Consider the following 57,671-nt stretch of genomic DNA (forward strand, 5'->3'; position numbering starts at 1 on the left):
GTGGGGCGGTAAAAATTGCCGCCCGGCGATCTCCGGATCCCGTGTCGGCGGCATGCCGAAGCGCCCTATGGTAATCGAAGCGGGGGCAATAAAAAACCGCCCGGGTGGGCGGTTGCCGGGAGCGGGCGCCGGTCAGCGGCCCAGCTTCCGCATGCGTTCGGAGGGGGTGATGATGTCGGTGAGGCGGATACCGAACTTGTCGTTGACCACCACCACCTCGCCTTGGGCGATCAGGGTGCCGTTGACCAGCACATCCATGGGCTCGCCGGCCAGGGCATCGAGTTCGACAACGGAGCCGTGGGCGAGCTGGAGCAGGTTCTTGATGGTGATCTTGGTGCGGCCGAGTTCGACGGTGAGCTGGACGGGAATGTCCAGGATCATGTCGAGTTCCTTCATCATCCCGTTCTTGGCCGGCTCTTCGCCGAAGGACGGGAAGATGGCCGCCGGCTGGGCGGGGGGGGCGCTCGGTGCCGCCGCCTCGTCGACGACGGCTTGTTCGGCCATGGCGGCCGCCCAGTCGTCCTCGCTGATCTGGTCGCCGCCGGCGTCCGGATTTTCCTGATTGCTATCCACGTTGTCTTCCAAATCAGCCATGTTGGTCTCCCGTGTCGTTGGAGGAGGAGGCCTGTAAAGGGGCGAGCAGGTCGGCGTTGACGAAGCCGTCGACCTTCAGGGCGTACTGGCCACCCTGCTGTCCGTAGCGGCAGGTCATGACCGGCACGCCGTCCACGGAGGCGGTGATCTTTTCCGGGATGTTCACGCCGATCACGTCACCGGCCTTCATCTGCAGCACTTCGCGCAGGGTCACCCGGGCGTTGGCCAGGGTGGCCACCAGCTCCAGTTCCGCCCCCTGCAACTGGCGGCGCAGGGTGGCGACCCAGCGCTTGTCGGTGGACAGGTGGTCGCTCTGCATGGTGCTGTAGAGCAGATCTCGGATCGGCTCCAGCATCGAGTAGGGGAAGCAGATGTGCATGTCCGCCGCCGCGCCGCCGAATTCCAGGGTGAAGGTGGTGGACACCACGATCTCCGAGGGGGTGGCGATGTTGGCGAACTGGGAGTTCATCTCCGAGCGCACGTACTCGAACTTGAGTTCCTGCACCGGCTTCCACGAGCGCTCGTATTCGCCGAACACCACGCCGAGCATGCCCTGGATGATGCGCTGCTCGGTGGGGGTGAAGTCGCGGCCCTCGACCCGGGTGTGGAAGCGGCCGTCGCCGCCGAACATGTTGTCCACCACCAGGAACACCAGGTTGGGGTCGAACACCACCAGTGCCGTGCCGCGCAGAGGCTTGGCCAGCACCAGGTTGAGGTTGGTGGGCACCACCAGGTTGCGGATGAATTCGCTGTACTTCTGCACCCGGATCGGCCCCACCGACACCTCGGCGTTGCGGTGCATGTAGTTGAACAGGCCGATGCGCAGGTAGCGGGCGAAACGCTCGTTGACCAGTTCCAGGGTCGGCATCCGCCCGCGGACGATGCGCTCCTGGGTGCCCAGGTTGTAGGCGCTGATGCCGCCCGTCGGAGCCTCGACGACCTCCGGCTCGTCGGATTCCCCGGTGACGCCCTTGAGCAGGGCGTCGACCTCTTCCTGGGAAAGGAAATCCTGGGCCATGGTGAGCGTGTCCGGTGAGTGGGCGGCGTGGGGGCGTTGAAAGCCGGGTTACTGGATGATGAACGAGGTGAACAGCACTTCCTTCACCGGGGTCTCGGCTTTCTTGCCCTTGACCGGCGGATCCAGAATCTCATTGATCGTGTAGCGCAATTCTTCAGCGAGCTGTTCCTTGCCTTCCTTGCTGGTCAGCTCGGAGGCCTTCTTCGACGACAGCAGCAGGGTGATCTGGTTGCGCAGCTTGGGCATGAAGACCTTCATCTTCTCGCCATCGGCCACGTCTTCCAGTTCCACCGAGATGCCGACCTGCAAGTACTGGTCCCCCTGCTCGGGCACCAGGTTGACGGTAAAAGTTTCCAGGGCCTGGAAGACAGGAGCATGGGCCTCCTTTTTCTTCTTCTTCGGCTTTTCCTGCTGCACCACGTCCTCGTCGTCGTCGCTGTGGTCCGACTGCTTGAGCAGGAGGAAGGCGCCGCCGGCAAGGACGACCACCAGGATGGCGGACAACAGGATGATCAGCAGTTTCGCGTTGCTCTTCTTCGGCGCGGCTTCGGCGGCCTTGGCTTCGGTCTTGGCCATGCACTCTCCCTAGATGGCGGTCGTTATGCGGTGGGGGGGCGGGAATCGCGGCGCCGGCGCCAGGTCGCATCGCCTTTCAGGTCATAACGGCCCGATCGGGGCGGACCTGAATGGCATGGCGGAAAAAAGCGCGCGTGTTGTCCGGATCGGTTAGCCTCCTCAGGCAAACGTATCCACCAGGCCGACGCCTTGCTGGATTGCGCCGGAGCGCCCGGAAATTCCCTCGGCGCCTAGTATAGCAGCGCCCTCGCCGCCCTCGCCGCCGCCCCCGAAGCGCCCCGAGCCGGCGCCGCCGAAGTTGCGGGCATTTTGTTGTTGCTGCTGCTGTTGCTGCGCCATCTGCTGCTGGGCCATCGACGATTCGCTGCCCACGTTGGTCTGGCCCAGGGAGACGCCGGCGGCGGTCATCATGTCGCGCAGGCGGGGCAGAGCGGCCTCGATGGCCTCGCGCACCTCGGCATGGGGCGAAATGAAGGTGGCCGTGGCCTTGGAATCGGGGCCCATGTGGATGCTGACTTCCACGGGGCCGAGCTGGGGCGGATTGAGGGTCAGCTGGGCGCTCTGCTGGTCCTGCTTGACCATCCACACCACCTTCTGGCTGAAGTCTTCGCCCCAGCGGGCATCGCGCACCGGGGTCTGCACGGCGGCGGTGTTGGCGGGGGCCTGCTGATGGGTCTGCTGCGTCGTGTGGGGCGCCACCAGCGGAGCCGTTGCGCCGTCCTGGCTGGCGAGTTTGGTATCCGCATCCTGCAAGGCGGCAGAGAAGGCGGCATTTTTTGCCGCCTTGCCGTCCGCACCCAGGTTGAGCACGGAGTTGCCTTCGGCCGGAGCCGCCTGGCCATCGCCCGGGGTGCCGGTCACGACGGTGAGGCCGGCGTCGGATTTGCCCTTGCCTTCCACCGGGGGCGGCGTGTTCGGCGTCTGCGGCACCAGGCTGGCGGCCGCCTGCAGGCCGGCCATGAAGGCGGCCGGGTCGGTGGCGCTATCGTCTTCGCTGCTGTCGGCCTTGGCCGGCTTGAGCGTGCCGGCAGGGACTTCGATGGCCTGGGCCGAGTTGCCGCGCAACTGGGCGATCAGGGCGGACATGAAGTCGCCCTTGGGCCCGCTGGTGGTGGCGGCCGCATCCTCGTTGGCGCTGGCAGCCGGCGTGGCATTGGCCGCGGCCTGGGCAGGCGGCGGAACGACCTTGGCGATGGCGGTTGCGGTGGCGACGGAAATTCCCATGAAAGCCTCGTGCCCGGACAGGCGCAGTTTTTGTCATGGGTTTTTAGCAAGGGCCATGCCAATGGTTGGCCTTGCGGTAGGCGCGTTTGCGGATGGGCTATTCGGGCTTGCTGCGGCGGGCGGCGAATTCGTCCTGGAATTTCTGTTCCCGCTTGTTTTCGCGCAGCTGCTCGCCGGCCTGACGCTGCTGGTAGAGGGTGTCGATGGCCTTGAGCTTGTTGCGCTGTTGCAGCCAGGCATCCTGGCCTTCGGCGGTGCGCTGCTCCGAGGTGGTCACCGTGGCGCGCTGCTGGGCGATGGCCTGGTCGATGCGGTCGATGAAGCTCTGGTAGTTGCGCAGGCTGGTCAGGGACAGCCCGTTGCTGCTGGCATTGCGGAAGCGGGTGACATATTCCTCTCGATACTGCATCAGCAGCTGCAATTTGGACTTGGCGTCCTGCTCGGCCGATACCAGGGTGCCCAGGATGCGGGTGGCGTCGTCGACCCGCTCTTGCATCAGGTCGATCAGAGGTTGGAGGGAGGCGGCGTTGGCCATGGCGTCAGAAGGCGGTTGCGAACGTAATAAGGTGCCAGGACATTAGCTTAGTCCTCCGACGGCCGAGGTCAAATTCAGTTGTCGGGGAAGAGCTGGGCCAGCCGGGCGATGCTGTCCGCGTAGCTGGCCTGTTCGGAAAGGCTTTGTACCAGGAAGGCTTCCAGCTGGGGGAAGGCGCTCACCGCTTGGTCGAGCAGCGGGTCCGAGCCCGGGGCGTAGGCACCCACAGCGATCAGATCCCGGGAGCGCTGGTAGCGCGAGAACAACTGCTTGAAGCGCCGCACGTAGTCGAACTGGCTTTGCGGGATCAGGTTCACCATGGCCCGGGAGATGGATTGTTCGATGTCGATGGCAGGGTAGTGGCCCGCATCCGCCAGGTTGCGGTTGAGCACGATGTGGCCGTCCAGGATGGCCCGTGCCGAGTCGGCGATGGGGTCCTGCTGGTCGTCGCCCTCGGCCAGCACGGTGTAGAAGGCGGTGATCGAACCGCCGCCCTCGGGGCCGTTACCGGCCCGTTCCACCAGCTGGGGCAGCCGGGCGAACACCGAGGGCGGATAGCCCCGGGTCACCGGCGGCTCGCCGATGGCCAGGGCGATTTCGCGCTGGGCCATGGCGTAGCGGGTCAGGGAATCCATGATGAGCAGGACCTGGTGGCCTTGATCGCGGAAATATTCGGCCAGGGTGGTGGCGTAGGCGGCACCCTGGAGGCGCATCAGGGGGCTGGTGTCGGCGGGAGCGGCCACCACCACCGAGCGGGCCCGGCCTTCGTCGCCGAGGATGTGCTCGATGAATTCTTTCACTTCCCGGCCCCGTTCGCCGATCAGCCCGACGACGATGATCTCGGCCTCGGTATAGCGGGCCATCATGCCGAGCAGCACCGATTTGCCCACGCCGGAGCCGGCGAACAGGCCCATCCGTTGGCCTCGGCCGACGGTGAGCATGCCGTTGATGGCTCGCACCCCCACGTCCAGGGTCTGGGTGATGGGGGCCCGGGACATGGGGTTCACCGGGCGGGAGTGCAGCGGGCGCATGGTTTCGGCCTGGAGCGCCCCCTGGTTGTCGAGGGGGCGGCCGGCGCCGTCCACCACCCGGCCGAGCATGGATTCGCCCACAGGCACCAGCTTGGTCTTGTCGGCGGCGCGGCGGCGCATCAGGCGCGGCTGGTCGAGCCGGGGGGGCGGGATGGTGCTTTCATACGGCGCCACCCGGGCGCCGGGGGATAGGCCGTAGATGTCGTCGGAGGGCATCAGGAACAGCTTTTCGCCGTGAAAGCCCACCACTTCGGCCTCCACCGGGGTGCTGCCGACGGGCATGATCTTGGCCGAACTGCCCAGGGGGAGCTTCAAGCCCGCGGCTTCCATCACCAGGCCGTTGATACGGGTCAGCTTGCCGGACACCAGCAGGGGCATGGCCGTATCCAGATTCTCCCGGCATTGGGAGAGGAACTGCCTTAGATCGGCGTGGCGCTCTTCCGGCGGCCGGGGCTGGGCTTGGATCGGCTCCGTGGCCGGGGTCACCTCGGCCTGGGGAAGGTCGTCGGGATGCTCCACCGCCGGCCTCAGTCGAGCCAGTCCCGCTGTAGGCCGATGGCCTCCAGGGTGCGCTTCCAGCGCGATTCCAGACTGCCTTCCACCTCGCTGTTGCCGGCCTCGACCTTGCAGCTGCCGGCCTGGACGGTCATGTCTTCGATGATGCGCCAGCCGGCGTGTTGCAGTTGCTCGCCCAACTGGTCGCGCACCAGAGCGGCGTCGTCCGGATGCAGGTGGAGCACCGGGCGCTCGGCGTGAGGCAGGGCTACCAGGGCTTCCCGCACCACGGGCAGGAGCAGTTCGGGCTTGACGCGCAGGGATTGGCGAATCACCTGGCGGGCCACTTCCAGGGCTAGGGCTAGCACGTCGTCGGCCACGGCCTGGTCCAGTCCCCGGGCGGCGCTGTCGAGGTGCTCGGCCAGGGCGGCGAAGCGTTCCGCCTGGGTGCGCACTTCCGCCAGTCCTTCAGCCTGGCCGGCGGCGTGGCCTTCGCCGTAGCCCTGGGCGTAGCCTTCGCTGTGGCCTTGTTCCCGGCCCTCGGCATAGCCGGCGGCATGGCCCGCCTGGCGGGCTTCTTCATGGATGCGTTCGAGTTCTTCGGCGGTAGGCAGCGGCGTGACCGGCAGATGGGAGTCGGGCAGCTCGTGGGATTCCACCGTCGCCGGCGCGGTCGGCGGGGCGTCGAAGGCGGCCAGCTCGTACTTTTCGTAGGCGGTGAGCTTTTCTTTGGGGATGTAGTGGTCGGCCATGGATCAGGAGCGGGACTACGGCTACGGCTGCGGCGGGTGGCGGGTCAGACGAACTGGTCGTCGCCCTTGCCGCCCATGACGATCTGGCCTTCGTCGGCGAGGCGCCGGACGATCTTGAGGATTTCCTTCTGTTCCGCCTCCACTTCGGAGAGGCGCACCGGCCCCTTGGCTTCCAGGTCCTCGCGCAGCATTTCGGCGGCGCGCTGGGACATGTTCTTGAAAATCTTCTCGCGCAGGGTTTCCGAGGCGCCCTTGAGGGCGAGGATGAGGGAGTCGGACTGGATTTCGCGCAGCAGCAGTTGGACCGAGCGGTCGTCCAGGTCGTTGAGGTTCTCGAAGACGAACATCTCGTCGAGGATCTTCTGGGCCAAGTCCGGATCGTACTCGCGGATCGAGTCGATGACCGAGGTCTCGTTGGCGGTTCCCATGAAGTTGAGGATTTCGGCCACGGTGCGCACCCCGCCCATGGCTGCCTTCTTGACGTTGGCCGAGCCGGAGATGAGGCTGAGCATGACGTCGTTGAGCTCCTTCAGGGCGATCGGCTGCACCCCTTCCAGGGTGGCGATGCGCAGCACCACGTCGTTGCGCAGGCGGTCGGTGAAGTAGGAGAGGATCTCGCTGGAGTGGTCGTGCTCCAGGTGGACCAGGATGGTGGCGATGATCTGGGGATGCTCGTTCTTGATCAGGTCCGCCACCGTCGGGGCGTCCATCCACTTCAGCCCTTCGATACCGTTGGTCTCGCCGCCCTGGAGGATGCGCGAGATCAGGTTGGTGGCCTTGTCGTCGCCCAGGGCCTTGGTCAGCACGCTGCGGATGTAGGCGTCGGTATCGACGTGCAGCGATGCTTGCTCCGAGACGATGGCGTGGAATTCCTCAAGCACCTGCTCGATGCGTGCCCGGGGTACCGACTTGAGGCCGGCCATGGCGTGGCCGAGTTTCTGCACCTCCCGGGGGCCCAGGTGCTTGAGCACCTCGGCGGCACTTTCCTCGCCAAGGGCGATGAGCAGGATGGCGCTCTTTTCAACGGCTTCGTCAGTGGCTGCCATGGGGCGTTATCGGGAAGGGGAGGGCGTCGCTCAGACGCCGCCACCCATCCAGTCCTTGATGATGTTGGCCACGGCCTTGGGATTCGCCTTGGCCAGTTCGCGGGCTTCGGCCAGTTTCTGCTCGAAGGGGTTGATCTGGACGATGGTGCCGTCCTCGTCCTCGATGGTTTCCATGCCGGGTTCCTCGTCTTCCTCCTCCTCGGCGGGGGGCGGGAACATGGTCTTCAGCGCTGGGCGGATGACCATCAGGATGATGATCAGGACGATGCCGGCCACCGCCAGCCACTTCAGCAGTTCCTTGCCGAACTCGATGGCCTCGGGCTGTTTCCACAGCGGGATTTCCAGGGTGGTCTTGTCGCCCAGGTTGAACGGCGCGTTGGCCACCGACAGGGTGTCGCCCCGGTCCTTGCTGTAGCCCATGGCCTCGCGGACCAGGTCGTTGATCTGCTTGAGTTCCTGCTCGTTGAGGGCGCGTTCGATGGCCTTGCCGCCCTTGTCCTTGTCTGGCCGGTTGTTCACCACCACCGCCACTGACAGGCGGCGGATGTTGCCGATGGAGCCCTTGGTGTGGCGGATGGTGCGGTCCACCTCGTAGTTGATGGTGGAATCCTTGCGGGTATTAACCGGCTGGCCGGCCGAATAGATCGGCGCGGTGACGCCGGCGGCATCCAGCTTGCCCGGCGGGGGCGGCTGCTGGCCCGGTGCCAGGCCCTGGCCGGCACCGGTGCCGCCCACGTTGGGCTGGGTGAGGGGCGCGGTGGCGGGCACCGGGGGCTGGTTGCTGAGGGCGCCGGGCACGCCCTGGGCGGGCGGATTGACGCTGGCGGTCTCGGAGGTCTGCTGGCTGCGGATCGAGATGTCCGGTGGGGAGCCGTTGGGGCGGTAGCTCTCGGCGGTCTGCTCGTTCTGGGAGAAGTCCACGTCGGCCGCTACCTGGACCCGGGCGTTGCCCGGGCCGACCACCGGCGAGAGGATGTCGTCGATGCGCTTGATCACCGCCGCCTCCACCTCGCTCACGTACTTGAGTTGGGTGGGGTCGAGGCCGGCTTCGATCAGCTTGCTCTTGAGCTGGGACAGGAGATTGCCCTGCTGGTCGATCACCGTCACGTTGGCGGTGGGCAGCTGGGGCACGCTGGAGGCCACCAGGTGCTGGATGCCGGCCACCTGGGCGGGTTCCAGGGTGCGTCCCGGGTAGAGAGACACCATCACGCTGGCGGTGGGCTTTTGCTCCTCGCGCACGAACACCGAGGGCTTGGGGATGGCCAGGTGCACGCGGGCGCCTTCGACCGTGGCCACCGACTGGATGGTGCGGGACAGTTCCCCTTCCAGGGCGCGCTGGTAATTGACCTGCTCAGCGAACTGGCTGATGCCGAACTTCTGGTTCTCCATCAGCTCGAAGCCCACCAGCCCACCCTTGGGCAGCCCCTGGGAGGCCAAGCGCAGCCGTACCTCATGGACCCGGTTGCTCGGCACCAGGATCGCGCCGCTGCTGTCGGCGAAACGGTAGGGAACGTTCAGCTGTTCCAGGCTGGCGATGATCGCGCCGCCGTCCTTCTCCGACAGGTTGGAGAAGAGCACCTTGTAATCGGGCTGGCGGCTGGCCAGCACCGCACCGACGATCAGCGCCACCACGGCGGCAATCGCCACCATGAGGATGATTTTCTGCTGATTGGTGAGCCGGTTCAGCCCCTCCCGGAGACGGTCCAGGGGCTTGGTGGCAGGCGGCGGAGCCTGCACGGCATCGGCTGGAGTGTCGGTGGCGGCCGCCATGTCAGATGATTAGGTCTCGGTGAGGGGTCGCGCTAGCGGGTGGAGGTGGTGAAAGGTCCGGATCGGGCGCAAAGGCGCGGATGCCAGGAAAATACGCTTTCGCCGCCGGGCTTGGGGATTTCCCGTCCGGCATCCGAAATGCGAAAAAATTTCGTGAAATATTCTACTATGGCGGCCGTAAACAAGGGCCAGTTCTTGCTGGCCGCGTTTTTGTCCGTCGAGGTTCTGTTGTGACCGATGCCGATCGCATGATGGAGGTGAAGGCCGAAGAATTGCAACGGGCCTTCTCCGTCTTCAACCAGGTTTCCCAGGAGCTGACCCAGGCCTACGAGGCTCTCCAGGGCCAGGTGGTGCGCCTGACCGCCGAGCTGGAGGTGGCCAACGGCAAGTTGCGTCGCCAGTTTCAGGAGAAGGAAGCCTTGTCCGAGCGCCTCTCACTGCTGCTCAACGCCCTGCCGGCCGGGGTGGTGGCGGTGGACGGGAGCGGGGGGGTGACCAGCACCAACCCGGCCGCCCGGGAAATGCTCGGCCGCGATGCGGCGGGCCTGGCCTGGCGCGAGGTGGCGGCGCAAGAGCTGCGCCCCTCGGTCACTCCCGGCGAGTGGTGCTGTGGCGAGCGCCGCCTGTCCATGGCCGAAAGCCCCCTGGATTCGGCCGGCGGGCGCATCGTCCTGCTTCACGACATCACCGCCGCCCATGCCATGAAGGCCAGCCTGGAGCGCAGCCAGCGGCTGGCCGCCATGGGCGAGATGGCCGCGTCCCTTGCCCATCAGTTGCGCACCCCCCTGGCCACGGCGCTGCTCTACAGCAGCAACCTGGGCAAGCCCGATCTGGCCGCCGACGCACGAGTGCGCTTTGCCGACAAGGCCACCACCCAGCTCAAACGCCTGGAACGCCTGATCCAGGATGTGCTGCTGTTCGCCCGGGGCGAGAGCATCGGACGGGACGTGGTGCCCCTCGATGCCCTGGTGCAGGAGGCTTCGCTGGCCGTGGAAGCGCTGATGCGCCGCCAGGGGGTGGCGTTCGCGGTGGAGGGCGAGGCGCCCGGCATGGTAGCGATGGGCGACCACAAGGCCCTTTCCGGCGCCCTCATCAATCTGCTGGAAAATGCCCTGCAAGCCTGCGAGCGGGGAGGGGAGGCAGCCCGGGTAAGCCTGACCCTGGCCGTGGCGGGCGGGCGGGCGCGCATTGCCGTGCGCGATACAGGCCCGGGTCTTGCTCCGGAAATGATCTCCCGAATCTTCGAACCGTTCTTCACCACCCGGGGGCAGGGGACTGGCCTGGGCCTGGCCATCGCCTTGGGCGTGGCCCGAGCCCACGGTGGCACCATCGACGTCAGCTCCACCCCGGGGCAAGGCGCCGAGTTCGTCCTCGAACTGCCCGCCGGCCCGGCGCCGGCCGGCGTTGCCGGTGAAGAAAACTGACCGCAGAAAACATCAATTAGTCATGACCACCCTGCCAATCCTGGTCGTCGAAGACGATCCCAACCTGCGCGAAGCCATCTGCGACACCCTGGAGCTGGCTGGCGAGCCCCTGGTGGCGGTGGATTCCGGCCCGGCGGCGATGGCCGTGCTCGATTCCCGGCCGGTGGGCATCGTCGTTTCCGACGTGCGCATGGAGCCCATGGACGGCATCACCTTGCTCAAGTCGATCCGCAGTCGCTGGCCTCACCTGCCGGTGGTGCTGATGACCGCCTTCGCCGACGTGGACCGGGCCGTGGAGGCCATGCGTGCCGGGGCCTGCGACTTTCTCATGAAGCCCTTCGAGCCCCAGGCCCTGCTTGCCCATATCGCCCGCTATCGGCTGCCCGACATGGCCGGCGATGCTGGCGTGGTAGCCGCCGATGCCGCCTCGCGCAATCTCTTCTCCTTGGCTGCCCGGGTGGCTCAGACCGACGCCACGGTGCTGCTCACCGGCGAATCCGGTGTGGGCAAGGAAGTGGTGGCCCGCTACATCCATCGCAACTCGGCACGGCGCGACGGGCCCTTCGTTGCCATCAACTGTGCAGCGATTCCCGACAGCCTGCTCGAAGCTACCCTGTTCGGCTATGAGAAGGGGGCCTTCACCGGCGCCACCCAGGCCCAGGCTGGCAAGTTCGAGCAGGCCCAGCACGGCACCTTGCTGCTCGACGAAGTGACCGAAATGCCCATGTCGCTCCAGGCCAAGCTGCTGCGGGTGTTGCAGGAGCGCGAGGTGGAGCGGGTCGGCGGCAAGAAGCCGGTATCCCTGGATATCCGGGTGGTGGCCACTTCCAACCGGGACATGGCAGAGGCCGTGGCCAAGGGCATCTTCCGCGAGGACTTGTACTACCGGCTCAACGTCTTTCCCCTGCCGATCCCGTCCCTGCGGCAACGCCGGGCCGACATCGTGCCGCTGTCACGGCACTTTCTTGCCGATCGGGGCGGCAAAATCGGCCGGCCCGGCCTGACCTTGTCGCCGGCCGCCGAGCAGACCCTGACCGCCTACGACTGGCCGGGCAACATCCGGGAACTTGAGAACGTCATCCAGCGGGCCATGATCCTGGCACCGGCGGACCGGGTTGACGCCGAGCATCTGCATTTGCCCGTGGCGGCCCTCCAGTTCGGCGCCGTGCCTGCCCCAACGCCGACGGCGCCCGTGGAAGCGGCGTCCCTGGCGCCAATGGGCGGCTTTGCCGCCCCGGCCCCAGCATATTCTCCCGCGGCGGTTGCGCTGCCGGCGGGGGCACCTTTTCACGAATCGTTGCCGGCCGGTAGCCATACTGCGGACGGTGTACGGCGCACCGAGAACATGCGCGACCTGGAGCGGGAGCACATCCTCGATACCCTTCGCTCGGTGGGCGGCTCCCGCAAGCTGGCGGTGGAGCGCCTGGGGATTTCGGAGCGCACGCTGCGCCACAAGCTGAAACAATATCGGGAGGCGGGCTTTCTCAAGGAATGAGCCGGCCGGAATGAACCCCTCCAGTGTTGCGCCGGTCTGACGTTAAGGAAGTAGTGGCGATGTGCTGGAGCGGCCTTGGGGGTGGTGAATCGGCGCCTCTGGAGTCGGCCTTAAGGCGGGGCTAAAGGTTGGCCCATTTCCTGCTAAAGTACGGGAAGCGTTTAGGAACACCTATGGACAGCAACGGTATCAACGACCTTCTCGGCCAGATGCGCGCCACAGCGGCGCTGGCCGCCGGCAAACCGGCCCAGGCCGGGGCGGATTCCAGCGCCCCGGGTGGGGTGGATTTTGCCCAGGTCCTGCAAAATTCGATCAACCAGGTCAATCAGACCCAGCAGCAGGCCCAGTCCATGGCCGAGAATTTCTCTGCCGGGGACCCCAATGCCAACCTGCACGAGGTGATGATCGCCCTGCAAAAGGCCAATGTGTCGTTCCAGGAGATGGTCCAGGTGCGCAACCGCTTGGTGGCGGCCTACCAGGACGTGATGAACATGCAGGTGTGATCTGCGCTGCTCCTAATCAACAAAAAAGCCGGTATCCGACGATACCGGCTTTTTTGTTGGGGTTTGCCGCTCAGAGCATGCCGCTTTCCCGGGCCTTGCGCTCCCGCTCGATGCGGGTGATGTAGCGCTGGATGGCGGCGAGCTTGGCACCCGACAGGTTGTCGAATTCGCAGCCAGCGCGCAGGTAGCTGTTGCCGGTCTTGTTGCTCTGGAAGAAGGCGTTGCGCACGATCATGTTGAAGACGATGGTGCCTTCTTCGGGCAATTCCAGCTTGCAGTTGGCAAAGGCGCTGTCCGCGGCGAAATCCTTGCGGTCTGCGGGCAGCATCAGGCCGATACCACCGCCACTGATGTCGAGCACCGTGGTTTCCAGAATGCCGTCGGCCAATGGGACGAAGCACTTGAGCGGATTGGCCACCGGAGTGGAAAGGCGGTAGTACTCGCGCCGTTGCAGGCGCAGGATCGATTCGGGCAGGTTGCCAGAGAAGGCCGGGCGCTGCTCATGGGTGATGGGAGTGATGCCGGGCAGGGTGAACTGGACCTTCACCTTGTCCAGGGAGGAGGTGAAGATGACCTTGTCCGCCCCGGCCACCTTGCGGTTCATCTCTTCGTTGCTGCCGTAGTCGAAGATCAACTGGTCCTCGTCGCCGTCCACGTCGACCAGAGAGGTGAGGAAGAACGACTTGCCATGATCGAAGTGGGCCGTGATCATGCAGCCCTTCTGTTGCAGGGCGCGCAGGACGAACAGCATTTCGCCCCGCGAAAACAGCAGATATTTGCTGTAGAGGTCAGAGTCTTCGAGATCGAAGGGCGACGTCGGTTTTTCCGTATCCGGCGCCTGTTCGTTTTCGGGCATGGGTGTCTCGTGGAGCAAGCGGGCAGGTCTCTGGGCGGGCGCTGCGGTCCCGCTGGCGGCAATGGAATGGCAGATCGGTGGAGCGCCCTGAATTGCGGCAGAAGTTTAATCCATCCGTCGCCATATCGGCGCGAAAAAAGTCTGGGAATCGCCAGAAAACGCCAGACTGCCAGGAAAGCGTCAGATTTCCTTATTCGCCGGGCAGGGGCGCCGGTCCCTTGAAAAGAGGTGGCGGGGCCTGGGCGCCCGGCGCGCCGCCCCGTTCGATGCCGTACAGCCAGGCGAGCAGTTCGGCGACGGCAACGTAGAGCTGGGGCGGAATGCGGTCGTCCAGATCCACCTGCATGAGCAGGGCTACCAGTTCGGGGGACTCATGCACATAGACGCCGTGTTCCCGGGCCCGGGAAATGATCTCTTCGGCGATCACGCCGCGCCCTTTGGCCACTACCCGGGGCGCTACGTCGGCCTCCATGTAGGCCAGAGCGACGGCGCTCTTGATGTTGTCAGCCTTGCTCATGGCGCTGGATATCGAGGGCGGTGAGGGTCAGCCCGGTGTCGCTCAGGGCCTGTTGCAGCGCCGGTGCGGCGCCTTGCAGGCGCTGGCTCGACTCGGGCGGGGCAGAGAGTTGCAAGGTGAGGCTGCTGCCCTGGAGCCGGAGTTCCGCATCGATGCCGCCCAGGGAGGGCAATTGCAGATGGAGGTGGGTCTGCCAGCGGGGGGCTTCGTCGCCGCCGCTTTGGCGGCGCTGGTCCTCTTCGCTGATTTCCCAGCGCATGTCCTGGCCGGGCCAGACCTGGCCCTGCCAAGCGAAGACCTGGTTGGCCAGGGCAGCTAGTTGCTGCTGCACCAGTTGGGCGGTTTCCGGGGCCACGGCAGTTATTGCCGTTGGGGTGGGGGCGGCGGTATTTGCCGGCGCCGGCTGGGCGGCCGTGCTTTCGTTCGCGGCCGGCAGCGGAGTGGCAACGCCGCGCGGGGTATCGGCAGGCACCGTTGTGGTTGCCTGGGCCTGGGTGGGCAGTGGGCGCAGCTGGGACAATTGTCCCTGGGGTTCGGCCAGGAGGGCATCCCGGGGAAGTTGGCCGGTGACCCACTTGGCCTGGTGCGACTCATAGAACAGGCCGCTGTTGCCCACCGCCTGTTGCAGGGCTCGGGCAAGCTGTGGGGCGGCGCTGCCGTCTTCCGACGGCAGTGTGGCCAGGATGGGGTTGCCGCCGTTGAGCACGGCGCCCTTGCCCGGCGTCTGGGCGGTTTCGTCGCCCATCAGGCTGCTGATCAGTTTGCCGGCCTGGCTCAGGGTGGCGGTCACGCCGGCACCGACTTCCTTTTCGCCGCCCTTGGCCAGGAGCGCCAGGGCCACCTTGCCGTCGTTCTCGACGACCTGGAGTTCGAGGGAATCGCCGGATTTGGCTGAGAAGGGCAGGGATAGGACCAGTTCCCGCTGGGCCACCAGGGCCCGGTAGGCCCCGTTGGGCAACTGGGCCTGGATTTCGGCCATGACGCGCTGACCCGGCACCAGGTCGGACAGGCTGTCCGAGATATCCTTGGTCGGTGAAAGGGGCTGGACCGAGGTTTCGCTGGCCAGGCGCAGGCGCGATGCCAGATCCGCAGGAATCATGCTCATGGCGGAAACCTCGTCAGGGACAGGGAGGAAACGCTATCCGGTCAGGAGGAAAGGGCGCCCCAGCGCGAGAGGAGCTTGCCGGCGTGCTTGAGCCAGGGTTCGACCCGGTCCCGGACTTCCTGATCCAGCTCCAGCACGCGGCGGAAGATCTCCGCTTCCCGATCGTTCAAGGGGCGCCGCTCGATGGCGCGCTGGCGCTTGATGGCGGCTTCGATCTCGTCGCGCTGGCTGGCGTTTGCCTGGAGGGCGGCCCAGTCCTGGTTGATGGCGGCGGCCATCATGGCTTCGGAGCAGGCCAGGAATTCGGCGAACAGGTCGGGGGCGCTCACGGCATCGCCTTCGGCACGAAGCCGGTGACTTCGGGACGGTCGGCGATCTCTTCCCAGGCGCTGTGAATCTGGCCCAGCAGGCCGAGTACTTCGTCCAGGGGGGCGGTCTCGTTCTTCAGGTTGGCGAACAGCAGGCGGTCCACCATGTACTCGTAGAGGGCCGACAGCTGTTCCGCCAGGTTGCCGCCGGCCTCAACGTCCAGGCTGGCCTTGAGGCCGTTGTTGATGATGTCGATGGCCTTGGAAATGGCCGCGCCCTTCTCGGCAATATTGCCTTCGACCATGTTCAGGCGGGCGGTGAAAAGCGCCGCCCGGGCACCTTCGAAAAGTAGCAGGATCAGTTTGTGCGGGCTTGCCGATGCCACGGAGGTTTCTACACCAACCTCGGAGTAGGCGGCGATGGGGTTGCGGCGGACAAACATTGAAAGCCTCTTAAGAACTTGCCTTGATGCTCGCCAGTTGCTGGGTCAAGTAGGAGCTGGTTTGGGTCATCTGGGACATCAAGGTATCGAGCGCAGTGTACCGGGCCATGTACTGGGCCTGCAATGCGGTCAGGCGAGTGCTGAGGGTGGTGCGCTGGTCGTCGATGCTCTTGATCGTGCTGTTGATGCCGTCGGTACGGGCCTGGAGCGTTCCACTAGTGCCGATGACGCTATCGAGCAACTGGTTCAGCTGGAAGGCAAAGCCCCGGTCGTAGGTGATGGTGCCCCGGTCGCCGGTCTGGCCGCCGGTGACGTTGATCTTGAGGCCTTCGGCCGGGCCGGGGCCGCCCGTGAGGGCCTGGCCGCTGCCGGAGGCCGGGTAGCCGCCGATGGTGCCCTGTACGTCGGTGCCGGCCGTATTGGTGCGGGAGGCGCCGAACAGGGCCGAAGCGCCGTCGCCGGAAATGGTGACGTTGGAAGCCGAACCGTACTTGTTAGAGGTCACCAACAGGCCGCCGGTGCCGGTGCCATTGGTACTGACGGCGGTACCGAACAAGGTGCTGGCATTGGCGCTGGTGTTGCCGTTGCCATCGGTGCTGTTTACGCTGACCTGGGACGTGGTGCCGACGCTGGTGGACGTGAGGGAAATGGCGCCGTTGCTAACGCTGACCAATACTTTGTTGTTGCCGAAGGCTGTGTTGAGCTTGGTCTGCAGACTGTTAGCCAAGTCGCCGACGTTGGCAAAAGTTGCCGGGTTGGTGCCGTCGGTGAGATCGATGCTCTGTGTGTTGCCGTCGACCGAAATTTGGAGGGGATCGCCCGGGTTGTAAGTCAGCCCTGCGGCGGCAGAACCGGCAACCTTGCCTTGGGTACCGTCAACGCTCACCGTGACGCTGCTGCCTGCCTTACTCAGGGTGGTGGAACCGTTGATCTTCGACTGCAACTCGGATGCCAGCTGTTGCAGGGTGTACTTACCAGCAGTCAGCGCAATCGAAGCGGAGGTTCCATCTACCGCGACGGTGAGGTTCTGGTTAGTGTTGTCGATCGTCAGGGTCGACGGGGCAGCGCTCGGGGTGAGCTTGCCCTGGCTCGCGATCTGGGTGATGTTGATGTTGTAGGTGCCCGGCGTCGCCTTGTTGTTCGACGACGCAAAACTGATCAGGCTATCGCTGGTCTTGCCCAGGCTGGCAAACAGGCCGGTGATGTCGTTGTTCGGGTCGTTGAAAGCAGCGGTCAGCTTGGTATTGTCGATTTGCAGCGTGCCGTCCCGCTGTACGCTGATGCCGACATCCGACAGGCGTTGAAAACCACCCGCCGACGTGGAAAGCGGAGAGCTGACGGCGTTTTGCAACTGTGTGGTGATCGTGCGCACGGTGGCATCGCCCTGCAGGATCGCCGCCGTCTTGGTGTCGGCGTTGTAGGCTGATGCCTGCTTCAGGGCATTGATGGCATCGTTATAGGCCTTGACGAAGCCCTGGATGGCGGTCTGGGCGGCCGTGGTGTCCTGGCTGACCGTCAAGGTATTGGTGGTGCCGGGAACCGCCTTGGCCAAGTTCAGCGTGACGCCCTGGATGGCGTCGGTGATGGTGTTGCTGGCCTTGGTGATGAACATGCCGTCGATGGTGGCGGTGGCGTTCTGCGCCGCCATGGTCTGAGTCATGTTCTTGCCGGCCCCCGCCGCCGTGGTCGGATCGTAAGCGAGCTGGGAAAGACCGTTGGCGTCGCCGTTGGCGCCGTCGGTGTCGCTTACCGTGATCTTCATACTGTTGGCCTGGCCGGTGTCGTTCGACGAAATGACCAGGCGGTTGCCGGTGCCGTCGTTCACGATCGAGGCCGTCACCCCCGCCTTGGCGGAGTTGATGGCGTCACGGATACCGGTCAGGCTGCTGCTGTTGGGGTTGATGGTGATGCTGGTGGAGCTCTTGTCCGGGTTCACGGTGAACGTGTTGTTCACGCTGTCGTAGGTGCCGAACTGAATCGTGAGCGAACCCGTGCCGACCGGGGCGCTGGTATTGGCGAAGGTGGTCGATGACAGCTTCTGCGCTTGGGCCAGGGTCTTCACCTCCACCGAGTAGCTGCCAGCGGTAGCGTTGGTGCCTGCAGATGCGGTGAAGACGGTGTTGTCCGAAGTGGACGTCTTCATCGTGTTGAACGCAGAAGCGCTTCCCAATGAGCTCAGAGAGCTCTGCAACGCAGACAGGGTGCCTTTTAGGGAGCCGAAAGCCGACAGCTGCGCCTGGTAGCTGGCTTCTTTCTTGTCCAGCGCCTGGAGGGGCTGGCTCTCGATCGACATCAGCTTCGAGACGATGCCGGTGACGTCCAGGCCCGAGCCTATGCCGGGGGAAGAAATACTGGCCATGACGATGCTCCTGAAAGGTGGGTGGGGAAGCGTCCCCGGTGTTGCTTATGACTCAGGCCTTCTGCGACACCAGCAGCCCCTTGAGCTTGTCGAGGGCCTTGGCGAGCGCCAGCATGTCCTCGGAGGGAATCTGCTTGATGACTTCCTTGGTCGAGGTGTCGACCACTTTTACCACCAGCTTGTCAGTGTCCTTGTCCACGTGAAAGTCGAGGCTGGTGTCGGTGTCTTTGATGAAGTTCTGAATTTCCTTGACGGCTTTGTCCAGTTCAGAACGATCGACCTGGGTCGACGAACCGGATGCACTCCGGTTTTCTTGAGCATTTACCGTGCCAGATTGCGCCTGTTGTGCGGCCCCAGCGGCTGAAGACGCGATATTCTGAGACGCGGTGCCAAGCGTGGGCGAGGTGGATGGCTGAATTGCCGGGACAGTGCCTTGAGAACCGAGGGGCTGGATATTCATGATGAACCTCCTATCGCTCCATGGAGAGAGGGCGCGGAAGCGTTTCCGCTGCCGCGCCCTTGAAGCTCAACCCTTACGCGCTGTTACCGGAGCAGGGAGAGCACGCTGTTGGGCAGCGAGTTGGCCTGGGCCAGCATCGCGGTACCGGCTTGCTGCAGGACCTGGGCTCGGCTCAGGTTGGCGGTTTCGGCAGCGAAGTCGGTATCCTGGATGCGCGACCGGGAGGCCGACAGGTTTTCGGACGTGGATTGCAGGTTGGAGATGGCGTTGGTGAAGCGGGACTGCATGGCGCCGTAGTTGGCGCGCTGGCCGTTGATCGACGACAGGGCCGCGTCCACCATGGCCAGGGTACGGTTGGCCGAATCCACCGAGCTCACGTCCAGGTTACTGACGCTTTGCAACTGACCTGCCGCACTGTTGGCTGTGAAGAAGTCAGTGGTGTTGGCTGCGTTGATGCTGAAGGACTTGTTGGAGTCGAGCATCAGCTGGCCGGTGCCGACGGCTTTGGCGCTGGCGGTCAGGGCGGCGCCACCAAACGATGCATCGGCGGCGGAGCCGGAGGCAGCGTTGGTGATGGTGATGTTCTCGCCAGCAGAGTTGAGCAGGGTGATGCCGTTGCCCGCATCGTTCACCCGAGCGGTGACGCCGGTCTTGGCGGAAGCGTCATTGAACGCATTGACTGCGGCGCTCAGATCGTCACCCTTGCCGCCATTGGCGTTACCCACGGTGAAGGAAACCGTTACGGCAGTGGTGTTGTTGGACGCTACGCTGAAGACGTAGGAGCTATTGGCGGTTACGCCAGTAATGTCCATCTCGGTCTTGGCAGTAGCCGTGACGCCAGTCTTGTTCGTGACGGAGTTGATCTGCTGGGCGGCGGCCTTGGCAGAGGAACCTGCGGCAACGTTGACGCTGGCCGAGCCGATTGAACCGTTAATGGTAACAGCACCGCCCACTACGCGGCTGTTTGTCAATGCTGCGTTGGAGGCGATGGCGTTACTAGTGCTGCCCGTGGTCAGGTCGCCCTTGGCGCCTGCGTCGGTGGCGGTGGAGGCACCGATACGGTAGTTGCCGTAGGAGGAAGTGCGGAAGTTGGAGGACGTCATGGTGATGGTCTGACCGGCGTTGGCGCCCACCTGGAAGGTGGAGGAGGTCATGGAACCATCAAGCAGGTTCTGTCCGTTGAACTGGGTGGTCTGGGCGATGCGATCCAGTTCGGAGGTGAGCTGGCCGACTTCGGCGTTGAGGGCCTGGCGGTCGGAAGCGGAGTTGGAGGCGTTGGCGGATTGGACGGCCAGGGCGCGGATACGCTGGAGGATGTCGCCGGAGGATTGGAGGGCGCCTTCAGCGGTCTGGGAGAGGGAGATGCCGTCGTTGGCGTTGCGCTGGGCCTGGTCCAGACCGTTGATCTGGGCGGTCATCCGCTGGGAGATGGCCAGACCGGCGGCGTCGTCCTTGGCGCTGTTGATGCGCAGGCCGGAGGACAGGCGCTGCAGAGAGGTGGACAGCGAGTTCTGCGAGGTGGTCAGGTTACGCTGCGCGTTCAGGGAGGCAACGTTGGTATTGATGATGGCGGGCATGACTTTCTCTCCTAGAGAAAATATCCAAAAAAACAGGGTTCGGCAGGAGCGTTCCGTCTAGTGACTGGCGCTGATTCCGATCCTCTCAGGAACTTTAACGACGCGCCGTAGGGAAACTTTAGGGCTTTTTTTGCTTGGCGCATCTAGACGCGCAGCCATGTACCCAAGTGCTGCTCGATCATCCCCTTCTGGTTTTGTACACGGCACAACAGAGCGCCGAGGGGGCTGTGTCAAGCGAAGCCCCCACCTCTGCGATGGCGTCAGCGTGTCCAGGCGGCGAGCCATTCGTCCAAATGGTCTTCCAACATCCAATGCTGACGGATGTGGGCTTGCAGGGTTTCACCTTCCTTGCGTGTGGCGTCGAGGTCGTGGATGCGTTCGCGAATTGCGGCGATCCAGGCTTTAGCAGTGTTGGAGACGCGCTTGACCGGGAAGTCTCCGCGATAGGCCCCGCTGCTCGAGCAGACGATGGGGTAGCCGAGGATGCCGTATTCAAGAAGCTTGAGCGAACTCTTGCATTCGTTGAATGCGTTGTTTTCCAACGGTGCTACGGCCAGATCAAGGCCCATGTTGGCCAGCATTCCTGGATACTGATCGAACGAAACGCCGGCAATGGTTTCTTTGACGTAAGGAAGCATGTTCTGTGGACAGGCGCCGAAAAAGACCCAGTCGACCTCTTTGGCCAGCGTCTTGACGATTTCGTCAAGGAGCGCTAAATCTCCTCGGTGAGAACTGCTGCCGGCCCAGCCGACACGGGGTTTTCCGGTGCGCTTCCGGTTGGGGGTCAGGTGGTTCCAGAGATGCCCGGGTAGATAGTTTTTAGCGACGCGGACTTCTTGGCATAGATCGGCATAGGCGGCAGCGAGAGGCTCGGTGGTGACGACCAGACGATCGGCTATGCGCAGGGATCGGCGAAAATAATCCTGCGCTTCCTTGCCTATGACATGGTAAAGAGGGCTTGCGCGAGGGATTTCGGTAATTAGATCGTCCGCCTCGGCAATACACAAAGCTTCGGAATGTTGGCGATAGATTTCAAGCGCTTTGAGATGGCGGGCCGAGGTTGGAATCTGCACGACGATGGAGGCCATGTCCGCCTTGGCGATTTCTACCGGGCTGAAAAACCGCTGGCTGGCGTGGCCCCGCAAGAGGTTTGCATCGTGCAGCGCGCGCACGGGACCCAGGATGCGATATTGGCCACTGCCGGTCTGGTCCACCGGGTGCACCAGCAGGCGGGGGTGCGGATGCCAGGGCGTGGGGTTCCATGACAGGGCTGCTTCGGGTTCGGGGTCCAGTTCCGCATCCTGCAGGCTGAGGTTGGAATTGTAGGCGGGGTCCCTGGTAAGGTGGGGCATCCAGCGGTTGTAGAGCGTGGGGGCAGCCGGGGCTTGTGCATTGCAGGGGCCCGCGTAAAGCAGAGTGGCAAAAGGTGTCCAGAGAATCCGCCGCCCTTTTGCACGCACTTTCAAGCAGAGATCCACATCATGGAAATCCATAGGAAATTGCTGCGCATCCATTCCTCCAAGGGCGAGGTAAAGGTCGCGATGAATCAATAAGGCATCGCTGCTTGCTGCGGATACTTGGTGAAGCACCTGCGTTCGGAGCAAGGGGTCGGTGTGTTCTGCCGGCTGACCGGCCAAGGGGCTGGCGACTGTGGCATTGAGACCCAGAACATAACCCGCATGCTGCAAGGTGCCGTCCGGCCTCAGTAGTCGGGCACCGACAGCGCCCACCTCGGGTTGCTGGGTCAAAGCGACCATTTCGCTTAGCCAATCACTGTGCAGGGCAGCAATTTCCTGATTGAGGAGCAGTAACAAGGCCCCAGTGGATGCCTCCGCTGCCAGGTTGAACAGCGCAGCGCGGGGGGCGGGGGGCGCGTCGCGGATGATGTGGATCCTGGTGTCGTCCAGTTGTTCTAGCGCATGCAGAAAAGTGCGTGTGGCGGGGGCAAGGGCTGTGTTGTCGACGATGAGCAATTCGAAGTCAGGGTAATCCGTTTGCTCGAACAGGGTTTCCAGGCAACGTTGTAAATGGCCAAGCTCATCTGTGGCCGGGATGAGGATCGAGACGCGTGGCAGTGTTTGCAATGGGTAGATTACGCGGGAGGTTCCCACTATTGGCCCGGGCGTGACGACCGCTTCAGGATTGCAGCGTGCCAAATGCTGCTGTAGGTGAATCAATTGTGCGTTGTGCTCGGCATAGCCCGCTGCCAGCGTGGGATGGTCAGCGCTGCGGTGATACAGCACATCAGCCACATGGCCAAAAGATGTGGGGGGAAGCTGCTCTGCAAGTCGCAGGGCCAAATCGAATTCGTCTTGGTGGTCCGAAAAGTGTAGCCAGCCTCCTGCAGACTTCCAGACATCGCTTTTTACCAATAGGACGCCGCCAACGTAGCCACTGGATCGCAGCCATTCCAGATCAAAATCGGGCTTGAATTTTGGCGTGTGGCGATAGCCCGTTGCATCTTTGATGTCTTCATCCGTGTAAACGGCATCTACCGCCGGATGGGTGTGCAGATATTCGGCAGTAACCAGCAAGGCGTGGAGCGCCAGCGTGTCTCCTGCGCGCAACAGCCCAACCCAGCTTCCTGGAGCACTGGCTTGCAGGGCATTATTAGCATCCAGCCACGGCGAGGTGCTTTCGATCCATTGCACACGATCCGGCGGTAAGTTAGCGGGTGACGGGAGGGGGGCGCTAACGGTAACCCGCAGATGAGGATAGTACTGGCTGGCCAGCGACTGTAGGGAGTTGCCAAGTGCAGCCGCCGGTTCCATATCGAGTACCACTGCAATATGGAAGTGTGGTTGGGTACCCCATTCCTGCATTCGATTTTCAAAATCTACTCCATCTGTCTGCTGGAATGTATGGGTTTTTATCCAGTTCTGATAGGGGGACGCTTGATCCATGGAGGTCGGCGTGAGACGGGGGGGGGATTTATGCACAGGATTCGCTGCTCTTTTGAAATGCCGCTGGTGGCTATCCAGCGCAAGTTACAGGCTGTTCCAGTCGAAGGCATCCTGGCTCGCGGGGGGCTGCCGATGACTCTCCTACAAGCGGACGTTTAGTTCCTAGACCGTGATGGATTATTGTCGCTCGTGGGAGCGTGAGCCGTTACCCAAGCTTGTCAACGGATGATGCTCGGCAAGTACGGACTGTGCCTTGGCTTGCAGATTGTCGAGCAGATTACGGGCTGCCTGGGCCTGGTTCTTATATGTGGACAGCGCATCCATGGTTTTAGCCCACTCCGGGGCGAGCCAAGAAATGTTATCAAAGCGTGGCGAGGTTGATACCAATACATCGCGGACAAACAAATGCAATTCTTGATCGTCCGGTTCACGTTTCAGTATTTGTGCACAAGCGGCTAATGTGCGCCACAGTTCCCCCTGCATGGCAAAAACAGCGGCTAGCTTGCGCAAGCAATGGGTGGATGAAAATTCCAGCGAGGCACCCTTCAGCAGGACAAGGGCTGCTTCGTCGAGGTTGTTTTGCTCCGCATAGATTTGTCCTAGAGAGTCGTAGACCTCCCAGCACAGAGTGTCGTGCGCGACGAGTCGAGTGAGCAGGAGGATTGCTTGATCGTTCTGACCGGCCTGTAGCAAGGTGTTCACTTGCTCTAGTAAGCGATGCTCCTCCTTGGCTACTAGCGGTTTTCGGATATTGGAAGACGCTACAGATGGAGGAGAGGGGGCGTCGGGAGGGAAAATGGGGCGGGTGGCCACTATGGTTTCATCCAGCCAGCCGGCCAGCTTCATGATCGGGTTATTACGCTTCCATTCGGAAAAAACTGGAGTCTCCGAGCAGGCATGCAAGAAGTTATTTAAATATTTTTGGCGTCTTTCTTTTGGGATTGTCCAAAATTTTTGAATTTCTGATGCCGGGCCTTCTTGGGTCTGGCTCTCTCCCTTGGAGAGCGTAAAGCGGTGGTGGGTATGGATGATGAATTGATGAACGGTGTTCCAGCAGTATTGATGACTCTTTTCATACAAGTTCCGGAACTGACCGACTTCCTGTGTGAGCCGTTCTAGAACCCCAGATTCATGAGCCCAGCCGCAACCTGGGGGGATGCCGTCCGGTTTCCAATTTTCTGGTCGCATGTATTCTGATTGAACCAGGAGCACAGGGCACCCGCATAGCAGGGCTTCAGTGATCAGTGCTGTCTCCTCGAAACAGTACAACACGGTAGAGCGTTGCAGGATAGCGGCGATTTCTTCCGGGCTCCGCGGGATATCGAGGCATAGGCTGGTTGCCTGATTGGCGATATCGGCAGGAATTTGATGGCCTTTATGCAGATACTTATTTGCGTAGTAGCACGCGCCTGAGCGCCGGGTGTCGAATGGGTTGTTGTTGTTATTGAATAGATGCAGATCGGCCGTTGGTACGGTGAGATGGCGCGCTTCAATGCCTGGATCAAGTACCCATTTTGCAAAGTAAAACAGCGCTTCGCTGGAGTGAAAGGTAGTGGGGCCGCCGAGGTGGCCGGCACGGTTCAACAACCAGCGGGCAACATGAGGTGTCTGGAATGGATTTCCCGAGATTGTTTCAGGATAAAGGGCAATGGGCGTGCGCCCCGAAATGTAGTGATTTTGCAGAATTTCAGGTGTTAGGCAGGGGGTGCGAAGCGCAGGATTGAGTGGCGAAACGGGGGCCAGATAGGCTTCGCAGCCGAATTCGTTGAGTGCGTGGCAGAGGTAATGCAGGCTGCGCACACCAGCCGAAGAATGGAGGTAGTGTGGCGCGAGGATGTAGTACGGATTGAAATCTGCTTTAAAGAAACCGGAGATGGAGCGATCTGCAGGAATGGGCATGGTAACTTGGGTTTCGTTTAGCAGAATGGCGATTCAATGTGGATAGCCGTACTGTACGGGGCAAGGGTTACGCTCACACTTTGAAGCGGCGAAAGATGATCGAGGAGGCTTTGGGCTGGATCAAGACCGTCAGCGGTGTGATCAGGCTTTCCGGTCAGGCGCCTCTGTGCTTTGCCGCCTATAACCTGTCTCACCTGTAGTCGTTGCTGGTGCCGAGGATGAAATTACTGCGGTGCGTCCGCCGTCGGCTGGGGGGCGGGAAAAGCGGCTGATAGGCCGCTTCCAAAGGACGAAATGCTTGCCCCAACCCGGCCACCAGGGCTGCTGGTCCGGGAAAATTTCGCCAGACAAAGAAAATCAGGAATCACGATGAGTTTCCTACCCCCCTGTTAGGGCTGGCGGAGTGCTTCAGCCTCAAAGTTGGCCAGCTGTTCCGTTGTAAGGGTCTTCAGCGCGGCCAGTTCGTATGCGGTATCGAGCTTGCCATCGTGAATGAGGGCCAGTAGCAATTCTCCCCGCCGGGTGAGCTTGCCAGTGCCGAAAAGTGTGGCGCGACCTTCCGGCAGTGCGGTGAGGCGTGTGTGCAGTGCATCAAGATACGCTAGGCTCTGTGAGCGGGTTGAGGTGTTTACGATTGAGTAAACTCGGCTCGGCAGGGCGGTTAGCCCATAGTAGTGGGCCGGAAGCGAGTTGGGCCATTCGAGCTTTTCGAGCATTTTGTCGTAAATGCCGTATTGGTAAAGCGGCAGTAGTTCCCGTGTCCAGCGATCGTGATGTTCGTTCGGGATCAGATAGACGTCGGCCGTATCTTTGAGAATTGATGTTTCCCAGATCTCGATGGGGTCCAGACAGATTCCGTAAATGTTGTAGACCGTATAACCGATTTCGTGGGCGTAATGGCGAAGTGTGTCGGGTTTGATTGCTTGACCCCTGAATTCGAAACTCAGTGCGTTGTGGCAATACTCCATGATGATGAAGGGGCGGTTGCGTGCGATGAGTGCTGCTGCGCCTGCCAAGGCAGGTAATTCCGCGCCTTCGATGTCGAGCTTGATGAGACCGACATTGTTTAGGTCAGGCAGGGCGGCGTCTAGCGTTGTCGCTTCCACCTCGACCTCGGTGTAAGCGTCTCCTACATTGCAATACTCCATTCCCTGGGTCCACTTCAGGCTACCGGCGCCCCAGTGGGCGGTGTTGATGAAGCGAACTGTACCGCAGATATCGGATACTGCACGATGGAACAGACGAATCCTCGCATCGCCCTTGAAGCGCTCGTATGCGTACTGGAAAATCTGTGGGGAGGCTTCGAAGCCGTAGATGATGCCGGTGGTCAGGGGGGACAGCAGCTCGGTCTGCATACCGATGTTGAAACCAACATCGATGACGTTTTGATCGGGGTTGAGAACAAGTCGGTAAAATTCGCTGAAAAACGCTTCATCATTGAAGAAGTGTGGCGTGCCATTAGCGTGAATAGCACTTGCATACGCGATGTTCTGAAAAGTGGTGAGTTTGTGCATGGCTAGTTGGGGGGAGGCCGCTTCAAGCCATGGCCTGAGCGACCAGGCGCTTCCATGAGTAGATGGCCGGTTGCAGGCGCGTAATTGATGAGTGCGAGGCACGCAGGTGTTGATTCACCAAGCGCTCAAGATACGGTTCCTGATCTTTCTCTGAGCTAAACAGAACCAGGTCGACCTCGGAGCCGTGGCTGGCAAGCCAAGTGGGCGGCACGATAGGAACACCAAGCAGGCTACTGCCATGTCGGTAGGCGTTGGAGTCCAGACAGCATATGGGCTGAATGCCTTGTTCATGGGCTTCGAGGATGAGTAAGGCTGCTACGAAGGCGCTGCCCAGAATCGTGATTCGTGTATCCGGGGCATGATCTACAAACAGGTTCCGACGGCGGGTGCGCAATATTTGCCATTGGTAAAAATGCTGTGTTGCCGTCGTGTATTTCGCAGAGGGCGCAGGCAAGGCGCCGAAACTATCGAGGATAGAGGTCTCGGGTTCCAGTTGCGAAACAAGGATGGAGAGTGGCAGGGCCGGATAGCACACTGCCGGCTGGTCTAGGTGGGTGTTACAGGTACGTTGCAGCAACGAGGCGAGGCGTTTGCGTGTAGACGCGGTGGGTGTGCTTCTCTGGGTATTGGAGATGGTGTGTTGTGCCTGATAGCGGGCCACATAGCTGTCGAATTGCGGGGCATGGCTGGAGCCGAAAGACGTACGGCGAAGCAGGCGCCCCAATGCACGATACAGATGGATGGAAGGGGTAGAGAGTTCGACCGAGTTGGTACCTTGGCTTGCATGCAGGCGGTACTTGAGCAATGGTTTGCCAATGTAGGCCACCGTTCCGCGCGTATTAAGGCATGCAGGCAGGAAGACGTCGGCAGTGCCTGCAACATTACGGTTACGTTTGTTCTTGGTGTGCCGGTGCTTACCGTAGTAGTGCTCATCGATCCAACGTCGCGGGGCACGGTTACGGATCAACATCATGGTGCTGGGAACCGGCCATAGCCGTTCTGATAGAAAGCTGGCTATGTACTCGCCTGGCCCGTAGAGGCGATTTTCGGAGGGAGGGCCAAAATAAGGGGCAACCTCGTCACCATGCCCGTCCATGAGGCTTACGTTGGTCCAGACGGCTACCACTTCCGGATGGGTATCCATGAGCTGCATCTGCTGTGCAATCATATCAGGATGCATGATGTCATCATCGTGAGTGATGATGAGGCGATCACCGCGGGCGATATGAAAAGCCGACACACCATTGAATTCGATCAGGGAATTGGGCGGATTGCGCACGTAGCGGATACGCGGATCGTTCAGGCTGAGTACATATTGGGGGGTGCGGTCGGTGCTGCAATTATCGAGAATTAGTAGCTCAAAATTGCGGTAAGTCTGCGCCAGAATGCTAGTAACGGCCTGCTCCAGATAGTCGGCGCGATTGTAGGTCAGCAGCGCGATGGTGAGTGGAATGGACATGGCTTTTTCACTGATAGCTGGCGGAAATCCAACGCCCGAGGGGAGAGGATGGCATGAGTTTTTCCGTATAGCCTTGCAGGGGTACCTCGAGTGGCGTTCCGACTAGGTAGGGTTTGTGGATTGTCTCGGGGTGGTGCTTAGATTGTTCATGCAGGATCTCCCTTAACTGTTCAGCGGCTTCCGCTAAGGCTGCACCATGGCTGCATCGCAATCGATTGAAGTGGTCAAGTGCCACATGGTAAAGCTGAATGTCGTAGTCGAGGAAAGTATTGCAAAGGGATATTGCTTCTGGGCTAAGAGAAGGGAGAGGGGCCGGTGCTACATTACATTTTTGAGGGACAAAATGGGTCCAGCCAAGCAGGCGTCCCATGATCAGAATGGATTCTTCGCAGTGCTCGGTCAGTCCAACGAAAGCGCTTTTCCACAAGTTATCGACTGCAAGGTTGAATTCAGTCAAGCCAATTTCGCGAGTGTAGAATGTTCCACTGAGAAAGTGGGTCATGTTATTGCGGTAATAAGTGAGGTCTTTCACCAGCGAAAGCCGCTCGAATGGGTCTGGTCCTACTTGTGCCAGAATGTGATGGAACCCGTGAACAGTATGGCGGTGGCCATCGTCGATATCGGAAAGGGTTCGTGCAATTGGGTCGCGCAGAAAACTAAAATAGGCGGGTTTTTCTTCACCGATCCAGTGATGAGTTCCATAGGGGGTATGTCCTTGAATAAGCTGTATATCTTTCAGTTTTCCGATATTTTTTCTACATTCGGTAAAGATATCGGCGCGGGAGCCATAAAGACTGAGTACTGCTTTGGACTCGTAATTGGCGGTGATCAGTGTTCTGATCAAGCTTCCTGCAGTTTTTGGTACGTGAACGAAAAACGGGGTTGGCATTTTTATTCAAGAGTATGAAATTAACGAATGGAGCTGGGCCGAAATTTTTTATGGGAGGTATAAACTTGAGGCGTAATCGTTAAAGTTGTTTTGAAGTTATTTTGACGATCTGGCCAGACCAGTGTAGTTCATCTCTCAATGTTTTCTCGATTTCATCCGTATAGGTTGTACTCGCAATCAGCACGGTATGTGCCGGAAGTGAGGAAAGAGCGGAGGGCGTAGTTATTGGCACTCCGATAATTTTCTTTCCCTGGAGTTGCGGATTACGGTCGATGAATGCCAGTAAATTCGTTTCCATCAATGCGGTAGTCGCGCATAGCCGCATGGTCAGCGAGCCCGCCCCCCAGACTACGAGGGGGTCTTGCCGGACGACTAGTTCGGCAATTTGAATTTCCGTTTGCGCCAGCACTGCCTTTGAGTGCTCGATGTAGCTCAATACGCTGGTTCTCCCTATGGCGTCGTAGGTAAGCACCGCTGCCGTATCGGAAGTCCGGCGAAACAAAGCGAGCAGATAGTGGTTGTTGTAGAAGTCGTTGTGCTGGGTTTCGCATGCCACCATCTGGAAACCGTGCTGTGCGAACAGCGCTGCCAGGGTATTGCGCGTAAAGAAGTCGATGTGCTCGGCCGCAAACTCGAGAAAGGGCTCGGCAGGTGGCTCTAAGCCGAAACAGCCTGCGTCAGGAACGGCGATGAAGACGTACCCGCCGGTTTCGAGTAATGCATCTATACGTTCAACGGCGATGTGCAGATCGTGAAGGTGTTCGAGGACGCCGCACAGCGTGATTAGGCGGAACGGATGCTCATGTCTGAAATGATCGATAGTGCCGGTGTGCACATTGATTCCATACTGCTGTAGTGCCTGGAACCTGGCCATGGGGTTGGGGTCGAGGCCTGTGACCCGTTGAATGCCCGCGCGCTTGAAATGTGCGAGAAAATGCCCCATAGCACTACCTATGTCGAGGATCGATACACCTTCGTCATGGATCGATGGCAAGTGCATGGCGACAAACTCGAAGAATCGAGCATGAATAGCAGATAAACCGTAGGGCAGCACGGTGTGCAGATGATGCGTGGCCTCGCTGTAATAGTCGTTTTGCAGTAGCGGGGGTGGATTTTCTGCGTAGATGAATCCACAGGCGCGGCAGTGGACCACATCGTAATGCGTTGGGTCTGTCAGCCCTGGTAATACGAAAGGTTGGCGATGAATAGGCTCCTTGTCGCCGGACCGGCAGATCGGACAATTTCTCACGGGTATTCTCTGTTAGTGGTGCCGGTAATAACTCAGCATGCGGGCAAACCCTTGCTTGGCCGGCACGCGCGGGTGCCAGCCGAGTGCGGCGGCCTTGCCTATGTCAAAGTGCCCCGAACTGCGATGTGCGCTAGCGAGAGGTGAACCGGAGCCGAGCCGCAAGCTGAAGCGGTCATCACCGTTCAGTTCTAGAAGCAGCGTGGCAAGTTCGCGAATGCTCAGTTCGCTCGTGGCGCCGAGGTTATACGCTTGGCCGGGGTGACCGCGCAGCAGTACAGTGAACAAGCCGGCAATCATGTCGGTGATGTAGCAGAACGGGCGCTGCTCCAAGCCGTCGCCATGCAACACGATGTCTTGGCCTTGCAGAATCTGGGCGACAAGGTCGATGAATACCCGCCCGTCGTCCAGTTCGAGGCCTGGTCCGTACGTATGGGAGATGCGAGCGATGGTAGTGTGTACTCCGTGCTGAGACGCGTAGGCACCACACAGGGTTTCAGCGATTCGCTTGCTTTCGCCATAACACGCACGTGGGTCGAGCGGGTCGAGCGGGCCAAAGCTGGTTTCCGAGAGCGCTTCGCCCGTACCGAAGTGCCCACCATAGACCGCACCGGAACTGAGAAAGAGAAGCCGGCTGCCGTGCGAACGGGCGAAATCGAGTAGATGAAGTGTGCCCAGGGCATTGGCACGTATGGTGTCCACGGGTTGCGCCAGATAGTGCCGCGGACTGGCTTCGCTAGCGGCATGAATGATGAAGTTGGGCGCTGTTGGTGTGGTTAGCGGTTCGGTGACATCCTGAATAAGCGCTCGCACATCCGTGCGGTTCACCAGATGAGGCAGGCGATCGTGCAAACGGTTCTGGTTGCGGGCGAGGGCAAGAAGGGTGATGGTAGGGCCGGTGCCACGTTCGTTTAGACGGGCTAGAGTGTCTAAGAGATAAGCTCCGAGAAAGCCGCTTGCGCCGGTTACCAGCACGGTCTTGCCATATAGTTCGAACCACGGCAAAGGATGCAGCAGAATGGCGTCCAGATCTTCTTCGATTACCGGGTTACGCTGGGTCATAGATGTCATCCAGAGTACGGATGCGTGCTGGCGCAATGCCTTTGCTCTGCAGATGCTGTTCGATTTCTTGCCTGAAGCGGATCGAGCAGATTAGCAAGGGAGCGTTTCCGTGGTGGCTAGAATCGTATGGCCCCACGCTGTGGCCTGCGATCTGCATTCCCCACTTCTTGGGCGATGAATCGAGCAAGCTTATAACCGGTAGGTGGTCGATCAAGGGCAGGATGTAGTTGGTGAAATCTCCACCGATGCCATAGGCCAGGAAGGGGGTGGGTAGAACGGCGTGGAAGCGTTCCAGCAGGCGTTCGATTCGGTTGGAGGGAGAGAGTGTTTTACGTGCATGTACACGGATGCTGTCGCTATAAACTGCCGATTCATAGTGACCCGTGGTGACCGACAGCGGCTCAAAACCGTGGCGTGACAGCAAAACTACCAGTGAACTCGTACTGAATTGATGCAAATGCTCTGTATTGTGATCATGACTCAGCAAAGGATGCCCGGCGCCATTTGGCACTTCGACGATCAGTTGCCCATTTTCGGCCAGACAGCGGTGCCAGGCTTGAACCTCGGTATTGACATTGGCAATGTGCTCGAGAACGTGGAAAGACAGGATGAGCTCATACCCGTTGGCAGAAAGTGCGGTGGCGGGAGTACGGAATACCTGGTCGAGCCGCATGGCAGCGGCCTCCGCATCATGGGAAATCTCGATGCCGTCATAGGACAGATCGCATAGTGCTTTGATACGCTCGCCCAGCGTGCCTTCGGCGCAGCCGATTTCTAGCACGCGCAGTCCCGGGCGCAACAATGGAGCGATGCTATGCAGCCGGTCGCCGATTTTGCGTTCGAATTTCGGTGTTGCCGTGTTGTTGCGCTGCTGGAGCTGGCTGTAGCGAGCAATACCACTATCTTCGGCTGGATGGGTCCAGTGGTGTCTGCACAGTTCACAGCGTTGCCAGCCGGGTGCCATGCCGTCTGTGCAACCGTGCTGGCTGCAGCACGGGCAGGCGGAGGAGAAAGGTGCAGTGGTTGGCATGAGTGTAGGTGTTCTTGACGCTTACCGTCGGGCGACTTGTGACACTGGCAGGAGCGGCACCCGCATTTCCGCCTCCAGTTGCTTAAGCGGCAGCAGTGGCGACATGTCTTCCAGCGGCATCGACAGCATCGATCCGTCCGCTTGGGGCAAGGCTGCAACTTTGGGTCTGAGCGTTTCGTCTGGTGTCAGCATCACTTCGATCAAGCGGGGGCCGAGATTACGCATGGCGTCTGCCAGTTCGGGCAGGTCACCGGCACTAATGATGCGGAGGAACGGTAGGCCGTAGGTTGCCGCTACTCTTTCCAGGTCCGGCAACATCAGCCCGGCTTCCGGGCCGGTGCCGACGAAGCGGCTGGCGAAATAGTTGCGCTGAGTGTTACGGATGGATGCATAGCCTCCGTTGTTCATGACCACCAGTGTGATCGGTAGTTGTTGAGCAACGAGCGTGGCGAGTTCCTGCAAGTTGAGTTGCAGGCTGCCATCGCTTTCCACTGCAACCATCGGCTTTTTGTCGTTGGCCAGGCAGGCGCCAACTGCAGCGGGCAGACCATAGCCCATGGAGCCCAGGCCGGAGGTGAGAAACACGCGTTGGCCCGGTTTATTGCGGAAAACGGTGTAGAACACTTCGATAGCAAGGCCTGAACTGCCGGTGGTTATGAGGGTGTCAGCCGGGATGGCGTCGGATAATGCCGAGACAAAATGGTAATGGCTAATGGAGCCGGATGCTGGGAATGCTATTCCTTCATTTTCTGGGTAGCGTTGTTTCCAATCGTTGCATTGGGCAATCCAGCCGGTACATTCTATAGTCTGTGCCCTGAGGCTCAACGCTTGGATGAAGGTTTTGGCGTCAGCGGCTAACTTGACCTCGATGTCCATGTCGATGCGGTCGAGTTCGTTCTGGTCTACGTCAATGACTATCTTTTGTGCGCCGCGAGCAAAGCCTCTGGGGTTGTAGGCTGTGATAATGTTGTCGAGTCGGCTACCGATGGCGATGAGCAGGTCACAGTTTTGTACGGCAAAATTGGGTGCGCGAAGTGCGACGACACCGGGACGGCCGATATTGAGCGGATGTTCGTAGGGCAGCAGATCAAGAGCGTTCCATGTTGTGACGACAGGAATATTTAGGCGCTCGACGAGCTGCCGGAAGTCTTCTGCGGCACTGGAAATACGTACCCCGTGCCCGGCAAGAATTAATGGGCGCTCCGCTTTTTCGAGCAGTTCGAGTATTTGCACGTTGGCCGCTTCCAGTCGAGACGCGGGGGAGTTTCTGGCTGGCGGGTGATACGCGGCCAGTGTGTCCGGGTCGATCTGTGCCGCCTGAACATCAAGAGGAATGTCGAGCCAGACTGGCCCGGGGCGACCGTTCAGCATTTCATGGAGGGCGCGTTCCAGGTGGTGGCGGATCATGGCCGGATCGTCGATGGTAACGGCGTATTTTGTGATCGTCTTAACCATTGGGACGATGTCAACTTCCTGCACGCCGCCCTGGCGAAGCGGGCGGCTGTTAAGTCGGTCGATGCGTTTGACCTGGCCAGAAATGACGAACAGCGGTAGTGATTCGATCCAGGCGCCAGCGACGGGGGTGATCGCATTGGTTGCACCCGGGCCGGTAGTGACCATGCAGGTGCCGAATGTTCCATGGATCCGACCCCAGGCTTCGGCTGCAATGCCACATGCTTGTTCGTGGTGACAGTGGATGGGGGTTAGGCGCTTCTCGCAGACCAGGGCATCGTTAAGGTGCATGGCGCCACCGCCAGGCAGAAGAAAAACATGTTTGGCGCCAACGTCGGCCAGTCGAGACATCAAATAATCGGCAACACGCATTATCAGAGCCAGTGGGTTAGTAGTGTTTTGCGATGGGAATTGGCGGTAATGGCCGGATCGCTGTAAAACGAATCGTCGGTGAAGTGGGTCGATGATATTTCTTCAAATACCACTCCTTTATTTGTGTAAAACTTGTGCTTGACCCCACGCTGCACGGTGATGACATCACCCCGTTGAGCGTCATATTGTTTTCCATCGAGCCATATATTCATACTGCCGTGCAGGATGACAAAGGTTTCCTCTTTTTTCTTGTGCTGCTGTTCGGGATGGGTTTGGCCCGGTAGCATCACAATCAATTTTTTGCAGTATTCACGGTTGACAACGGTAATCATGGTCAGGCCGAATTCGGAAAAGCGCTCCATGCCGTAGTGGTGCGAAATTTCGAGATCGGATTTACCGGGAACGACGATATTTCCCTCCTGCAGGAGCTGGCGAACTGCCATGACGGCGGTCAAGACGTTTTCACGTTCGTTATTGATTTCGACCTGCTTGGCTATGAGGGGGGTGCCTGCCTGAATAGCTTGACGGGCAATGTAGTTACTGTATTTTGACCAATCATTGGCGGTGATCTGCTGGGGGCTCGGGGGGAAAGCAAAGCAAATCGAGTCGGTATCAATACGTTCCCCCGCCGCGATATCGCGCGTTAGAAAAACGCCACGGCGCAGGCTGCGCAAGCTTTCCAGCTCAGTCGCCGTGGCAGTTGGCCAGGCTTCACTACCGCACATGGCTTGGGCGCATTGTGCGGCGGTGAGCCACTGTCGGATTTGCTCGGGAGTAGCTGAGTAGGTATTCAGCGGGTAGCGCTCGGACGGCAAGCCGACGTGTTTCTCAAAAACGAGCGCCCCCTTGGCTAGGGCGAGCATCACCGGTTCTGTTCGTGCCGGGGCTTCGTGGGTTGAAAAGCCGATCCGCACTTCCGGATAACGGCGGCGCAGCGCGTCTATCCGGGCGATGTGGAGATTGTTGTCAGGGGTTGGGTATTCCGCCACACAGTGCATCAAAGTGAGCTGCTTGCACCGGTGCAGGAAAAAACTGACGACGTTGTCGATTTCCTCAGGCGTGGCGCCTGCAGTCGAGGCAATGACCGGCTTGTCGGCACGGGCGATGCGTTCAAGTAAGGGCCAGTCGGTGAGCGAGCAACTGGCGATCTTGATGGTTTCTATACCTTGTGCCTCGATGAGGTCCACCGAATTTTCATCGAAGGGAGTGCACACAGTCTTGAAGCCACAGTCGCGCATAGTGGCGAGCAGGATTTCAAACTGCTCGTGGGATAAGCGGGTTTCTTCGAAACGCTTGACGTATTTGATGTCATCACGTCCCTTGACGCTGGGGTGAATAAAGGTATCTAAGTCCCGGTATTGCAGTTTGAAAGCGAATTCAAAGGGAAAGCCTTGGCAGGCCTCGCGTATCGCACGAATGATGGCAACCCCGTGGGCAATATCACCCATGTGGTTATTAGCCATTTCAAAAATGAAGAGCGGTCTGCTCATGTGCTTTTGCCTTAAAAGTTCGTTCCACAAAAATCACCCAGCGATTGGGCAATGTAGCTCAAGTGCTCCTTGTCGAGTCCTGGCCAGATGCCGACCCAAAAGGTGCGCTGCATGATTTCGTCGGCATTTTCCAGAGTTCCGCTGATGCGGTAGGTGCGTTCGAGAAAGTAGGGCTGGCGAGTGATATTTCCGGCAAACAAGAGCCTGGAGCCGATCTTTCTTTGTTCCAGAAAGCGCAGTAGATCGACCCTGGAAAAAGGGGAGGTTTCGCGAAGGGTCAGCGGAAAACCAAACCAGGCAGGGTTACTATTCGTGGTGGCCTCAGGGAGAATGAAAAATTCTTCAAGTGGTTTCAGAAAAGTGCTCAGTGCGGCGAAATTTTCCCGTCGGGCCGCAACAAAGGCGTCAAGGCGCTCCAGTTGTGCCAGACCAATTGCAGCCTGCAAGTCGGTGATTTTCAGGTTGTACCCGACGTGCGAGTACACGTATTTGTGATCGTAACCCGCCGGGAGTTGGCCGAGTTGCCAATCAAAGCGCTTGCCGCACGTGTTATCGCACCCGGGGTTGCACCAGCAGTCACGGCCCCAGTCACGCAGGGATTCGATGATGCGTTTGAGTTGAGGGTTCGAGGTGAACACAGCTCCGCCTTCGCCCATCGTGATGTGGTGTGCCGGATAGAAGGACAGTGTGCCGATGTCGCCCCAAGTGCCCACCTTGCGATCGTCATAAGTAGAGCCCAGCGCGTCGCAGCAGTCTTCAATGAGCCAGAGTTGGTGGCGGTCTGCAATGGCTTTAAGCTCGGCGATTGCCAAAGGGTTGCCCAAGGTGTGCGCCAGCATGATGACCCGGGTACGGGGGGTAATAGCCGCTTCAATGGTGGCGGGTAGTGCGTTGTAGCTGGGAATATGCGAATCAACAAATACCGGGATGAGGCCGTTTTGCAGGATCGGATTGACCGTGGTTGGAAATCCAGCAGCAGCGGTAATGACTTCGTCACCAGGTTTCAGGGCTCGTGGGCCGAGTTGCGGTGAGGTTAGCGTGGATAGAGCGAGCAAGTTGGCGCTTGAACCCGAATTACAGGTGAGCACGTGAGTAACGCCGAGATAGGCCGCCAGTTTCTTCTCGAACGTATCGTTGAAGCGTCCGGTAGTTAGCCAGCCATCTAGTGCAGCATCGACTACATTGACGAATTCTTCTGGACCAAGGACTTTACCCGATGCCGGTATGGAATTTCGACCAGGAATAAAATTGGTAGATTGGCGGCTTCTTTGGGCATATGCGCGTACTTGCTCAAGAATTGCCTGGCGTTCATCATCAAGGCTCATTGGAAACAGATTTTGTGTATTGGTTGATCTGATTGCGGCTGAAGGCTTGCATATCATGACCGCTCAGCCAGGCCCGATGCCAGCTGACCGTGTTTTTGATGGCGTCATTCAGCGACCAGGCAGGTCGCCATTTTAAACTTTGTTTTGCAGCGCTTGAATTGAGGCGGAGCAGGGTGGCTTCATGAGGGAAGTTCGCCGCTTCTGTTTCCCAGTGCGCATGAGGAGACCAATAGCTACAGGTAAGCTCTGCAACTGTAGCCGAACTGACGCAATCCTCAAGTTTTGGGCCAAAATTCCAGGCCCTGGCCATGGGGGGGCTTTTTGCAAGTTTCTCTGCCACTAACAGGTAACCCTTAAGTGGTTCGAGCACATGTTGCCAAGGGCGAATTGCATTGGGATTGCGTAATTTTGCGATCGAGTTGTTAGTGAGGGCGCGCAGCAGATCGGGCATCAGGCGATTTTCTGCCCAGTCACCACCACCAATGACATTGCCGGCACGGACTGTTGCCAATTGAGTCTGCTCGGAACCGATGAAAAATGATTGTCGGTAAGCGGCTGTGATGATCTCTGCGCAGGCCTTGCTGCTGCTATAGGGGTCCCGGCCACCCAAGGGGTCTGATTCGCAATAGTCGTGTAGCGTTTCCCTATTTTCGTAGCATTTGTCTGTTGTAACGATGACGAGGGATTCCACGCCCGGGCAGTGGCGAACAGCCTCGAGGAGGTTGACTGTCCCCATGATATTCGTACTGTAAGTACTAACAGGGTCGCGGTAGCCCTCTCCAACTAGGGGTTGGGCAGCAAGATGGAAGATGGTCTGCGGGCGGGCTTTGAATATTTCCGCCGCAAGATGGTCTGCGTCTCTGATATCGCCGATAACTGAGGATAGCGTGGTTTCAATACGGGCTTCATGGAAAATATTAGGTGTGCTCGAGGGAGGGAGCGCGTAGCCGGTGACCTTTGCTCCCAGCTCATTCAGCCAAAGCGCGAGCCAGCTTCCTTTAAAGCCGGTGTGCCCAGTGATGAATACCCTTCTTCCTTGCCAAAAATCCTTTTTTACCAGATCTTCCAAGGCGCTCTCCCCGATTGCCAGAGTTCTTCAAGCAGGGTTTTGTCACGCAATGTATCCATAGGCTGCCAAAAACCATCGTGTTGCCAGGCAGATAGTTCTTTTCTGCAGGCTAATTCATGAAGTGGCTTGCCTTCCCATGCTTGATCGTCGCTGTCGATTAGATCAATAACGCTTGGGTTGAGTACAAAAAACCCGCCGTTGATCATGCCACCTTCGCCGTGAGGCTTTTCCTGGAAGCAGGTCACTCGTCCTTCTGAGATATCCAGTGCTCCAAACCGCCCAGGCGGTGTTACGGCACAAACAGTTGCGGCCAACCCATGCTGACGATGAAACTCAAGTTGTTTGGTGATGTCAATGTTGGCAACGCCATCGCCGTAAGTAAAAAAAAAGGGCTGGTTTTCATCAAGAAAGTGCCTTACTCTTTTTAACCTTCCGCCTGTCATAGTGTTTTCCCCTGTGTCAACCAGGGTTATTCGCCATGGCTCTGTGTGCTGATGGTGCACTTCCATTCGATTTTTGACCATGTCAAAAGTGACGTCGGATGTGTGCAGGAAATAGTTGGCAAAATATTCTTTGATGATGTAGCCTTTGTGGCCAAGGCATATGATGAAGTCATTGATGCCGTGTGCTGAATAAATTTTCAGGATGTGCCAGATAATCGGCTTTCCTCCAATCTCGATCATTGGCTTTGGTTTGAGATGGGACTCTTCGCTGATACGAGTCCCAAGGCCGCCGGCAAGAATAACGGCTTTCATTTAATTTATTCCTCGATTTTTAGTTTTTGATTTTCAATATGGTCGAGTAATGCTGCTGCTGAAGTGGCAGTGCGCAATTTATTTTTCTGTGTGGCCACAAAGTCTCCATATCCCCAGGTGACACCGATAAAGTTCAGCGAATTGGTGGTGGCAGCCTGACAATCTTCAGGCTTGTCGCCAATGTAGATCGCTTCATGTGGAGAGATTTTTTTTTGCTGAAGCAACTTTTTCAGTAGGTCTGTTTTATTAGGTAGGCGAGGTGAATACATGTCCAGCGTATGAATCGATTGAAAATATTTAACCCAGTCAAGGTGCTCCATTATTCTCTGAGTTGGAGTAAGGCGTTTGTTGGTGGCGATATGGATAATGTAGCCTTGTTGCCAGAGTTTGTTTAGGAGGTCATTGATTCCTGGGTAGGCTTTTGTTTTTTTGTATCCGTTGTCGTCGTAGTTCTTTTGGAAGGATGTGAGGTGGCTGCTGATGATTTTTCTTTCTGAGGTGCCACATAGGAGTTCAAAAGTTTCCTGGAGCGGTGGTCCGATTATAGATTCGCTCAAAGGAATTGCAGGCAGGGTGCCTGTTTCTTTAAAAACCCTATTTAATGATTCTAATATGCTGTTAGCAGAGTCGATCAGGGTTCCGTCCAGATCGAAAATCAATACGGGTAAGTGGCTCATTGTCTAATGCACTCGATTCTGAATAACCGCGTTTTATGCGGTAAATAACGTAAGTTATTCTTTAGCTCGCTCTCTGCTCTGCGTATGGTTCGCCTGTAGATTGGTCAGGATAAACGCGAAAAGGGCAGCCGGACTCTGAGCATCATACGCAAGTTGTGTTCGCGCTGCCGCAGAGCGCAGCATGCAGGGCCAGCTCAGGCCGCTCTTGAGTCCGGTCAGCCATAAGCAGTCATCGTTTTCATGTGGCCGATGGCTGGTTCGACGGGGTTGAGGCCATCAGTGAACTCCTTGATGGCAGAGCAGGCTGATCGTTACGACAAGTGGCGATGCCCGAGACATCGGCACCGATGGTCGTTCTTACCGGAAAAGGCTGATTTCGGTTTTGCCATCATAAGGGCACCTCGAATAACCTGAAGTTTTAAGTAAATCCTGCCGCGTAAGGACGATCGAAACCGAATCCGGTTTAATTTCTTCAGTAGATCACTGCCCTCCCCGGCGGTGCCACCCCGTTTTTGTCTCGAATCGCCTCGAATAACGGCGATTCGGCTCATTTCGACCGCCAAAAAGCCATGACTCCGGCCTTCTGGAAGTAAACCAACCGCTTCAGGTTGTAGCAGACCGCCATCACGTCATCGCAAAGTTTGCCCGCGCCTGGCCGATGGTACGCAGTAACTTGCCGCCCATCTGGTCGATGATCCCGAACACATGCTCGACCCGTGTCCGCGTCTTGGCGATGCGCTGGTTGCGCCGTTGCTGGCAGTCAGACAGCGGCTTGTTGCGATGGCTCTGCCGCTGGATCTGATTCCGGAAGCCGTTTTCCTTCAGCCAGGCTTCCCGCTCTGCCGACGGATAGCCCCGGTCGGGATAGACATCCCGGCTCGTGTTGGCCCGGTCGAAGACGTTATCGAAGTGCTGGCTGTCGTGCGTGCTGGTCGTGTCGGTCTCGATCTTGCGGATGATCTTGTGCTTGTTGTCGACGCTGATGAAGAGCTTGTAGCCGAAGTGGCTCTTGCCGTGTTTCTTGGCCCAGGTCGCATCAATGTCCTTCCGGCGCCGCTTGGCGGGCTTCCAGCCGGCAGGCATCGCGCCTTGCTCGATCAAGGCGTTCTCGCCCCGGCTGTTGTGCTGCTTGGGTGCAGGCACCAGGGTCGCATCGCTGATCTGCCCGCCGTGAGCGATGAAGCCTTTCTGGAGCAACTGCGCCGAGACACCGTCGAACAGCGCCTTCACACCGGCTTCGCCGATGCGGTTCTCGAAGGTCCAGACGGTGGTGCGATCGGGGATGTTCGTCGCACTGGCCAGCCCGCAGAAGTGCTTGTAGCTCATGCGATCGAGCAGTTGATACTCCATCTGCTCGTCCGACAGTTTGTACAACCGCTTCAAGACCAAGATCTGCACCATCGTCTCGGTCGGGTACGGCGGGCGGCCACCCTGGGGGCTGATCGGCCTGAGCGAAATCCGATCAACCTCGGCCGACAGCGCTGCGAAGTCGAGGCACGACTCGATCTCGGCCAGCGGATCACCCAAGGCGTCGATCTTCTTGCGGTGATGTTCGTCGGCAAACAGGTCGGTCTTGATGGCACTACGGGGGGGCATCACGGCAGATGGCTACGGGGTCGAGTACGACAGGATTTTACCAAGCAGCGGATGGGACGAGGTTTTTCGAAATGCCCATGAATAATTGTAGGCACTGTTGGCGCGCGGTCCGTTCCTATCGCGCCCTAGGTTTTCCTGCACCCGCTCTACAGAACTTTTGGCTGGGTATTTCCAGGCTATCTTTGTCTACGATCTGGCCCCGGCACTACGCAGAGCAACACGACCAATAATTCTGCAGCTACTTCGGACGTCTTATTGTTTATCGCGACGAAAGAATGTCGCGGTGGTTCAGATGCGAACAGCCCGCCCGGCATCATAACAATAGCGGGCGGGCTGTGTTTTTCATTGCGTTCAGCCTCCCAGCAGCTTGAGAACGTTCTGCGGCAGTTGGTTTGCTTGCGCCAACATCGCGGTGCCGGCCTGTTGGAGTACCTGGGCACGGCTCAGGTTGGCCGTTTCGGCGGCAAAGTCGGTGTCCTGGATGCGGGACCGGGAGGCCGTCAGGTTTTCCGAAGACGTCTGCAAGTTGGAAATCGCGTTGGTGAAGCGGGACTGCATGGCGCCATAGCTTGCACGCTGGCCGTTGATGGTGGCCAATGCGGCATCAACCATGGCCAGGGTGCGGTTGGCGGCATCCGCCGAGCTTACATCCAAGTTACCCACGTTTTGCAACTGGCCGGCGGCCGAGGGGGTGTTGAAGAAGTCCGTGTTGTTGGCAGCATTGATGCCGAAGGACTTGTTCGAATCCAGCACCAATTGTCCCGTACCGATGGCGCTGGCACCTGCCGCGGTTGGAGTGCCGCCGATGGTGGCCGTGTTGGAACCAGAAGCCGAATTGGCGATGGTGATGTTTTCGCCGGCAGAGTTGAGCAGGGTGATGCCGGTGCCAGCGCTATTGACCTTTGCAATGACCCCAGTCTTGGAAGACGAGTCATTGAAGGCGTTGACGGCTGCAGACAGGCTGTCAGGGGTGACGGTCGCGCCATTGCCGACGGTGAACGAAACCGTTACGGGAGCGGCGTTGTTCGAGGTGACATTGAAAACGTAGGAGTTGCCATTGGTCAGTTGGGTAATGTCGAATTCGGTCTTGGCGCTAGCGGTGACGCCAGTTTTGTCCGTGACGGAATTGATCTGCTGGGCGGCTGCTTTTGCGGATGAGCCGAGTGCAATAGTGACGGTAGCAGCGCCATAGGCCCCATTGATGGTGAGGGGGCCGCCGGCAACCCGGTTTGCCGCGGATGCATTTGAGGCGATGGCGTTTTGCGCCACGCTGTCCGGTGTGAGATCCCCCGGAGCTCCGGCGTCGGTGGCGATTTGGGCCCCGATCCGATAGTTGCCGTAGGAGGAGGTGCGGAAGTTGGACGACGTCATGGTGATCGTCTGTCCCGCATTAGCGCCCACCTGGAAGGTGGCGGAGGTGAAAGAGCCGTCGAGGAGGTTCTGTCCGTTGAACTGGGTGGTCTGGGCGATGCGATCCAGTTCGGAGGTGAGCTGGCCGACTTCGGCGTTGAGAGCCTGGCGGTCGGAAGCGGAGTTGGAGGCGTTGGCGGACTGAACGGCCAGGGCGCGGATACGCTGGAGGATGTCGCCGGAGGATTGCAGGGCGCCTTCAGCGGTCTGGGAGAGAGAGATGCCGTCGTTGGCGTTGCGCTGGGCCTGATCCTGGCCGTTGATCTGGGCGGTCATCCGCTGGGCGATGGCCAGGCCGGCGGCGTCGTCCTTGGCGCTGTTGATGCGTAGGCCGGAAGACAGGCGCTGCAAGGACGTGGACAGGGAGTTCTGGGTGCTGTTCAGGTTCCGCTGCGCGTTCAGCGACGGAATATTGGTGTTGATCATTTGCGGCATCGTAATCTCCTCGTCGGGGTAACACCCCAATGCAAGCTGGACATGAGTGCTGTGCGGGCCGGAACCAAGCCGGCGCGGACGTCCGACTTTGACGAGCGGAATTAAGCATCAGCCGTGCCAGGTTTTGTCAGGCCCCGACCGGCGTGGGGTTTGCCAGGCATGGCAGGCTGGTGTCAGGTGGGGCGGCAATATTTGCCGCCGGCATTGCCGGGGGGCGGCGAGGCCGGCCATCCCCTGCATTCAGGCTGACTGCGACAAGCGGTTTGGACAGGTGACGGACGCCTCGATCTATGCCGAGCCGGCCATTGCCTCCGCCGGGCGCTGCCGGTACAGTCGCCCCCATGCCTGAAATCCTGCCTTTTTTCGCCCGACTTCATGCCCGCGGCCGACTGCTGTTGGGGCGCTGTTTTTCCCGCTCCGCCCTGGCGGCACTGCCGGCGGCCCTGGTCGTCACCGGGCCCGGTCCGGCGGCCCAGGAGTTCCCCCGCATGGAACTGGCCGCCGGCATGTACCGCATCGAGGCGGAAGTGGCGGCGACCCCCGACACCCGGGAAAAGGGGTTGATGTACCGCACCGCGCTGCCCCTCAACCAGGGCATGCTGTTCGTCTTCCCCCAGGCGGCGCGCCATTGCATGTGGATGCGCAACACCCTGCTGCCCCTGTCCGTGGCCTTTCTCGACAGCCAGGGGCGCATCATCAACGTGGCCGAGATGCAGCCCCGCACCGACACCAACCATTGCGCGTCCGAGCCGGCCAGCTACGCCCTGGAAATGAACGGCGGCTGGTTCAGCGCCCGGGGGCTGAAGGCCGGCGTCCGCCTGCAGGGGATCGAACGCGCCCCGGCGGCGCGCTGAGGTCCGGTGGCCGGTCGTCCCTTGCTTCCTTGATTCCGCAGTGAGCTCCGCTGTACCCCGTTCGCCCTGGCGCGGCCATGTGGCGGTGCCGAACCGGTTGCGTCCGTTGCGCGCCTGGCTGACCGGCCGGCATTCCCTGACCCGCCGCCTGGTGGCGGCCAGTTCGTCCTTTGCCGTCGTGCCGCTTTTCGAGGGCCGGACCGTGCCCCGTCCGGACGAAGCGCGCCTGCTCGGCCTGCGCCCCGGCGTTCTGGCCCGGGTGCGCCAGGTGGCCCTGGTGTGCGACGGTCAGCCGGCGGTGTATGGGCACACCCTTCTGCCCCTGGCCCCACGCCATCCCTTCGACCGGATCTTTCGCGGCCTGGGGCGGCGTCCCCTTGGCGGCGCCCTGTTCGCCGACCCCCGCATCCAGCGCGGCCCCCTGCGCTTTCGCTGGCTGGACGGCCGCCACGGCCTGGGCCGCGAGGCGGCTCGTCATGCGATGGTGGAAGACCAGGCGCTGCTGCCCCGCTCGTCCGGCCGCTTCCTGGCGCGGCGTTCCCTGTTTTCCGGCGCCGGCAAGTCAGTGCTGGTGACCGAAGTCTTTCTGCCGGGCCTGCCGCCGCCGCCCGCCGGGTAGGGCGGCGGGAGCGGGTCAGAAGCGTGTCAGAGGCTCCGGATATAACCGGGGCATGAAATTTCCTACTCCTTTTGCAGCCTTGCGTCCGGGCCGGATCGGCCTGGCCGCCTTCGCCTGGGCCCTGGCCGCGTGCCTGCCGGCGGGGTTCGCCGCCGCCGAGGACGGGCCCGCCACCATGGTCGGCGTGATGCCGGCCCAGGTGCTGGTCAAGCGCCTGCCCGGCGCCTCTCGCCTCCCCAGCGACGATGCGGTGGCCGGCAACGACGGGGACACGGGCGGATTCACGGTGGACGTGGACGTGCGCGCCCCGGTGCCGCGCCGGGTGGCTTACACGGTGTTGAGCGACTTCGCCCACATGGCCGCCTTCGTGCCCAACGTGGAAAAGAGCGAGGTGCTGTCCCGGGACGGCAGCCACCTGCGGGTGCAGCAGCAGGGGCGGATGCGCTACGGCCTGTTCTCGGTGGGCTTTTCGTCGGTGCGGGACGTGGAGCTGCTGCCCGACCGCATCCTGGCCAAGGGCGTCGCCGGCACCACCAAGCACATGGAATCGGAGCTGCGCTTCGAGGCGGTGCGGGCCGAGGGGGCGCCGGAGCCCCCGGAGACCCGCTTCCACTACCACGCCTGGATCGTTCCCGAACTCGGCCTGCCGCCCCTGATCGGCCCGGCGGCGGTGCGCCACGAGGTGGCCGAGCAGTTCACCGCCATGGTCCAGGAAATGATCCGCCGCCACGCCCAGGCTGCGCACTGACGGGGGCACGGTTGCCCCAGGTTTTCTTCAGTGCAGAGGGGGCGCGGGGAGAACAAAGCAAAAAGGGCGGGTAGGGCGGGGGGGCTTTAGCCCGATACTTGAATTTTTTTAATGCTTCGTACGGAGCATGGCTACAAGATCCAATAGGGGCGCGGACCTTTGTTTTCATGCTGGCGAAATATATTAATTTTTTTCAAGTATCCGGCGTTCGATACACGCCCCGACCCCTCACCATCGCGGCACCCGGCTGGGCTGGAGGGGCTTGGTCCCCGTCTTGGCGAATGCGTGGTGCCCCGCAGGCCTGGCGGTTCGCCATGGCGGCGCTTCCTGGCCTGGCGGCAAACCATCCCGGCAGTCGGGTCGCCTCGGCCGGCAACCCGTCCGGCAGCGGCAAATTTCGGTCTGGGGGGATCAGGCCGTATCATTCGCACCGACATCGCTTTGCCCCCTTCATTTCCGATCCCCGTTCATGAGCTACAACGCCAGCGACATTGCCGTACTGAAGGGCCTGGAGCCCGTCAAGCTGCGGCCCGGGATGTACACCCGCACCGAGAACCCCCTGCACATCATCCAGGAGGTGATCGACAACGCCGCCGACGAGGCCATCGCCGGCCACGCCAAGCGCCTTTCGGTGATCCTCCACGACGACGGCTCCGTCTCGGTGGCCGACGACGGCCGCGGCATCCCGGTGGAAATCCACCCGGTGGAAGGGGTGCCGACGGTGGAAGTGGTCTATACCCGCCTCCACGCCGGCGGCAAGTTCAACAAGGGCGCCGGCGGCGCCTACACCTTCTCCGGCGGCCTGCACGGCGTCGGCGTGTCGGTCACCAACGCCCTGTCCACCCGTCTCGAGGTCGAGGTGGTGCGCGACGGCGCCATGCACCGCCTGGTGTTTTCCGGCGGCGACGTGATCGAGCCCCTGGTGCGGGTCGGCGACGCGCCCAAGCGCGCCAGCGGCACCCGGGTGCGGGTCTGGCCCGACGTCAAATACTTCGATTCCCCGACCATCCCGCGCCACGAGCTGGAGCGCACCCTGCGCTCCAAGGCCGTGTTGCTGCCGCGCTTCCAGGTCAGCTTCACGGTGGAAAAGACCGGCGAGGAAAAGGTCTGGATGTACGAATCGGGCATGCGCGACTACCTGGCCGAGCAGCTTTCCGGCAGCGACCTGCTGGTGCCGATGATCGTTGGCGAGAAGTACATCACCAGCCGCGACGACGACACCTTCGCCGAGGGCGAGGGCGCCGCCTGGTCGGTGGCCTGGAGCGAAGAGGGCGGCGGCGCGGTGCGCGAGTCCTACGTGAACCTGATCCCCACCCCCGGCGGCGGCACCCACGAAGCCGGCCTGCGCGAAGGGGTGTTCGGCGCCCTGAAGACCTTCATGGAGCACCACAGCCTGGTGCCCAAGGGCGTCAAGCTCTTGCCCGACGACCTGTTCGGCCGGGCCAGCTTCGTCCTCTCGGCCCGGGTGCTCGACCCCTCCTTCCAGGGCCAGACCAAGGACCGGCTGAACAGCCGCGACGCGGTGCGCCTGGTTGGCAGCATGATCCGCGACCCCTTCGAGCTGTGGCTCAACGAGCACGTGGACGACGCCAAGAAGCTCGCCGAGCTGGCCATCAAGCAGGCCCAGAGCCGTCTGCGCGCCGCCCAGAAGGTGGAAAAGAAGAAGAGCAGCGGCGTGGCCGTGCTGCCCGGCAAGCTCACCGACTGCGAAACCGACGAGGCTGCCCGGGCCGAACTGTTCCTGGTGGAAGGCGATTCCGCCGGCGGCTCGGCCAAGCAGGGCCGCAGCAAGGAATTCCAGGCCGTGCTGCCCCTGCGCGGCAAGGTGCTCAACACCTGGGAAGTGGAGCGCGACAGCCTCTACGGCAACGCCGAGGTCCACGACATCGCCGTGGCCCTGGGCATCGAGCCCCACGACTTCAACGACAACGCCGACCTGTCCGGCCTGCGCTACCACAAGCTGATCGTGCTGTCGGACGCGGACGTCGATGGTTCCCACATCCAGACCCTGCTGCTCACCCTGTTCTGCCGCCACTTTCCGATGCTGGTGGCCCGGGGCCACGTCTATGTGGCCCAGCCGCCCCTGTTCCGCCTCGACGTGCCGGGCCAGGGCAAGAACCGGCCGCCGAAGAAGCTTTACGCCCTGGACGAGGAAGAACGGGAAGCCCTGCTCGACAAGCTCGGCCGCGACGGCATCAAGGCCGACCGGGTGTCGATCAGCCGCTTCAAGGGCCTGGGCGAGATGAGCGCCGAACAGCTCTGGGAAACCACCCTCAATCCGGACACCCGTCGCCTGGTACAGATCAGCATCGACCGGGCCGGCTGGGACGAGATGGTGGCCATGATGCGCATGCTCATGGGCAAGGGCGAATCCGGTTCCCGCCGGGAATGGATGGAACGGCGCGGCAACGAAGTCGAAGCCGACGTTTGACGCAGATTAGAGTAGGCAGACCATGACCCACCCCACCGACGACCTGACGCCGGACCTGTTCGCCCCGGGCGCCGCCACGGCGACGGAGACGGAAACCGGCACGGCCGTGCAGGACGAGGCCGACCTGGCCCTGTCCGCCGCCGGCGACGACGCTCCGGCCGACGCCGCCGATCTGGACCTCCCGGCCCCGGGCCCCGCCGCCCCGCCGGCGCCTCCCCAGGCCCCCACTCCCTTCGTCTGGGACGGCGAATCCCCGTTCCCCCTGCACCGCTACGCCGAGGACGCCTACCTGCGCTACGCCATGAGCGTGGTGCGCTCCCGGGCCATTCCCGACACCGCCGACGGCATGAAGCCGGTGCAGCGGCGCATCATCTTCGCCATGCACGAGCTGGGGCTCAACGCCACCACCAAGCCGGTCAAGTCGGCCCGGGTGGTGGGGGACGTGATCGGTAAGTACCACCCCCACGGCGACACCGCGGTGTACGACGCCATGGTGCGGGTGGCCCAGGACTTTTCCCTGCGCTATCCCCTGGTGGACGGCCACGGCAACTTCGGTTCCCGGGACGGCGACGGGGCGGCGGCGATGCGCTACACCGAATGCCGCCTCACCCCCATCGCCCAGCTGCTGCTGGCCGAGATCGACAAGGGCACCGTCGACTTCCAGCCCAACTACGACGGCGCCTTCAAGGAACCCCAGTACCTGCCGGCCCGGCTGCCGATGCTGCTGCTCAACGGCGCCTCGGGCATCGCCGTGGGCATGGCCACCGAGATTCCCTCCCACAACCTGCGCGAAGTGGCCAAGGCCGCCGTGGCCTTGCTCAAGAAGCCCGAGCTGACCACCGCCGAGCTGCTCGAACACGTCCAGGGCCCGGACTACCCGGGGGGCGGCCAGATCATCTCCACCGCCGCCGAGATCCGCGACGCCTACGAGAGCGGCCGCGGCTCCCTCAAGGTGCGCGCCCGCTACACGGTCGAGGAACTGGCCCGGGGCCAGTGGCAGCTAGTGGTGACCGAGCTGCCGCCGGGCACCTCGTCCCAGAAGGTGCTCGAAGAGATCGAGGAACTGACCAACCCCAAGGTCAAGAAGGGCAAGAAGACCCTCACCCAGGAGCAGAGCCAGACCAAGCAGCTGATCCTGGCCCAGCTCGACCGGGTGCGCGACGAATCGGACAAGGACCACGCCGTGCGCCTGGTGTTCGAGCCTCGCTCCTCCAAGCTCGACCCCCAGGAATTCGCCACCCTGCTGCTCGCCCACACCAGCCTGGAGAGTTCCGCCTCCATCAACCTGGTGGCCCTGGGCCTGGACGGCCGGCCCGGCCAGCGCACCCTGCGCGGCCTGCTCGACGAGTGGACCACCTTCCGCCGCACCACCGTGCAGCGGCGCTGCGAGCACCGCCTGGGTCAGGTGGAAGACCGCATCCACATCCTCGAAGGGCGGCGCCTGGTGCTGCTCAACATCGACGAGGTGATCGCCCTGATCCGCGAGTCGGACGAGCCCAAGGCCGACCTGATCGTGCGCTTCCACCTCACCGAGCGCCAAGCCGAGGACATCCTGGAAATCCGCCTGCGCCAGTTGGCCCGGCTGGAAGCGATCAAGATCGAGCAGGAACTGTCGGAACTGGAAATCGAGCGGGGCGAACTCAACCGCCTGCTCGACGATCCCGCCGCCATGACCGCCCAGATCATCAAGGAGATCAAGGACGACGCCGCCAAGTACGGCGACGAGCGCCGCACCGTCATCGAGGAAGCCTCCCGCGCCCAGGTCACCCAGGCCGTGGTGGACGAGCCGGTTACCGTGATCCTGTCGAAGAAGGGCTTTATCCGCACCCGCCAGGGCCACGGCGTGGACCTGGGCACCATCACCTTCAAGGAAGGGGACGGCCTGTTCGCCACCAGCGCCTGCCGCACCGTGGACCAGGCCATCCTGCTGCTCGACAACGGCCGGGCCTGCTCGATTCCCGTGGCCAGCATCCCGGGTGGCCGGGGCGACGGTGCGCCGATCACCTCCATGATCGACACCGCCGGGGCCAAGCTCGCCGCCTTCGTCGCCGGCCCCGCCGACCTGGGCCTGCTGATCGCCACCAGCGCCGGCTACGGCTTCACCTGCCGCCTTGGCGACATGATCGGCCGCACCAAGGCCGGCAAGCAGTTCGTCACCGTGGACGACGGCGCCGCCATCCTGCCGCCGACGCCGCTGAAAACCGGCGAGGTGCCCATGGTCGCGGCCCTGTCCTCGGACGAGAAGCTGCTGATTTTCCCCCTGCTCGACGTCAAGGAACTGTCCGGCGGCGGCAAGGGCGTGATCCTGATGGGTCTGGCCGACAACGCCAGCCTGATTTCGGTGGCGGTGGTCACCGACCCGGCGGTGGTGGTGGAAGGCACCGGCCGCGCCGGGGCGAAAAAGGTGGCGACCATTGCCGGCGGCGCCATCGGCGAGTACCTGAGCCAGCGTGCGCGCAAGGGCAAGAAGACCCCGGACGCCGCCGGCAAGCCGGTGCTGGTGCGGGCCGTGGAGGAAAACAAGGCCTGACCGGCCAAAGCCGATCAGCCTTTTCCCAGGGCCTGCGCCAAACCCCGCGCCAGGAGCCAGTCTCCAGGCACACCCCGTTCACACCCTGTGAAACGCCGCGCCAGTCGCGGCGTTTCACATGATGGGGAGCGTTGTTAGCCGGGGGCGGAGGGGCGCGTCCGACCGATTCGGCTGCCGGAGCGGCGGGGTGGCGGGGTGGCGGGGCGGGATTACGGCAATTTGCCGCTTTTTGCCAGTTTTTGCGCGTTTCTTCCCGGCGGCTCCGGTATACCATTGCATTTGCACAATGCTATTTCTGCCGGACACGAGGGATACCCATGGACCCCATCGCAAGCGAGAACAAAACCGGGGCCGCGCTGAACGCTCAGCGCTTTCAGATGCTGGAAGACATCGCCAAGGAGTTGCAGGGCGATGTGACCTTTCCCACCTGCTTCGACGTGGTGGTGCGCCTGCGCAAGGCGCTCAACGACCCCGACGTGGCCCTGGGCCATGTCGTCACCCTGCTCGGCGCCGAGCCCCTGATCAGCAGCAAGCTGCTGCATCTGGCCAATTCCGCCGCCTTCTGCCCGGGCGACAACAAGGTCCGCGACCTGCGTGGCGCCGTGGAGCGGGTGGGGCTGAAGACCGTGCGCACGGTGGCGATCTCCACCGCCATGAAGCAGCTCATCCTGGCCCGGGACATGGCCTGCTTCAGCGAGCTGATGACCAGCCTGTGGGAGCACTCGCTGCAAACCGCCAGCGCCGCCAGCGTGATCGCCGCCCGGCTCACCCGCATCAACCCGGGGGAAGCCATGCTGGCCGGGCTGATCCACGACCTGGGGGCCTTCTACATGCTCTACCGGGCGGCCCAGTACGAAGAGCTGCGGGTCCGGCCCGACACGGTGCGCTACCTGATCATCCAGTGGCACGAGAGCATCGGCGACACCCTGTTCCATGCCCTGGGCCTGGAAGAAGGGTTGATCGAGGCCCTGCGCGACCATGACCAGCCGCGCCCTGTGCCGGTGACGCCGAAGAGCCTCGGCGACGTCATCTTCGTCGCCAACATCCTGGGCGGCGGCCTGTTCGAGTGGCTCGGCCAGGACAAGGAAATGGTAGCCGAATGGGAGGAATCCCTCGGCGATACCTACCTCTCGCTGCGCGACGAAATCAAGCAGCGTTGCGAGGAAATCCGCGCCGAGTTCGTCTGAACCGTCTGATGCCCTGGACGCTGCCCGATCCGGGGGGCCTCCCCGGCCTGCCGGCGCAACGGCCTCAGGGTGCGCGGCCTAAGTGCCGCCCTGTGTCAGCCGATCAGCGCCCCGGCGCCGTTGCGGCGGCGGGAACAACTGGGGCGGCGGGTGCGGTGGCCGCGGTGGTCCGCGGCAACTGGCGCTTGGGAATGCGCCAGCTCGGGTCCGGGTCGTAACGGGTCATCTCCCGCGCCAGCACATCGGTGCGAGGGCCCAAATTCTTCTCGAAGACGATCCCGTTCTGGTTGACGATGAAGGTCATCACCCCGGTTTCGCCGTAGCGCGCCGGGAAGGCCACCAGGGCGAAACCGCCGCTCAGGCGCCCGTTTTCCACATAATCGGCCGCCCCGCCCGGGGCGTGGGCCCCTTGCCGGGTCAGGATGCGGTAGTAGTAGCCGTGGTACGGCGCCGGCGCGATGCCGCCCGGGGGCTGCTCGCCGCTGGCCGCCGCGGCCACCATGGGGCCCAGAGGGCTTTCCGGTTCATTCTGCCCTTCCTGCCCCTGGGGCCAGTACAGCCCGTCCTGCCGGCCGTCGCTGCTTCCCAGCCGCTCGGCGTAGCGGCGCCGGCCATCGGCGTCGGTGTGGCGCAGGGCATATTCCCGCTGGGCTTCCACATAGGCGCGGCAGACCTGGATGGCGTTCAATTCGTTGCGGCCGATGCGCCGGGACAGGATTTCTTCCTCACCGGCCCGGGTGTCGAAGCGCCAGCCCTTGCCCGCCTTGGCCAGGGGGATGGGAAACGGGAAATTGTCCTGGCCCAGGATCAGCAGGGCCCGGTCGTCCCCCACCGGCTCGATGGCGTGGTGGGCGTCGTAGGCGGCAGCCAGGGTGGCCCGGGCGTGTTGCGTGGCGGCCGGATCGTCGCTGTGGAGCAGGCGCTGGCCCCGGGGGCCGAAGAGGCGCGCCAGGTCCGCCGTCCGGCCGCTGTGCCAGGCGGCGGCCAGGGCCTCGCCGGCCTGTTCCGGCGTGGCGAAGGTGCGTTGCCCACCCACGCCGTGCCCGCCGGCCTGGGCGCCGGCGGCATGGAGCACCAGGGCGGTGGCGAGGGCCGCGCCGATGCGGGCGAGGGGGGTACGGTGAATGGGCTGGATGCGGGGGATGGTGTGGGCCATGGTGGTTCCGCCGGTGTCGTCCATGCGTCGTTGAAGGGGCAAAACTGGGCCGGGGCTGGCTGGATCAGCGGTGGTGGCCGCCGCCTTGCTGCCGGCCACCGCTGTCGCCGCCGCCATGGGGGGCCGGCGCCGGCATGGACTGGCGGCTTTCCCAGCCGCGTTCGGCCTGGCCGCGGATTTCGGCGCCCCGGCCGTAGGATTCGAACACCGGGGGCGGGGCCGGGCGATAGACCGGGGCCGGCGCGGGGATGGGCCGTTCCACCGCCGGTGCGGGCCGAGGCGCCTGGAATGGGCGTTCCTGGGGCCGGTTGAACTGCCGTTCCGGCGGTGCTCCATAGAGCGGGGCCGACGGTTGCTGGGGCCTGGATTGGGGAACGGGTTGTGAAACGGACGGGGGGGCGTTGGGACGGTTCGGCGTCTGGAAGCCGGCACTGCCTGGCGAGCGGGGTTGGACCGGCGTCGGGCCGGCACCGGCCTGGCCGCGCAGGGCGCCGGGCACCTGCCCGGCATTGGGCCCGGCGGCGGGATAGCCGCGGAACGTCCGCTGGGCTTCCGGGGAGCCCTGGGCGCCGAGGAAGCGGGCGCGGGTGGCCGGGTCCCGATAGGGCACGCTGCCCCGGTGGGCGGGATCGTGCTGCCAGATGCCGGACGTTACCGGCGGGCGGTGCCAGTTGATGGCGTTGAAGCGGGCCGGATCGACGCGCAGGTAGTGATGGTGCCAGTCGAAGATTCCCCAGCCCCACAGGGGCACCACCACGGCAAAGGCCAGGCCGTAGTCGATGCCGAGGGCGAAATCCGTCGGGTAGAGGGGGAAGTAGTAGGGCGGGTAGGCTGGGTAGGGCCAGACGCCGTACACCGTGGCTGGATCGTAGGCCGGCAGGTAGACGTACTGGGCGTCGGCGGGCTCGATCAGGGTCTCCGGGCCGTCCTGGGAGACCACGGCCTGGGGCGTCGAGCGCAGGGTGCCCGCCGCCCGGGCCCGGGCGCGCAGGCGCTGCACCGCGTCCATCACCTCGGGCTGCTGGGCCAGGAAGGCGTCGCCGAGGCGCTGCATCCAGGCCAGCTGGTCGTTCATCATTTGCAGGATTTGGGGAAAGGGCACCAGGGACTTCACGCTCGGGTCCCAATCCTGGGCTTGCAGGGCCACTGCCAGCCGGTTGCCCTTCAGGCCGGCGTTGCCCGGCTCCTGGAGCCAACGGGCGGCCTCCACCACTTCCAGGGGGTAGGTGGCGGCGATCAGGATTTGCCCCAGCAGGGGGTCAGGATAGAGGGCGATGGGGGCCACCAGCTGTTCCAGCTGGGGCGCGCTGAACGGCGCCGGTGCCGGTGTCTGGACCTGGGCATAGTCCACCGCCGGCCAGGCCAGGGCCAGGATCGCGGCAACCCAGGCTAGGGCGCGCCACAGCGTCGCCTTCATGATCGGCCTCCTTGTGGTGACGGACACCCGCGCGCGGCGATGCCGCATTCGGGCCTTCAAGGTTAGAGGGCCACGCTACCGCCCCGGTTCGTCCCCGCCCTGTAAAAAAGCGTAAGCCCCGGCCGGACCGGGGCGGCTGCCCTGCTAGAGGGTGTAGAAGCCGTCGTCGTAAGCGGTGGCGTAGGCTTTCCAGTCGTCCTTCACCTGCTCGGCGCAGCCCTCGGCCAGGGACAGCAGGGTGGGGCGCCAGCGCGGGTCGTGGCCGAAATCGATCAATTCGTCGGCACTGGCCGAGCCGTCCCGGCCGCTGCTGCGCAGCTGGTCCCAGGCCGCCAGTTCGCCCATGGTGCGCAGCACGCTTTCCAGGCGGCGCAGCTTGCGCCCGTTGCCGCCGTCCAGGGCCACCCGGTCCTCGCTGGGCAGGAGGCCGCGCAGGATGTAGGCCTTCTTGCCCATCGTCACCGGCTGGAGGAAGGCCATGGACACCGCCTGGGAGCGCCGCTGCACCGCCACCACCCGTTCCGCCTCGCTCTTCCAGCGGGGCTGCTTGAGGTGCAGGTGGGGGACCAGGGAGGAGGGCAGGGCCTCCTTCAGGTCCAGGATGTAGTTGCCGTCCGGCGAGCCCTTGCCGGCCACCAGGATGGCGTAGCGGTCCACCCCCAGGCTGCCGGTGCCGGCGATGCGCCGGGCCACGTCGATGACCTTGTAGAACTCCGGGTTGGGCTGGGTCTTGGCGAAGGCGGCCATGAAAGCTTCCACCTTGGCCCGCTGCTTGGCGCTGGCGGGCAGGGCCTTGCGGCCGTCGACGCGCAGGACCCGCTTACGCCCCTTGGGGGTCTTAAGGGTGCTGCGGCTGTCGAGGAAGGCGGAGCGGGGGCGGTTGCGCAGGCTGTCGAGCAGTTCGCGCACCAGGCCCTCGGCGGTGTCCCGCTCGATCCAGCGGGCCTTGCCCTGGGCCAACCCATTGGCGTAGCCCTCTAGGAACACCTGGCCCAGGGCCAGGGCCTCGGCCCGGTTCACCTTGAGGCTGGCGGCGGCCACCAGGATGCTGGTGAGCAGCCGCACCGGGTCCCAGGTGCAGGGGGCCAGGGCCGCCTCGTCGAAATCGTTCAGGTCGAAGTAGGCGAGCCGGTTGTCGCCCTTGTAGCTGCCGAAGTTCTCCAGGTGCAGGTCGCCGCACACCCAGGCCGCCGGGGCGTGGCGGAAGATGCGCTCGTTGGGCAGGCGGTCGTAGAACAGGTGGCAGGTGCCGCGCAGGAAGACGAAGGGGCTCGCGCGCATGTTGCGGTACTTGAGCACCAGGCGCTCCGGGTCGCGGCCGGCGTTGTAGTCGCGGATGCAGGTAAGGGCGTCGAACATGGCGGTCCTTTCTTCGTGACGGGGGGCGGGACGGGAACGGCGGGGCGGATCGCGGGACGGATCAGGGCGCCACGGCGAGCAGGATCTTGCCGATGTGGGCGCTCGATTCCATCAGCCGGTGGGCCTCTGCCGCCTGCTCCATGGGAAAGGTGGCGTGAATGCGGGATTTCACCCGGCCCTCGGCAAGGGCCGGCCAGACGTGTGCGAGCAGGGCGTCGCGGATCGCTTCCTTCTCCTCGCGGCTGCGCGGGCGCAGGGTCGAGCCGGTGATGGTCAGGCGCTTGGTCATTACCGGCAGGAAGTCGAAAGGCACCTTGCTGCCATTGAGGAAGGCGATGTACACCAGCCGGCCGTCGCGGCGCAGCAGGGAAACGTTCTTCTGCACGTAGTCGCCCCCCACCATGTCGAGGATCACGTCCACCCCTTCGCCGTTGGTGGCGGCGCGGATTTCCTCGACGAAGTCCTGGCGGCGGTATTCCACCACCCCATCGGCGCCGAAGGCGCGGCAGGCGGCGGCCTTCTCGGCGTTGCCCACGGTGGTGAACACCTGGGCGCCGGTGAGCTTGCCGAGCTGGATGGCGGCCAGGCCGATGCCGCTGGAACCGCCGTGCACCAGCAGCCGCTCACCGGCCTTGAGATGGGCGATGTCGCGCAGGTTGGACCACACGGTGAACCAGTTCTCGGGCAGGCCGGCGGCCTGTTCGAGCGGCACGCCGGCCGGCACCGGCAGGGCGTGGCCGGCCGGCACCGCGCAGTATTCGGCGTAGCCGCCCCCCGGGGCCAGGGCGACGACCGGGTCTCCCACCCGCCAGGCATCCACGCCCTCGCCCAGGGCGGCCACCTCGCCGGCCACCTCCAGGCCCAGGATCGGCGAGGCCCCCGGCGGGGGCGGGTAGAGCCCCTTGCGCTGGAACACGTCGGGCCGGTTGATGCCGGCATAGCGCACCTGGACGAGAATCTCGCCGGGGCCGGGCTTGGGCACCGGGCCTTGGGCCACGTGCAGGGTGGCCGGGTCTGGGGAGGGGGTGTAGGCGACGTAGCGCATGGAGTCGGGCAGCATGGCATCCTCGAAAAACGATGAAACGCGCCCAGCGCAAGCGGTGGGCGGCAAGGTCCCGGGGCGGGGGGCGCCTGCCGGGCGGGTCTGACGATGCAGCCATGATATACGGCTGGTGCTGACCGGGTTCCGCCGAAGCGCGCGGCAGCGTGCCGCCGGGGCGCTACAATGGCGCCCCGCGCCGCGTTTCCGGTGTTCAGCGGCGACGGCGGGCGCGTCCCCCCGGCCTTTGTGCATCCATTCCTCGCCTGTCTTCTCGTCTGCCCATCACCATGCCGCTTCTCACCGCCACCGGCGCCTGCCTTGCCTACGGCCACGTGCCGCTCCTCGACCACGCCGATTTCCAGCTCGACAAGGGGGAGCGGGTGGCCCTGATCGGCCGCAACGGCAGCGGCAAGTCGTCCCTGTTGAAAGCCCTGGCCGGGGTGGGGCACCTGGACGACGGCGACATCTGGCGCCAGCCGGCCCTCAAGCTCGCCTACGTGCCCCAGGAACCGCCGCTCAACCCGGAATCCACCGTGTTCGAGGCGGTGGTGGACGGCATGGGCGACACCTCGGCCCTGCTCGCCGAGTACCACGCCGTCTCCCATGCCATGGCCGAGGCGGACGCCGACCACGAACCCCTGCTGGCCCGCATGCAGGAACTGCAGAGCGAACTGGACGCCCGGGGCGCCTGGTCCTACGCCTCCCAGGCCGACCGGGTGATCGAGCGCTTCGGCCTGGACCCGGACGCCAAGGTGGCCAGCCTGTCCGGCGGCCAGAAGAAGCGCCTGGCCCTGGCCCAGGCCCTGGCCATCGGCCCGGAGGCGCTGCTGCTCGACGAACCGACCAACCACCTGGACCTGGACGCCATCGCCTGGCTCGAAGAGCAGCTGGTGTCCGCCGGGGTGACGCTGCTGTTCATCACCCACGACCGGCGCTTCCTCGACCGGCTCGCCACCCGCATCGTCGAACTCGACCGGGGCAAGCTGGCCAGCTACCCGGGGTCGTTCACCGCCTACCAGGAGCGCAAGGAGCAGGAGCTCAAGGACGAGGCCCTGGCCAACGCCCGCTTCGACAAGCTGCTCAAGGAAGAAGAGGTGTGGATTCGCAAGGGCGTCGAAGCCCGGCGCACCCGGGCCGTGTTCCGCGTCCAGCGCCTCGACCAGCTGCGCAGCGAGCGGGCGGCGCGGCGCGAGCAGCAGGGCCGGGTGGACTTCAACCTGGACGCCGGCGAGAAGAGCGGCAAGGTGGTGGCCGAGCTGGCCCACGTCGGCAAGGCCTTTGGCGACAAGACGGTGATCCGCGACTTCTCCTGCCGCATCCTGCGCGGCGACAAGATCGGCCTGATCGGCCCCAACGGCGCCGGCAAGACCACCCTGCTCAAGCTCATCCTCGGCCAGCTGGAGCCCGATTCCGGTACCGTTCGCCTGGGCACCAAGATGCAGGTGGCCTACTTCGACCAGTTCCGCGAGGCCCTGGACCCGGAGGCGGCCCTCACCGACGTGATTTCCCCGGGGTCCGATACGGTGGAGATCAACGGCGAGAAGAAGCACGTCATCGGCTACCTGGGCGACTTCCTGTTCGCCCCGGAGCGGGCCCGTTCGCCGGTCAAGAGCCTGTCCGGCGGCGAGCGCAACCGGCTGCTGCTGGCCCGCCTGTT

At 62.4% G+C, this 57,671-nt stretch carries 46 protein-coding genes and 2 pseudogenes (1 of these 48 cut by a window edge); 11 read left to right on the forward strand and 37 right to left on the reverse strand.

Going from position 1 to position 57,671, the window contains the following annotated elements:
• Positions 1-132: 132 nt before the first annotated feature.
• The 9 genes from fliN to fliF form a co-directional block, all read right to left on the reverse strand.
• Positions 133-594 (reverse strand): flagellar motor switch protein FliN, encoded by a 462-nt coding sequence (gene fliN / locus V7Z98_RS12835; protein ID WP_293260029.1) that lies wholly within the window; start codon positions 592-594, stop codon positions 133-135.
• A complete protein-coding gene (gene fliM / locus V7Z98_RS12840; RefSeq protein ID WP_334158396.1) occupies positions 587-1,612 on the reverse strand; it encodes a flagellar motor switch protein FliM in 1,026 nt (341 codons plus the stop codon). The genes fliN and fliM overlap by 8 nt, the downstream gene beginning before the upstream one ends.
• A gap of 48 nt (positions 1,613-1,660) precedes the next feature.
• Complete coding sequence (fliL, locus tag V7Z98_RS12845; RefSeq protein ID WP_293260035.1) at positions 1,661-2,188, reverse strand: flagellar basal body-associated protein FliL; 528 nt, start codon at positions 2,186-2,188, stop codon at positions 1,661-1,663.
• 159 nt (positions 2,189-2,347) lie between these two features.
• Positions 2,348-3,412 carry a flagellar hook-length control protein FliK gene (locus V7Z98_RS12850; protein ID WP_334158398.1) on the reverse strand — a complete coding sequence of 355 codons (1,065 nt, stop codon included), beginning with the start codon at positions 3,410-3,412 and terminating at the stop codon, positions 2,348-2,350.
• Positions 3,413-3,509: 97 nt separating this feature from the next.
• Positions 3,510-3,947 (reverse strand): flagellar export protein FliJ, encoded by a 438-nt coding sequence (gene fliJ / locus V7Z98_RS12855; protein ID WP_334158399.1) that lies wholly within the window; start codon positions 3,945-3,947, stop codon positions 3,510-3,512.
• A gap of 74 nt (positions 3,948-4,021) precedes the next feature.
• Complete coding sequence (gene fliI, locus V7Z98_RS12860) at positions 4,022-5,443, reverse strand: flagellar protein export ATPase FliI (protein WP_442951845.1); 1,422 nt, start codon at positions 5,441-5,443, stop codon at positions 4,022-4,024.
• A 62-nt stretch (positions 5,444-5,505) separates the two neighbouring features.
• Positions 5,506-6,225: a flagellar assembly protein FliH gene (gene fliH / locus V7Z98_RS12865; RefSeq protein ID WP_334158400.1), complete on the reverse strand. Its 720-nt coding sequence runs from the start codon at positions 6,223-6,225 to the stop codon at positions 5,506-5,508.
• A 44-nt stretch (positions 6,226-6,269) separates the two neighbouring features.
• Entirely contained in the window at positions 6,270-7,271 is a 1,002-nt protein-coding gene (gene fliG / locus V7Z98_RS12870; RefSeq protein ID WP_293260047.1) for a flagellar motor switch protein FliG, read from the reverse strand.
• 30 nt (positions 7,272-7,301) lie between these two features.
• Entirely contained in the window at positions 7,302-9,041 is a 1,740-nt protein-coding gene (gene fliF / locus V7Z98_RS12875; protein ID WP_334158401.1) for a flagellar basal-body MS-ring/collar protein FliF, read from the reverse strand.
• A 230-nt stretch (positions 9,042-9,271) separates the two neighbouring features.
• Here fliF and V7Z98_RS12880 point away from each other — a divergent pair, with 230 nt between their 5' ends.
• The 3 genes from V7Z98_RS12880 to fliE all read left to right on the forward strand — a co-directional run bounded on the left by V7Z98_RS12880 (position 9,272) and on the right by fliE (position 12,463).
• Positions 9,272-10,465 (forward strand): sensor histidine kinase, encoded by a 1,194-nt coding sequence (locus tag V7Z98_RS12880; RefSeq protein ID WP_334158402.1) that lies wholly within the window; start codon positions 9,272-9,274, stop codon positions 10,463-10,465.
• Positions 10,466-10,487: 22 nt separating this feature from the next.
• Positions 10,488-11,960 (forward strand): sigma-54-dependent transcriptional regulator, encoded by a 1,473-nt coding sequence (locus tag V7Z98_RS12885; RefSeq protein WP_293260053.1) that lies wholly within the window; start codon positions 10,488-10,490, stop codon positions 11,958-11,960.
• Between the two features lie 173 nt (positions 11,961-12,133).
• Positions 12,134-12,463, forward strand: coding sequence for a flagellar hook-basal body complex protein FliE (gene fliE / locus V7Z98_RS12890; protein ID WP_293260056.1), 330 nt, complete (start codon positions 12,134-12,136; stop codon positions 12,461-12,463).
• Positions 12,464-12,533: 70 nt separating this feature from the next.
• Here the strand turns inward: fliE and V7Z98_RS12895 are convergent, their stop codons facing one another.
• The 10 genes from V7Z98_RS12895 to V7Z98_RS12940 form a co-directional block, all read right to left on the reverse strand.
• Positions 12,534-13,319 carry a flagellar brake protein gene (locus V7Z98_RS12895; RefSeq protein WP_334158404.1) on the reverse strand — a complete coding sequence of 262 codons (786 nt, stop codon included), beginning with the start codon at positions 13,317-13,319 and terminating at the stop codon, positions 12,534-12,536.
• Between the two features lie 190 nt (positions 13,320-13,509).
• Positions 13,510-13,836: an EscU/YscU/HrcU family type III secretion system export apparatus switch protein gene (locus V7Z98_RS12900; protein WP_293260062.1), complete on the reverse strand. Its 327-nt coding sequence runs from the start codon at positions 13,834-13,836 to the stop codon at positions 13,510-13,512.
• The gene (gene fliK / locus V7Z98_RS12905; RefSeq protein ID WP_334158405.1) at positions 13,823-14,941 is read right to left on the reverse strand and encodes a flagellar hook-length control protein FliK; all 1,119 of its coding nucleotides are present in this window, start codon (positions 14,939-14,941) and stop codon (positions 13,823-13,825) included. Before fliK ends, V7Z98_RS12900 begins: the two co-directional genes overlap by 14 nt.
• A 41-nt stretch (positions 14,942-14,982) precedes the next feature.
• Positions 14,983-15,270 (reverse strand): flagellar protein FliT, encoded by a 288-nt coding sequence (locus V7Z98_RS12910; RefSeq protein ID WP_334158406.1) that lies wholly within the window; start codon positions 15,268-15,270, stop codon positions 14,983-14,985.
• A complete protein-coding gene (fliS, locus tag V7Z98_RS12915; RefSeq protein WP_293260071.1) occupies positions 15,267-15,692 on the reverse strand; it encodes a flagellar export chaperone FliS in 426 nt (141 codons plus the stop codon). Before fliS ends, V7Z98_RS12910 begins: the two co-directional genes overlap by 4 nt.
• A gap of 10 nt (positions 15,693-15,702) precedes the next feature.
• Positions 15,703-18,051, reverse strand: coding sequence for a flagellar filament capping protein FliD (gene fliD, locus V7Z98_RS12920; protein WP_334158407.1), 2,349 nt, complete (start codon positions 18,049-18,051; stop codon positions 15,703-15,705).
• 52 nt (positions 18,052-18,103) lie between these two features.
• Entirely contained in the window at positions 18,104-18,511 is a 408-nt protein-coding gene (locus tag V7Z98_RS12925; RefSeq protein WP_334158408.1) for a flagellar protein FlaG, read from the reverse strand.
• An 83-nt stretch (positions 18,512-18,594) separates the two neighbouring features.
• Positions 18,595-20,088 carry a flagellin N-terminal helical domain-containing protein gene (locus tag V7Z98_RS12930; protein WP_334158409.1) on the reverse strand — a complete coding sequence of 498 codons (1,494 nt, stop codon included), beginning with the start codon at positions 20,086-20,088 and terminating at the stop codon, positions 18,595-18,597.
• A 260-nt stretch (positions 20,089-20,348) separates the two neighbouring features.
• Complete coding sequence (locus V7Z98_RS12935) at positions 20,349-22,991, reverse strand: glycosyltransferase (RefSeq protein ID WP_334158410.1); 2,643 nt, start codon at positions 22,989-22,991, stop codon at positions 20,349-20,351.
• A 177-nt stretch (positions 22,992-23,168) separates the two neighbouring features.
• A complete protein-coding gene (locus tag V7Z98_RS12940; protein ID WP_334158411.1) occupies positions 23,169-24,890 on the reverse strand; it encodes a tetratricopeptide repeat protein in 1,722 nt (573 codons plus the stop codon).
• 38 nt (positions 24,891-24,928) lie between these two features.
• On the opposite strand from V7Z98_RS12940, the pseudogene V7Z98_RS12945 reads away from it, so the two are divergent.
• Positions 24,929-25,090, forward strand: a pseudogene (locus V7Z98_RS12945) (IS5/IS1182 family transposase); the annotation flags it as partial.
• A gap of 189 nt (positions 25,091-25,279) precedes the next feature.
• On the opposite strand, the gene V7Z98_RS12950 reads toward V7Z98_RS12945, so the two are convergent.
• From V7Z98_RS12950 to V7Z98_RS13015, 14 genes and pseudogenes are all read right to left on the reverse strand, one after another.
• Entirely contained in the window at positions 25,280-26,404 is a 1,125-nt protein-coding gene (locus V7Z98_RS12950; RefSeq protein ID WP_334158412.1) for an FkbM family methyltransferase, read from the reverse strand.
• Between the two features lie 22 nt (positions 26,405-26,426).
• Positions 26,427-27,863 carry a glycosyltransferase family 2 protein gene (locus V7Z98_RS12955; protein WP_334158413.1) on the reverse strand — a complete coding sequence of 479 codons (1,437 nt, stop codon included), beginning with the start codon at positions 27,861-27,863 and terminating at the stop codon, positions 26,427-26,429.
• A 7-nt stretch (positions 27,864-27,870) separates the two neighbouring features.
• Positions 27,871-28,752: a hypothetical protein gene (locus V7Z98_RS12960; RefSeq protein WP_334158414.1), complete on the reverse strand. Its 882-nt coding sequence runs from the start codon at positions 28,750-28,752 to the stop codon at positions 27,871-27,873.
• Between the two features lie 79 nt (positions 28,753-28,831).
• Positions 28,832-30,001 carry a class I SAM-dependent methyltransferase gene (locus tag V7Z98_RS12965; RefSeq protein ID WP_334158415.1) on the reverse strand — a complete coding sequence of 390 codons (1,170 nt, stop codon included), beginning with the start codon at positions 29,999-30,001 and terminating at the stop codon, positions 28,832-28,834.
• A gap of 12 nt (positions 30,002-30,013) precedes the next feature.
• Complete coding sequence (locus V7Z98_RS12970) at positions 30,014-31,060, reverse strand: NAD-dependent epimerase/dehydratase family protein (RefSeq protein ID WP_334158416.1); 1,047 nt, start codon at positions 31,058-31,060, stop codon at positions 30,014-30,016.
• On the reverse strand, positions 31,047-32,090 hold the full coding sequence (locus V7Z98_RS12975) for a class I SAM-dependent methyltransferase (protein WP_334158417.1): 1,044 nt from the start codon (positions 32,088-32,090) through the stop codon (positions 31,047-31,049). The genes V7Z98_RS12970 and V7Z98_RS12975 overlap by 14 nt, the downstream gene beginning before the upstream one ends.
• Before the next feature lie 21 nt (positions 32,091-32,111).
• A complete protein-coding gene (locus V7Z98_RS12980; RefSeq protein ID WP_334158418.1) occupies positions 32,112-33,914 on the reverse strand; it encodes a thiamine pyrophosphate-binding protein in 1,803 nt (600 codons plus the stop codon).
• A gap of 2 nt (positions 33,915-33,916) precedes the next feature.
• Positions 33,917-35,404, reverse strand: a complete 1,488-nt coding sequence (locus V7Z98_RS12985) for an N-acetylneuraminate synthase family protein (protein ID WP_334158419.1) — start codon at positions 35,402-35,404, stop codon at positions 33,917-33,919.
• An 11-nt stretch (positions 35,405-35,415) separates the two neighbouring features.
• The gene (rfbH, locus tag V7Z98_RS12990) at positions 35,416-36,729 is read right to left on the reverse strand and encodes a lipopolysaccharide biosynthesis protein RfbH (RefSeq protein ID WP_334158420.1); all 1,314 of its coding nucleotides are present in this window, start codon (positions 36,727-36,729) and stop codon (positions 35,416-35,418) included.
• Positions 36,719-37,798: a CDP-glucose 4,6-dehydratase gene (gene rfbG / locus V7Z98_RS12995; RefSeq protein ID WP_334158421.1), complete on the reverse strand. Its 1,080-nt coding sequence runs from the start codon at positions 37,796-37,798 to the stop codon at positions 36,719-36,721. The genes rfbH and rfbG overlap by 11 nt, the downstream gene beginning before the upstream one ends.
• A complete protein-coding gene (gene rfbF / locus V7Z98_RS13000) occupies positions 37,783-38,553 on the reverse strand; it encodes a glucose-1-phosphate cytidylyltransferase (RefSeq protein WP_334158422.1) in 771 nt (256 codons plus the stop codon). Before rfbF ends, rfbG begins: the two co-directional genes overlap by 16 nt.
• A gap of 5 nt (positions 38,554-38,558) precedes the next feature.
• The gene (locus V7Z98_RS13005) at positions 38,559-39,230 is read right to left on the reverse strand and encodes an HAD family hydrolase (protein ID WP_334158423.1); all 672 of its coding nucleotides are present in this window, start codon (positions 39,228-39,230) and stop codon (positions 38,559-38,561) included.
• A 547-nt stretch (positions 39,231-39,777) separates the two neighbouring features.
• Positions 39,778-40,826: pseudogene (locus tag V7Z98_RS13010) on the reverse strand (IS5 family transposase).
• Between the two features lie 351 nt (positions 40,827-41,177).
• Positions 41,178-42,671, reverse strand: coding sequence for a flagellin N-terminal helical domain-containing protein (locus V7Z98_RS13015; RefSeq protein ID WP_334158424.1), 1,494 nt, complete (start codon positions 42,669-42,671; stop codon positions 41,178-41,180).
• Between the two features lie 341 nt (positions 42,672-43,012).
• On the opposite strand from V7Z98_RS13015, the gene V7Z98_RS13020 reads away from it, so the two are divergent.
• From V7Z98_RS13020 to V7Z98_RS13045, 6 genes are all read left to right on the forward strand, one after another.
• Positions 43,013-43,525 carry a DUF192 domain-containing protein gene (locus V7Z98_RS13020; protein ID WP_334158425.1) on the forward strand — a complete coding sequence of 171 codons (513 nt, stop codon included), beginning with the start codon at positions 43,013-43,015 and terminating at the stop codon, positions 43,523-43,525.
• 40 nt (positions 43,526-43,565) lie between these two features.
• Complete coding sequence (locus V7Z98_RS13025; RefSeq protein ID WP_334158426.1) at positions 43,566-44,144, forward strand: chorismate--pyruvate lyase family protein; 579 nt, start codon at positions 43,566-43,568, stop codon at positions 44,142-44,144.
• Positions 44,145-44,196: 52 nt separating this feature from the next.
• A complete protein-coding gene (locus V7Z98_RS13030) occupies positions 44,197-44,892 on the forward strand; it encodes an SRPBCC family protein (protein ID WP_334158427.1) in 696 nt (231 codons plus the stop codon).
• Positions 44,893-45,361: 469 nt separating this feature from the next.
• A complete protein-coding gene (parE, locus tag V7Z98_RS13035; RefSeq protein WP_293260092.1) occupies positions 45,362-47,323 on the forward strand; it encodes a DNA topoisomerase IV subunit B in 1,962 nt (653 codons plus the stop codon).
• 22 nt (positions 47,324-47,345) lie between these two features.
• Positions 47,346-49,853, forward strand: a complete 2,508-nt coding sequence (parC, locus tag V7Z98_RS13040; RefSeq protein WP_334158428.1) for a DNA topoisomerase IV subunit A — start codon at positions 47,346-47,348, stop codon at positions 49,851-49,853.
• Positions 49,854-50,170: 317 nt separating this feature from the next.
• Entirely contained in the window at positions 50,171-51,040 is an 870-nt protein-coding gene (locus V7Z98_RS13045) for an HDOD domain-containing protein (protein ID WP_293260098.1), read from the forward strand.
• Positions 51,041-51,143: 103 nt separating this feature from the next.
• Here V7Z98_RS13045 and V7Z98_RS13050 read toward each other — a convergent pair whose 3' ends face one another.
• The 4 genes from V7Z98_RS13050 to V7Z98_RS13065 form a co-directional block, all read right to left on the reverse strand.
• Positions 51,144-52,196: a DUF2950 domain-containing protein gene (locus V7Z98_RS13050; protein ID WP_334158429.1), complete on the reverse strand. Its 1,053-nt coding sequence runs from the start codon at positions 52,194-52,196 to the stop codon at positions 51,144-51,146.
• Positions 52,197-52,260: 64 nt separating this feature from the next.
• Positions 52,261-53,613 carry a DUF3300 domain-containing protein gene (locus V7Z98_RS13055; RefSeq protein ID WP_334158430.1) on the reverse strand — a complete coding sequence of 451 codons (1,353 nt, stop codon included), beginning with the start codon at positions 53,611-53,613 and terminating at the stop codon, positions 52,261-52,263.
• Positions 53,614-53,757: 144 nt separating this feature from the next.
• Positions 53,758-54,972, reverse strand: coding sequence for a DUF2252 domain-containing protein (locus V7Z98_RS13060; RefSeq protein ID WP_334158431.1), 1,215 nt, complete (start codon positions 54,970-54,972; stop codon positions 53,758-53,760).
• Positions 54,973-55,033: 61 nt separating this feature from the next.
• Positions 55,034-56,032 carry an NAD(P)H-quinone oxidoreductase gene (locus V7Z98_RS13065; protein ID WP_334158433.1) on the reverse strand — a complete coding sequence of 333 codons (999 nt, stop codon included), beginning with the start codon at positions 56,030-56,032 and terminating at the stop codon, positions 55,034-55,036.
• A gap of 269 nt (positions 56,033-56,301) precedes the next feature.
• Here V7Z98_RS13065 and V7Z98_RS13070 point away from each other — a divergent pair, with 269 nt between their 5' ends.
• Positions 56,302-57,671, forward strand: partial view of an ATP-binding cassette domain-containing protein gene (locus V7Z98_RS13070; RefSeq protein ID WP_334158434.1) — the 5' portion only. The gene runs 598 nt beyond the window's last position; 1,370 of the gene's 1,968 nt are visible here — the first part of the coding sequence; it begins with the start codon at positions 56,302-56,304; its stop codon lies off the right edge, out of view.

This window comes from Oryzomicrobium sp., from assembly GCF_036820405.1.
In the GTDB taxonomy this organism is placed as follows: Bacteria; Pseudomonadota; Gammaproteobacteria; order Burkholderiales; family Rhodocyclaceae; genus Oryzomicrobium.

What these genes read in the sequence shown, in the direction of transcription:
- fliN (WP_293260029.1), bottom strand. Translation starts at nt 594, where the DNA reads ATGGCTGATTTGGAAGACAACGTGGATAGCAATCAGGAAAATCCGGAC.
- fliM (WP_334158396.1), bottom strand. Translation starts at nt 1,612, where the DNA reads ATGGCCCAGGATTTCCTTTCCCAGGAAGAGGTCGACGCCCTGCTCAAG.
- fliL (WP_293260035.1), bottom strand. Translation starts at nt 2,188, where the DNA reads ATGGCCAAGACCGAAGCCAAGGCCGCCGAAGCCGCGCCGAAGAAGAGC.
- V7Z98_RS12850 (WP_334158398.1), bottom strand. Translation starts at nt 3,412, where the DNA reads ATGGGAATTTCCGTCGCCACCGCAACCGCCATCGCCAAGGTCGTTCCG.
- fliJ (WP_334158399.1), bottom strand. Translation starts at nt 3,947, where the DNA reads ATGGCCAACGCCGCCTCCCTCCAACCTCTGATCGACCTGATGCAAGAG.
- fliH (WP_334158400.1), bottom strand. Translation starts at nt 6,225, where the DNA reads ATGGCCGACCACTACATCCCCAAAGAAAAGCTCACCGCCTACGAAAAG.
- fliG (WP_293260047.1), bottom strand. Translation starts at nt 7,271, where the DNA reads ATGGCAGCCACTGACGAAGCCGTTGAAAAGAGCGCCATCCTGCTCATC.
- fliF (WP_334158401.1), bottom strand. Translation starts at nt 9,041, where the DNA reads ATGGCGGCCGCCACCGACACTCCAGCCGATGCCGTGCAGGCTCCGCCG.
- V7Z98_RS12885 (WP_293260053.1), top strand. Translation starts at nt 10,488, where the DNA reads ATGACCACCCTGCCAATCCTGGTCGTCGAAGACGATCCCAACCTGCGC.
- fliE (WP_293260056.1), top strand. Translation starts at nt 12,134, where the DNA reads ATGGACAGCAACGGTATCAACGACCTTCTCGGCCAGATGCGCGCCACA.
- V7Z98_RS12895 (WP_334158404.1), bottom strand. Translation starts at nt 13,319, where the DNA reads ATGCCCGAAAACGAACAGGCGCCGGATACGGAAAAACCGACGTCGCCC.
- V7Z98_RS12900 (WP_293260062.1), bottom strand. Translation starts at nt 13,836, where the DNA reads ATGAGCAAGGCTGACAACATCAAGAGCGCCGTCGCTCTGGCCTACATG.
- fliK (WP_334158405.1), bottom strand. Translation starts at nt 14,941, where the DNA reads ATGAGCATGATTCCTGCGGATCTGGCATCGCGCCTGCGCCTGGCCAGC.
- fliS (WP_293260071.1), bottom strand. Translation starts at nt 15,692, where the DNA reads ATGTTTGTCCGCCGCAACCCCATCGCCGCCTACTCCGAGGTTGGTGTA.
- fliD (WP_334158407.1), bottom strand. Translation starts at nt 18,051, where the DNA reads ATGGCCAGTATTTCTTCCCCCGGCATAGGCTCGGGCCTGGACGTCACC.
- V7Z98_RS12925 (WP_334158408.1), bottom strand. Translation starts at nt 18,511, where the DNA reads ATGAATATCCAGCCCCTCGGTTCTCAAGGCACTGTCCCGGCAATTCAG.
- V7Z98_RS12930 (WP_334158409.1), bottom strand. Translation starts at nt 20,088, where the DNA reads ATGCCCGCCATCATCAATACCAACGTTGCCTCCCTGAACGCGCAGCGT.
- V7Z98_RS12935 (WP_334158410.1), bottom strand. Translation starts at nt 22,991, where the DNA reads ATGGATCAAGCGTCCCCCTATCAGAACTGGATAAAAACCCATACATTC.
- V7Z98_RS12940 (WP_334158411.1), bottom strand. Translation starts at nt 24,890, where the DNA reads ATGCCCATTCCTGCAGATCGCTCCATCTCCGGTTTCTTTAAAGCAGAT.
- V7Z98_RS12950 (WP_334158412.1), bottom strand. Translation starts at nt 26,404, where the DNA reads ATGCACAAACTCACCACTTTTCAGAACATCGCGTATGCAAGTGCTATT.
- V7Z98_RS12955 (WP_334158413.1), bottom strand. Translation starts at nt 27,863, where the DNA reads ATGTCCATTCCACTCACCATCGCGCTGCTGACCTACAATCGCGCCGAC.
- V7Z98_RS12960 (WP_334158414.1), bottom strand. Translation starts at nt 28,752, where the DNA reads ATGCCAACCCCGTTTTTCGTTCACGTACCAAAAACTGCAGGAAGCTTG.
- V7Z98_RS12970 (WP_334158416.1), bottom strand. Translation starts at nt 31,060, where the DNA reads ATGACCCAGCGTAACCCGGTAATCGAAGAAGATCTGGACGCCATTCTG.
- V7Z98_RS12975 (WP_334158417.1), bottom strand. Translation starts at nt 32,090, where the DNA reads ATGCCAACCACTGCACCTTTCTCCTCCGCCTGCCCGTGCTGCAGCCAG.
- V7Z98_RS12980 (WP_334158418.1), bottom strand. Translation starts at nt 33,914, where the DNA reads ATGCGTGTTGCCGATTATTTGATGTCTCGACTGGCCGACGTTGGCGCC.
- V7Z98_RS12985 (WP_334158419.1), bottom strand. Translation starts at nt 35,404, where the DNA reads ATGAGCAGACCGCTCTTCATTTTTGAAATGGCTAATAACCACATGGGT.
- rfbH (WP_334158420.1), bottom strand. Translation starts at nt 36,729, where the DNA reads ATGAGCCTTGATGATGAACGCCAGGCAATTCTTGAGCAAGTACGCGCA.
- rfbF (WP_334158422.1), bottom strand. Translation starts at nt 38,553, where the DNA reads ATGAAAGCCGTTATTCTTGCCGGCGGCCTTGGGACTCGTATCAGCGAA.
- V7Z98_RS13005 (WP_334158423.1), bottom strand. Translation starts at nt 39,230, where the DNA reads ATGAGCCACTTACCCGTATTGATTTTCGATCTGGACGGAACCCTGATC.
- V7Z98_RS13015 (WP_334158424.1), bottom strand. Translation starts at nt 42,671, where the DNA reads ATGCCGCAAATGATCAACACCAATATTCCGTCGCTGAACGCGCAGCGG.
- V7Z98_RS13020 (WP_334158425.1), top strand. Translation starts at nt 43,013, where the DNA reads ATGCCTGAAATCCTGCCTTTTTTCGCCCGACTTCATGCCCGCGGCCGA.
- V7Z98_RS13030 (WP_334158427.1), top strand. Translation starts at nt 44,197, where the DNA reads ATGAAATTTCCTACTCCTTTTGCAGCCTTGCGTCCGGGCCGGATCGGC.
- parE (WP_293260092.1), top strand. Translation starts at nt 45,362, where the DNA reads ATGAGCTACAACGCCAGCGACATTGCCGTACTGAAGGGCCTGGAGCCC.
- parC (WP_334158428.1), top strand. Translation starts at nt 47,346, where the DNA reads ATGACCCACCCCACCGACGACCTGACGCCGGACCTGTTCGCCCCGGGC.
- V7Z98_RS13045 (WP_293260098.1), top strand. Translation starts at nt 50,171, where the DNA reads ATGGACCCCATCGCAAGCGAGAACAAAACCGGGGCCGCGCTGAACGCT.
- V7Z98_RS13050 (WP_334158429.1), bottom strand. Translation starts at nt 52,196, where the DNA reads ATGGCCCACACCATCCCCCGCATCCAGCCCATTCACCGTACCCCCCTC.
- V7Z98_RS13055 (WP_334158430.1), bottom strand. Translation starts at nt 53,613, where the DNA reads ATGAAGGCGACGCTGTGGCGCGCCCTAGCCTGGGTTGCCGCGATCCTG.
- V7Z98_RS13060 (WP_334158431.1), bottom strand. Translation starts at nt 54,972, where the DNA reads ATGTTCGACGCCCTTACCTGCATCCGCGACTACAACGCCGGCCGCGAC.
- V7Z98_RS13065 (WP_334158433.1), bottom strand. Translation starts at nt 56,032, where the DNA reads ATGCTGCCCGACTCCATGCGCTACGTCGCCTACACCCCCTCCCCAGAC.